This is a genomic window from Streptomyces sp. NPDC028722, from assembly GCF_040637655.1.
In the GTDB taxonomy this organism is placed as follows: domain Bacteria; phylum Actinomycetota; class Actinomycetes; order Streptomycetales; family Streptomycetaceae; genus Streptomyces.
The window spans coordinates 55,163-111,423 of the sequence record NZ_JBEZWU010000007.1 but is presented as its reverse complement, the minus strand read 5'-3'; the positions used below and the strand labels follow the sequence as shown (position 1 = coordinate 111,423).

Annotated in this window: 53 protein-coding genes and 1 pseudogene (2 of these 54 running past the window's edge); 35 read left to right on the top strand and 19 right to left on the bottom strand. The window is 72.9% G+C overall.

What is annotated here, in order from left to right:
* From AB0F03_RS13805 to AB0F03_RS13795, 3 genes are all read left to right on the top strand, one after another.
* Positions 1–522, top strand: the 3' portion of a protein-coding gene (locus AB0F03_RS13805; protein ID WP_361990301.1) for an acyl-CoA dehydrogenase family protein. 636 nt of this gene lie to the left of the window's left edge; only the last 522 of its 1,158 coding nucleotides appear in the window; its start codon lies off the left edge, out of view; the stop codon is at positions 520–522.
* Positions 523–558: 36 nt separating this feature from the next.
* Positions 559–1,443, top strand: a complete 885-nt coding sequence (locus tag AB0F03_RS13800) for an acyl-CoA thioesterase II (RefSeq protein WP_356816554.1) — start codon at positions 559–561, stop codon at positions 1,441–1,443.
* A gap of 464 nt (positions 1,444–1,907) precedes the next feature.
* Positions 1,908–2,345, top strand: coding sequence for a hypothetical protein (locus AB0F03_RS13795; protein WP_361990298.1), 438 nt, complete (start codon positions 1,908–1,910; stop codon positions 2,343–2,345).
* Positions 2,346–2,427: 82 nt separating this feature from the next.
* On the opposite strand, the gene AB0F03_RS13790 is transcribed toward AB0F03_RS13795, so the two are convergent.
* Both AB0F03_RS13790 and AB0F03_RS13785 read right to left on the bottom strand, forming a co-directional pair.
* Complete coding sequence (locus AB0F03_RS13790; RefSeq protein ID WP_361990295.1) at positions 2,428–3,219, bottom strand: phosphatase; 792 nt, start codon at positions 3,217–3,219, stop codon at positions 2,428–2,430.
* 79 nt (positions 3,220–3,298) lie between these two features.
* On the bottom strand, positions 3,299–4,843 hold the full coding sequence (locus AB0F03_RS13785; RefSeq protein WP_361990292.1) for a PucR family transcriptional regulator ligand-binding domain-containing protein: 1,545 nt from the start codon (positions 4,841–4,843) through the stop codon (positions 3,299–3,301).
* Positions 4,844–5,019: 176 nt separating this feature from the next.
* Between AB0F03_RS13785 and AB0F03_RS13780 the strand changes: the two genes are divergently transcribed.
* From AB0F03_RS13780 to AB0F03_RS13755, 6 genes and pseudogenes are all read left to right on the top strand, one after another.
* On the top strand, positions 5,020–6,480 hold the full coding sequence (locus AB0F03_RS13780) for a sodium:solute symporter (protein WP_361990289.1): 1,461 nt from the start codon (positions 5,020–5,022) through the stop codon (positions 6,478–6,480).
* 56 nt (positions 6,481–6,536) lie between these two features.
* Positions 6,537–7,517 (top strand): agmatinase, encoded by a 981-nt coding sequence (speB, locus tag AB0F03_RS13775; protein ID WP_361990286.1) that lies wholly within the window; start codon positions 6,537–6,539, stop codon positions 7,515–7,517.
* Entirely contained in the window at positions 7,514–9,199 is a 1,686-nt protein-coding gene (locus tag AB0F03_RS13770) for a thiamine pyrophosphate-binding protein (protein ID WP_361990283.1), read from the top strand. Before speB ends, AB0F03_RS13770 begins: the two co-directional genes overlap by 4 nt.
* Before the next feature lie 228 nt (positions 9,200–9,427).
* Positions 9,428–10,047, top strand: a pseudogene (locus AB0F03_RS13765) (UTRA domain-containing protein); the annotation flags it as partial.
* Positions 10,048–10,066: 19 nt separating this feature from the next.
* Positions 10,067–10,336 (top strand): hypothetical protein, encoded by a 270-nt coding sequence (locus tag AB0F03_RS13760; RefSeq protein ID WP_361990280.1) that lies wholly within the window; start codon positions 10,067–10,069, stop codon positions 10,334–10,336.
* A gap of 193 nt (positions 10,337–10,529) precedes the next feature.
* Positions 10,530–11,453 (top strand): serine hydrolase, encoded by a 924-nt coding sequence (locus tag AB0F03_RS13755; RefSeq protein WP_361990277.1) that lies wholly within the window; start codon positions 10,530–10,532, stop codon positions 11,451–11,453.
* 87 nt (positions 11,454–11,540) lie between these two features.
* On the opposite strand, the gene AB0F03_RS13750 is transcribed toward AB0F03_RS13755, so the two are convergent.
* Together AB0F03_RS13750 and AB0F03_RS13745 are read right to left on the bottom strand one after the other, a co-directional pair.
* The gene (locus AB0F03_RS13750; protein ID WP_361990274.1) at positions 11,541–12,491 is read right to left on the bottom strand and encodes an SDR family NAD(P)-dependent oxidoreductase; all 951 of its coding nucleotides are present in this window, start codon (positions 12,489–12,491) and stop codon (positions 11,541–11,543) included.
* 265 nt (positions 12,492–12,756) lie between these two features.
* Positions 12,757–13,137: a hypothetical protein gene (locus tag AB0F03_RS13745; protein ID WP_361990271.1), complete on the bottom strand. Its 381-nt coding sequence runs from the start codon at positions 13,135–13,137 to the stop codon at positions 12,757–12,759.
* 343 nt (positions 13,138–13,480) lie between these two features.
* On the opposite strand from AB0F03_RS13745, the gene AB0F03_RS13740 reads away from it, so the two are divergent.
* Positions 13,481–14,401, top strand: a complete 921-nt coding sequence (locus AB0F03_RS13740) for a serine hydrolase (RefSeq protein WP_361990268.1) — start codon at positions 13,481–13,483, stop codon at positions 14,399–14,401.
* Between the two features lie 64 nt (positions 14,402–14,465).
* Here AB0F03_RS13740 and AB0F03_RS13735 read toward each other — a convergent pair whose 3' ends face one another.
* Positions 14,466–15,479 (bottom strand): helix-turn-helix transcriptional regulator, encoded by a 1,014-nt coding sequence (locus tag AB0F03_RS13735; protein ID WP_361990265.1) that lies wholly within the window; start codon positions 15,477–15,479, stop codon positions 14,466–14,468.
* Between the two features lie 141 nt (positions 15,480–15,620).
* On the opposite strand from AB0F03_RS13735, the gene AB0F03_RS13730 reads away from it, so the two are divergent.
* The 17 genes from AB0F03_RS13730 to AB0F03_RS13650 all read left to right on the top strand — a co-directional run bounded on the left by AB0F03_RS13730 (position 15,621) and on the right by AB0F03_RS13650 (position 35,092).
* Complete coding sequence (locus AB0F03_RS13730) at positions 15,621–15,773, top strand: hypothetical protein (RefSeq protein ID WP_361990263.1); 153 nt, start codon at positions 15,621–15,623, stop codon at positions 15,771–15,773.
* Between the two features lie 166 nt (positions 15,774–15,939).
* Positions 15,940–16,128 (top strand): lysine biosynthesis protein LysW, encoded by a 189-nt coding sequence (locus AB0F03_RS13725; RefSeq protein WP_361990260.1) that lies wholly within the window; start codon positions 15,940–15,942, stop codon positions 16,126–16,128.
* Positions 16,125–16,994 carry a RimK family alpha-L-glutamate ligase gene (locus AB0F03_RS13720; protein ID WP_361990257.1) on the top strand — a complete coding sequence of 290 codons (870 nt, stop codon included), beginning with the start codon at positions 16,125–16,127 and terminating at the stop codon, positions 16,992–16,994. Before AB0F03_RS13725 ends, AB0F03_RS13720 begins: the two co-directional genes overlap by 4 nt.
* A 41-nt stretch (positions 16,995–17,035) precedes the next feature.
* Positions 17,036–17,668 (top strand): degT/DnrJ/EryC1/StrS aminotransferase, encoded by a 633-nt coding sequence (locus tag AB0F03_RS13715; protein ID WP_361990255.1) that lies wholly within the window; start codon positions 17,036–17,038, stop codon positions 17,666–17,668.
* A complete protein-coding gene (locus AB0F03_RS13710) occupies positions 17,665–18,984 on the top strand; it encodes a DegT/DnrJ/EryC1/StrS family aminotransferase (protein WP_361990252.1) in 1,320 nt (439 codons plus the stop codon). Before AB0F03_RS13715 ends, AB0F03_RS13710 begins: the two co-directional genes overlap by 4 nt.
* Positions 18,977–20,047, top strand: coding sequence for an N-acetyl-gamma-glutamyl-phosphate reductase (gene argC / locus AB0F03_RS13705; protein ID WP_361990250.1), 1,071 nt, complete (start codon positions 18,977–18,979; stop codon positions 20,045–20,047). Before AB0F03_RS13710 ends, argC begins: the two co-directional genes overlap by 8 nt.
* Positions 20,044–21,900: a M20/M25/M40 family metallo-hydrolase gene (locus AB0F03_RS13700; RefSeq protein WP_361990247.1), complete on the top strand. Its 1,857-nt coding sequence runs from the start codon at positions 20,044–20,046 to the stop codon at positions 21,898–21,900. Before argC ends, AB0F03_RS13700 begins: the two co-directional genes overlap by 4 nt.
* Complete coding sequence (locus AB0F03_RS13695; RefSeq protein WP_361990244.1) at positions 21,897–22,715, top strand: thiamine pyrophosphate-dependent enzyme; 819 nt, start codon at positions 21,897–21,899, stop codon at positions 22,713–22,715. The genes AB0F03_RS13700 and AB0F03_RS13695 overlap by 4 nt, the downstream gene beginning before the upstream one ends.
* A complete protein-coding gene (locus tag AB0F03_RS13690; RefSeq protein ID WP_361990242.1) occupies positions 22,712–24,220 on the top strand; it encodes a hypothetical protein in 1,509 nt (502 codons plus the stop codon). The genes AB0F03_RS13695 and AB0F03_RS13690 overlap by 4 nt, the downstream gene beginning before the upstream one ends.
* On the top strand, positions 24,208–25,470 hold the full coding sequence (locus tag AB0F03_RS13685; protein ID WP_361990239.1) for an ATP-grasp domain-containing protein: 1,263 nt from the start codon (positions 24,208–24,210) through the stop codon (positions 25,468–25,470). The genes AB0F03_RS13690 and AB0F03_RS13685 overlap by 13 nt, the downstream gene beginning before the upstream one ends.
* Complete coding sequence (locus tag AB0F03_RS13680) at positions 25,467–26,768, top strand: hydrolase (RefSeq protein WP_361990236.1); 1,302 nt, start codon at positions 25,467–25,469, stop codon at positions 26,766–26,768. The genes AB0F03_RS13685 and AB0F03_RS13680 overlap by 4 nt, the downstream gene beginning before the upstream one ends.
* A complete protein-coding gene (locus tag AB0F03_RS13675; protein ID WP_361990233.1) occupies positions 26,765–28,021 on the top strand; it encodes an MFS transporter in 1,257 nt (418 codons plus the stop codon). The genes AB0F03_RS13680 and AB0F03_RS13675 overlap by 4 nt, the downstream gene beginning before the upstream one ends.
* Positions 28,014–28,973 (top strand): NAD-dependent epimerase/dehydratase family protein, encoded by a 960-nt coding sequence (locus AB0F03_RS13670; RefSeq protein ID WP_361990231.1) that lies wholly within the window; start codon positions 28,014–28,016, stop codon positions 28,971–28,973. Before AB0F03_RS13675 ends, AB0F03_RS13670 begins: the two co-directional genes overlap by 8 nt.
* Positions 28,973–29,278 (top strand): antibiotic biosynthesis monooxygenase, encoded by a 306-nt coding sequence (locus AB0F03_RS13665; protein ID WP_361990228.1) that lies wholly within the window; start codon positions 28,973–28,975, stop codon positions 29,276–29,278. Before AB0F03_RS13670 ends, AB0F03_RS13665 begins: the two co-directional genes overlap by 1 nt.
* 60 nt (positions 29,279–29,338) lie before the next feature.
* Positions 29,339–33,055 (top strand): ABC transporter ATP-binding protein, encoded by a 3,717-nt coding sequence (locus AB0F03_RS13660; RefSeq protein WP_361990226.1) that lies wholly within the window; start codon positions 29,339–29,341, stop codon positions 33,053–33,055.
* A 124-nt stretch (positions 33,056–33,179) separates the two neighbouring features.
* A complete protein-coding gene (locus AB0F03_RS13655; protein WP_361990223.1) occupies positions 33,180–33,572 on the top strand; it encodes a hypothetical protein in 393 nt (130 codons plus the stop codon).
* 104 nt (positions 33,573–33,676) lie between these two features.
* Entirely contained in the window at positions 33,677–35,092 is a 1,416-nt protein-coding gene (locus AB0F03_RS13650) for a S28 family serine protease (RefSeq protein ID WP_361990220.1), read from the top strand.
* A gap of 20 nt (positions 35,093–35,112) precedes the next feature.
* Here the strand turns inward: AB0F03_RS13650 and AB0F03_RS13645 are convergent, their stop codons facing one another.
* Entirely contained in the window at positions 35,113–36,993 is a 1,881-nt protein-coding gene (locus AB0F03_RS13645) for a glycoside hydrolase family 3 protein (RefSeq protein WP_361990217.1), read from the bottom strand.
* 187 nt (positions 36,994–37,180) lie between these two features.
* Here AB0F03_RS13645 and aroA point away from each other — a divergent pair, with 187 nt between their 5' ends.
* Positions 37,181–38,416, top strand: coding sequence for a 3-phosphoshikimate 1-carboxyvinyltransferase (gene aroA, locus AB0F03_RS13640; protein ID WP_361990215.1), 1,236 nt, complete (start codon positions 37,181–37,183; stop codon positions 38,414–38,416).
* Between the two features lie 49 nt (positions 38,417–38,465).
* Here the strand turns inward: aroA and AB0F03_RS13635 are convergent, their stop codons facing one another.
* The 3 genes from AB0F03_RS13635 to AB0F03_RS13625 all read right to left on the bottom strand — a co-directional run bounded on the left by AB0F03_RS13635 (position 38,466) and on the right by AB0F03_RS13625 (position 41,109).
* Positions 38,466–39,266 (bottom strand): sugar phosphate isomerase/epimerase family protein, encoded by an 801-nt coding sequence (locus AB0F03_RS13635; protein WP_361990833.1) that lies wholly within the window; start codon positions 39,264–39,266, stop codon positions 38,466–38,468.
* Between the two features lie 76 nt (positions 39,267–39,342).
* Positions 39,343–39,945 carry a dihydrofolate reductase family protein gene (locus tag AB0F03_RS13630; protein ID WP_361990212.1) on the bottom strand — a complete coding sequence of 201 codons (603 nt, stop codon included), beginning with the start codon at positions 39,943–39,945 and terminating at the stop codon, positions 39,343–39,345.
* 114 nt (positions 39,946–40,059) lie between these two features.
* The gene (locus tag AB0F03_RS13625; RefSeq protein WP_361990830.1) at positions 40,060–41,109 is read right to left on the bottom strand and encodes a LacI family DNA-binding transcriptional regulator; all 1,050 of its coding nucleotides are present in this window, start codon (positions 41,107–41,109) and stop codon (positions 40,060–40,062) included.
* A 248-nt stretch (positions 41,110–41,357) separates the two neighbouring features.
* On the opposite strand from AB0F03_RS13625, the gene AB0F03_RS13620 reads away from it, so the two are divergent.
* From AB0F03_RS13620 to AB0F03_RS13610, 3 genes are read left to right on the top strand one after another with little or no spacing between them, the layout of a single operon-like run.
* Positions 41,358–42,509 carry a Gfo/Idh/MocA family oxidoreductase gene (locus AB0F03_RS13620; RefSeq protein WP_361990210.1) on the top strand — a complete coding sequence of 384 codons (1,152 nt, stop codon included), beginning with the start codon at positions 41,358–41,360 and terminating at the stop codon, positions 42,507–42,509.
* Positions 42,506–43,657: a dihydrodipicolinate synthase family protein gene (locus AB0F03_RS13615; RefSeq protein WP_361990207.1), complete on the top strand. Its 1,152-nt coding sequence runs from the start codon at positions 42,506–42,508 to the stop codon at positions 43,655–43,657. The genes AB0F03_RS13620 and AB0F03_RS13615 overlap by 4 nt, the downstream gene beginning before the upstream one ends.
* A gap of 38 nt (positions 43,658–43,695) precedes the next feature.
* Positions 43,696–44,493, top strand: coding sequence for a sugar phosphate isomerase/epimerase family protein (locus AB0F03_RS13610; RefSeq protein ID WP_361990827.1), 798 nt, complete (start codon positions 43,696–43,698; stop codon positions 44,491–44,493).
* Between the two features lie 178 nt (positions 44,494–44,671).
* On the opposite strand, the gene AB0F03_RS13605 is transcribed toward AB0F03_RS13610, so the two are convergent.
* Positions 44,672–44,782: a DUF397 domain-containing protein gene (locus AB0F03_RS13605; protein WP_361990205.1), complete on the bottom strand. Its 111-nt coding sequence runs from the start codon at positions 44,780–44,782 to the stop codon at positions 44,672–44,674.
* A gap of 47 nt (positions 44,783–44,829) precedes the next feature.
* Between AB0F03_RS13605 and AB0F03_RS13600 the strand changes: the two genes are divergently transcribed.
* The gene (locus AB0F03_RS13600) at positions 44,830–44,991 is read left to right on the top strand and encodes a hypothetical protein (RefSeq protein WP_361990202.1); all 162 of its coding nucleotides are present in this window, start codon (positions 44,830–44,832) and stop codon (positions 44,989–44,991) included.
* A gap of 24 nt (positions 44,992–45,015) precedes the next feature.
* On the opposite strand, the gene rbsD is transcribed toward AB0F03_RS13600, so the two are convergent.
* From rbsD to AB0F03_RS13575, 5 genes are all read right to left on the bottom strand, one after another.
* A complete protein-coding gene (gene rbsD, locus AB0F03_RS13595) occupies positions 45,016–45,405 on the bottom strand; it encodes a D-ribose pyranase (RefSeq protein WP_361990200.1) in 390 nt (129 codons plus the stop codon).
* Positions 45,402–46,304, bottom strand: coding sequence for a ribokinase (locus AB0F03_RS13590; protein WP_361990198.1), 903 nt, complete (start codon positions 46,302–46,304; stop codon positions 45,402–45,404). Before AB0F03_RS13590 ends, rbsD begins: the two co-directional genes overlap by 4 nt.
* An 84-nt stretch (positions 46,305–46,388) precedes the next feature.
* On the bottom strand, positions 46,389–48,338 hold the full coding sequence (locus tag AB0F03_RS13585) for a substrate-binding domain-containing protein (protein ID WP_361990195.1): 1,950 nt from the start codon (positions 48,336–48,338) through the stop codon (positions 46,389–46,391).
* Positions 48,328–49,866 carry a sugar ABC transporter ATP-binding protein gene (locus AB0F03_RS13580; RefSeq protein ID WP_361990192.1) on the bottom strand — a complete coding sequence of 513 codons (1,539 nt, stop codon included), beginning with the start codon at positions 49,864–49,866 and terminating at the stop codon, positions 48,328–48,330. Before AB0F03_RS13580 ends, AB0F03_RS13585 begins: the two co-directional genes overlap by 11 nt.
* Positions 49,863–50,918 carry a LacI family DNA-binding transcriptional regulator gene (locus AB0F03_RS13575; protein ID WP_361990189.1) on the bottom strand — a complete coding sequence of 352 codons (1,056 nt, stop codon included), beginning with the start codon at positions 50,916–50,918 and terminating at the stop codon, positions 49,863–49,865. The genes AB0F03_RS13580 and AB0F03_RS13575 overlap by 4 nt, the downstream gene beginning before the upstream one ends.
* A gap of 234 nt (positions 50,919–51,152) precedes the next feature.
* Here AB0F03_RS13575 and AB0F03_RS13570 point away from each other — a divergent pair, with 234 nt between their 5' ends.
* The gene (locus AB0F03_RS13570; RefSeq protein WP_361990186.1) at positions 51,153–52,700 is read left to right on the top strand and encodes a protein kinase; all 1,548 of its coding nucleotides are present in this window, start codon (positions 51,153–51,155) and stop codon (positions 52,698–52,700) included.
* 107 nt (positions 52,701–52,807) lie between these two features.
* Here the strand turns inward: AB0F03_RS13570 and AB0F03_RS13565 are convergent, their stop codons facing one another.
* The 3 genes from AB0F03_RS13565 to AB0F03_RS13555 form a co-directional block, all read right to left on the bottom strand.
* The gene (locus AB0F03_RS13565; protein ID WP_361990183.1) at positions 52,808–53,101 is read right to left on the bottom strand and encodes a hypothetical protein; all 294 of its coding nucleotides are present in this window, start codon (positions 53,099–53,101) and stop codon (positions 52,808–52,810) included.
* Positions 53,102–53,165: 64 nt separating this feature from the next.
* Positions 53,166–54,074 carry a hypothetical protein gene (locus AB0F03_RS13560; RefSeq protein WP_361990180.1) on the bottom strand — a complete coding sequence of 303 codons (909 nt, stop codon included), beginning with the start codon at positions 54,072–54,074 and terminating at the stop codon, positions 53,166–53,168.
* 33 nt (positions 54,075–54,107) lie between these two features.
* Positions 54,108–54,518, bottom strand: a complete 411-nt coding sequence (locus AB0F03_RS13555) for an ATP-binding protein (protein ID WP_361990177.1) — start codon at positions 54,516–54,518, stop codon at positions 54,108–54,110.
* Positions 54,519–54,719: 201 nt separating this feature from the next.
* On the opposite strand from AB0F03_RS13555, the gene AB0F03_RS13550 reads away from it, so the two are divergent.
* Both AB0F03_RS13550 and AB0F03_RS13545 read left to right on the top strand, forming a co-directional pair.
* Positions 54,720–55,556: a helix-turn-helix transcriptional regulator gene (locus tag AB0F03_RS13550; RefSeq protein WP_361990824.1), complete on the top strand. Its 837-nt coding sequence runs from the start codon at positions 54,720–54,722 to the stop codon at positions 55,554–55,556.
* An 8-nt stretch (positions 55,557–55,564) separates the two neighbouring features.
* Positions 55,565–55,771, top strand: a complete 207-nt coding sequence (locus AB0F03_RS13545) for a DUF397 domain-containing protein (RefSeq protein WP_361990175.1) — start codon at positions 55,565–55,567, stop codon at positions 55,769–55,771.
* A 4-nt stretch (positions 55,772–55,775) separates the two neighbouring features.
* Here the strand turns inward: AB0F03_RS13545 and AB0F03_RS13540 are convergent, their stop codons facing one another.
* On the bottom strand, positions 55,776–56,261 hold the 3' portion of the coding sequence (locus AB0F03_RS13540; protein WP_361990172.1) for a hypothetical protein. It continues 18 nt past the right edge of the window; 486 of the gene's 504 nt are visible here — the last part of the coding sequence; its start codon lies off the right edge, out of view; it ends in the stop codon at positions 55,776–55,778.

The following is a 56,261-nucleotide window of genomic DNA, read 5'->3' as shown; positions in this document are numbered from 1 at the left end:
TCCGACACGGCCGAGCTGGCCTTCGTCGACGTCAAGGTGCCGGTCGAGGACCTCCTCGGCGAGGAGAACAAGGGCTTCTCCTACCTCGGCCACAACCTGGCCTCCGAGCGCTGGGGCATCGCCTTCGGCGCCTACGCGCAGGCCAAGGCCGCCGTCCGGTTCGCCAAGCAGTACGTGCAGGACCGCACCGTCTTCGGCAAGCCGGTCGCCCACTTCCAGAACACCAAGTTCGAGCTGGCCGCCTGCCAGGCCGAGGTGGACGCCGCCGAGGCCGTCGCCGACCGCGCCACGGAGGCCCTGGACGCCGGTGAGCTGACCCCCGCCGAGGCCGCCTCCGCCAAGCTGTTCTGCACCGAGGTCGCCCACCGCGTGATCGACCGCTGCCTCCAGCTGCACGGCGGCTACGGCTACATGAACGAGTACCCGATCGCCCGCCTGTACGCGGACAACCGGGTCAACCGCATCTACGGCGGCACCAGCGAGATCATGAAGACGATCATCGCCAAGGACATGGGTCTGTAAGGTCCGGGCAACCGCCGGCCGGTACAACCGACACCCATGAGCCAGGCACTCCAGGATCTCCTCGATCTGCTCGACCTCGAACAGATCGAGGAGAACATCTTCCGCGGCCGGTCCCGCTCCGCCGTCGTCCCCCGGGTCTTCGGCGGGCAGGTCGCGGCCCAGGCGCTGGTCGCCGCGGGGCGCACGGTCCCCGCCGACCGTCCCGCCCACTCCCTGCACGCCTACTTCCTGCGCCCCGGCGACCCCGGCGCGCCGATCGTCTACACCGTGGACCGCATCCGCGACGGCCGGTCCTTCACCACCCGCCGGGTGGTCGCCGTCCAGCATGGCAAGCCGATCTTCCACCTCTCGGCGTCCTTCCAGGCGGACGAGGAGGGCCTGGAGCACCAGGCCGTCATGCCGCCCGCGCCCGACCCGGCGACCCTGCCCACCTCCCAGGAGCGGCTGCGCGGCTACGGCCACCTCGCGCCCGAGGTGGTGGAGCGCTTCCTGGAGGCCCGCGAGGCGATCGACCTCAGATACGTGGACGAGCCACCGTACGGAAGGTTCGGCGAGCCGCGCGACCCGCACTCCCAGGTGTGGTTCCGCACCAACGGCAAGCTCGGCGGCGCCGTCAGCGCGCTCGACGAGCCCCTGCTGCACGTCGTCCTCGCCACCTACGTCTCCGACATGACCCTGCTCGACTCCGTGCTGCTCGCGCACGGCCGCGGCGGCTGGGCCGTCGGTGACGTCGTCGGGGCCTCCCTGGACCACGCGATGTGGTTCCACCGGCCCTTCCGCGCCGACGAGTGGCTGCTGTACGACCAGGAGTCGCCCTCCGCCCACGGCGGCCGCGGCCTCGGCCAGGCCCGTATCTACACCCAGGACGGGCGGCTCGCCGTCACCGTCATCCAGGAGGGCGTCGTCCGCGTCCCGCGCTGAGCCGCCCCCTTGCCGGCCGCACACGGCGAGGCGGGCGGGAACCCCGGCCGGGGGACCCGCCCGTCTCGCCGTGCCCACGCCGTGCCGTCGGGGGGACTTGCCCCGACCCTCCGGCAGGACCCTCCGGCAGGGCCCGCGGTCCGCACGCCAGGTGGCGCGACATCCGTTGCCCAAGGTGACGTACGACGTATGTGGGATTAGGCTCTTATAGTGAAGCCGCAGCGAACGGCATGCTCGGCCGGCGAGGCACGGTTGCGTTCCGTGCCTCAGCCGCAGCACCCGAAGGCGCCATGACGTACGGGTGGGCTGCAGGCGCCGGCGAAGCGTCGTGCCGGTCATGACGCAGCGGTGACATCCGAAGACCGCGCCGCCACTTCCCCTTCGTCATGACGGCGCCGGCCATCCACCTCGTGACGTTCCCCGCGGGGAGCCGCGAGAGACGATGGGAACGGAAGGTATCTCCTATGCGATCACTACGCACGAGGCGTCTCGTCGCGACGTCAGCGGCCGGGCTGCTGCTGGCCGGCGGAGCCGCAATCGCCGGGGCGGGCACCGCGTCGGCGTCATCGGACCACCACGACAGTGGCAGTAGTTACAGCCGTCACTCCGACGACCACAACAGGGACCACAACAACTGGTGGAACAACGACGACGACCACGGCGGCCGGCGTCACAACAACGATGACAACGACAACGGCTACGGCTACGGCCACGGTGACCACGACAACGGCTATGGCCACGGTGACCACGACAACGGCTATGGCCGCGGTGACCACGGCAACGGCGGCCATGACAACGGCTACGGCGGTGACCACGGCAACGGCGGTCACGGCAACGGCTACGGCGGCGGTGACCACGGCAACGGCGGCCACGGCAACGGCGGTCACGGCAACCGGGGCTGACTGCCCCCGTTCCTACCAGCGCGGCGTGCGGCTCCGGTTCCCGGCCGGACCGCACGCCGCGGCACGCCGGCACGTGAGCACCTCAGGCCTGAAGTCCCGCCTGAGCCAGCAGATAAGCCGTCATCGGGTCGTAGTGACGGGGACTGACCACGTGGTCGTCCATCGGTACGGCGACCTGGAGCGTCCCCTCGGACTCGGCGAGGAACAGCGCCGGGTCGTTGCAGTCGGCGTACCCGACCGAGTCCACGCCGTGCTGTCCCGCGTACCCCGCCCAGCCGTGGTCGGCGACCACCAGATCCGGCAGCGGGCGCCCCTCGCGCTCGAGCCCCGTGAGAACGGCCCGCATCGGCTCACCCGAGTGCGTGTGCCACAGCGTCGCCCCGTGCTCCAGCACGGCCACGTCCGCGAACTGCATGACGTACCCCTCGTCCGTCCGCAGCCCGTCCGGGATGACGACGATCTCGCAGCCGGCGGCGCGCAGCGCGGCGGCCGTGGCCCGGTGCACGTCCAGCAGGCCGCCCGGGTGCCCGGTCGCGAACAGCACCCGCTGGCGCCCCTCGGCCGCCTTGCGCAGCCGCGCCGCCATGCGCTCCAGTGCGTCCACGGTCAGTTCGGGGTCGATGGTGTCCTGCCCGTACCGGTACTCGGGATCGTCGTTGACACCCACCCGCTCCGCCATCACCGCGAGCACGTCCTGCTCGTCCGTCCAGCGGTCGCCCAGCTCCAGGCCGAACCAGAAGGTGCGGACCCCGTTGGCGAGCTGACGGTAGTGGGAGAGGTTGTTCTCGCGGGGCGTGGCGACGTCCCCCGCGATACGGGTCCTCACCAGGTGGTCGACGAGCTGGGCGCGGCTGGGTGTCCCGGGTATCGGCATGGCTCCCATTGTGAGGCAGCGCCCCGCGCGCGTCCTCGGCATATCGCCCGCTGGGACGGGCGTCACCCGGCCCCGTCCGTCACTCCTGCCGCAGCGCGAACCACAGCTCCATACGCACGTCCGGGTCGTCCAGGTCGGCCGGCAGCAGGGCCGCGCAGCGGGCGATCCGCTGCCGCACGGTGTTGCGGTGCACGCCCAGCGCCACCGCCGTACGGTCCCAACTCCCGTGCAGCGACAGCCAGGTGCGCAGGGTCTCGGCGAGCGCCGGCTGCCCGGCGAGCGGTGCGAGCAGCGTCCGGGCGTGCGCCCGCGCCGCCGCCCGCGGCACCAGGTCCGCCAGGGCCGGCCGGGCGCCGTGCCGGACCAGGCGGACGCGGGTGGCGCGGGCCCGGGCCAGGGCCCGGGCCGCCTGCGTGTCGGCGGCCGGCCAGTCGCGCGGCGCCACGGCGGCACTGACCCCGAGCGTCCAGCCGGGCTGCGGCTCCGGTTCCCGCCCGGCCGGCACCAGCACCCGTACGGCGTCCCGGCCCACGTCGACCAGCGGCGATCCCAGGGCGGCGCCGAGGGCGGAGGCGGACACGGCGTCGTGCGGGCCGCCCCGGTCGGGGCCGCCCCGGTCCGGCCGCGCGTGCACGACGAGCCACTCACCGGCGCCCAGCAGCGGCGCCACCTCCTCGGGCGGGGCGCCCAGCAGCAGCCGTACCAGCGCGGAGGACCGGGCGGTGCCGGTGCCGCTGCGGTGCTCACCGGTCAGCAGGGACAGCAGGACGGCGGACACGGAGGCGATGGTGTGGTCACCGGGCTCCCGGCTGGGCGTGGCCACACCGAGCACGAAGCCCTCGCCGGCGCCGAGGGCGTAGACGGCGAGGTGGGTGGAGCCGAGGGTGTCGGTGGCGGAGGCGGGCAGGGGCCCGGGTCCGCCACCCGGCGTGCCGCCCGCCGTGTGGTCCGCCGGCGGTCTGACCACGCCGGTCAGCTTCGCCAGTGCCTCCCGCACGCCCTGCGCCGGCTCCCGGCCCGCCGATGCGATCGCGGTGCCGTCGGGGCCGTGCAGGACCGCGTGCCCGCCCAGCCGCTGGGCCAGCCGGCGCAGGACCGACGGCACCGGGTCCGGGCGGGAGGCCGCGGCGGCGAGGCTCTGCTGGGCCTCCGTGACGCGGCGCAGCTCGGCCAGCCGGGCCTGCGCCATCAGCTGCCACACCGCGCGGGCCACACCGGAGAAGGTGGTCTGCGGCGGGACCTCCAGCAGCGGCAGGCCGTGGTGGTCGCAGGCGGTGGCCAGGGCGGGGGGCACCGTGTCGTGCACCGGTGCCAGGCCGAAGCCGAGGGCCGCGCCGCCCGCGGCCACGATCCGGGAGACGTAGTCGTCGAAGTACGTCCCCGCTTCCGCCGCCCGGGGGATGTGCACCCCGGCCGTCAGCAGCAGCTCGCCGCCCAGCAGGTACGGGTACGGGTCGGCCATCTCGGAGGTGTGCGCCCAGTGGACGACGGCGTCCGGGTCCGAGGGGCCCGCGATCTGCCGCAGCCCGAGGTCCTCCCGGGCCAGCAGGGCCGCGAGCGGCACGGGCGGGGTCGGGGGTACCGCTGGGCTGATCGTCTCCGGCATGGTGTGCGTTTCCTCCATCCCGCCCCGCTCCACTGGATGAAACGTACTCTTCGCAGTCGCTTTCCGGCCACCTAGTGTCGTCAGGGAACGGCAGCCGCGGGTACGGGCGGATGTCCCCGCGATCCGCTGCCGTCGCACCCCACCCCCACGCCCCCGCACGACACGCCACCGAAGTCAGCGAAGGAGCACCGCCCATGGCCGTCGACTACACAGTGATCGTCGTCTATCTCGCCGGCATGCTGGGCATGGGCTGGTGGGGCATGCGCCGGGCCAGGTCCAAGAGCGACTTCCTGGTGGCCGGCCGCCGCCTCGGACCCGCGATGTACTCCGGCACCATGGCGGCGATCGTCCTCGGCGGCGCCTCCACCATCGGCGGCGTGGGCCTCGGCTACCGGTACGGCCTGTCCGGCGCCTGGATGGTCTTCACCATCGGCCTCGGCCTGCTCGCCCTGTCGGTCTTCTTCTCCGCCCGCATCGCCCGCCTGAAGGTCTACACGGTCTCCGAGATGCTCGACCTGCGCTACGGCGGCCGGGCGGGAGTCATCTCCGGCGTGGTGATGTGGGCGTACACCCTCATGCTGGCGGTGACGTCCACCATCGCCTACGCCACGATCTTCGACGTCCTGTTCGACATGAACCGCACGGTCGCGATCGTCCTCGGCGGCTCGATCGTCGTCGCCTACTCCACCCTCGGCGGCATGTGGTCCATCACGCTCACGGACATGGTCCAGTTCGTCGTCAAGACCGTCGGCGTGCTGCTCCTGCTGCTGCCGATCGCCGTCGTCCGGGCGGGCGGCTTCGCCGAGATGAAGGCCCGGCTGCCCGCCTCGTACTTCGACCCGCTGGGCATCGGCGGCGAGACGATCTTCACCTACGTCCTGATCTACACGTTCGGCATGCTGATCGGGCAGGACATCTGGCAGCGCGTGTTCACCGCCCGCAGCGACAGGACCGCCAGGTGGGGCGGCACGGTGGCCGGAACCTACTGTCTGGCCTACGCCCTCGCCGGCGCGGTGATCGGCACGGCCGCCAAGGTCCTCTACCCCGACCTGGGCAACCCCGACGACGCCTTCGCCACCATCGTCAAGGACCAACTCCCCGTCGGCGTGCGCGGACTGGTGCTGGCCGCCGCCCTCGCCGCCGTGATGTCGACGTCCTCCGGCGCCCTGATCGCCTGCGCCACGGTCGCCAACAACGACATCTGGTCCCGGCTCCGCGGTGCCGTACGACGGGACGGTGACGGCCACGACGAGGTCGCGGGCAACCGGGCCTTCATCCTCGTCATGGGCGTGGCCGTGATCGGCACCGCGATCGCCCTGAACAACGTGGTCGAGGCCCTCACCGTGGCCTACAACCTCCTCGTCGGCGGCCTGCTCGTCCCCATCCTCGGCGGCCTGCTGTGGAAGCGGGGCACGGCCCGGGGCGCGCTGGCCTCGGTCGCCGTCGGCGGCCTGGCCGTCATCGGGCTGATGGCCGGCTACGGCATCCTCGCCGACGAGCCCGTCTACTACGGCCTGCCGGCCTCCCTCGTGGCCTACGTCGCCGTCTCCCTGGCGACGCGGCCCACCGACGAGGCGGTCCTCGCCGCCTGGCGCGAACGCCTCGCCGGACGGTCCCCCGAACTCGTGTCCGAACCGGCCCCGGCTCCCCAGTAGAGTCGTAGGGAAAGCAGTACATGCGCGACGAAGCGCAGGAAAGAAGGCATTCGACCATGAGCAGCAACGAGACGCCCCGCGGCCCCGTGGACTCCTCCCGCATCCCGCGGTACGCCGGCCCCGCGACCTTCGCCCGGCTGCCCCGCCTCGACGAGGTCGGCACCGCCGATGTCGCCGTCGTGGGCGTGCCGTTCGACTCCGGCGTCTCGTACCGGCCGGGCGCCCGCTTCGGCGGCAACGCCATCCGCGAGGCGTCCCGGCTGCTGCGCCCGTACAACCCGGCGCAGGACGCGTCCCCGTTCGCCCTCGCCCAGGTCGCGGACGGCGGCGACATCGCCGTGAACCCGTTCAACATCAACGAGGCCGTGGAGACCGTCGAGGCCGCCGCGGACGAGCTGCTCGGCACCGGCGCCCGCCTGATGACCCTCGGCGGCGACCACACCATCGCCCTGCCGCTGCTGCGCTCGGTCGCGAAGAAGCACGGCCCGGTCGCCCTGCTCCACTTCGACGCCCACCTCGACACGTGGGACACCTACTTCGGCGCCGAGTACACCCACGGCACCCCGTTCCGCCGCGCCGTCGAGGAGGGCATCCTCGACACCGAGGCCCTCTCCCACGTCGGCACCCGCGGCCCGCTGTACGGCAAGCAGGACCTCACCGACGACGAGAAGATGGGCTTCGGCATCGTCACCTCCGCCGACATCTACCGCCGCGGCGCCGACGAGGTCGCCGACCAGCTGCGCCAGCGCATCGGCGACCGCCCGCTGTACATCTCCATCGACATCGACTGCCTCGACCCGGCCCACGCGCCCGGCACCGGCACCCCGGAGGCGGGCGGCATGACCTCCCGCGAACTCCTGGAGATCCTGCGCGGCCTGGCCTCCTGCAACCTGGTCTCGGCGGACGTCGTCGAGGTCGCGCCGGCGTACGACCACGCCGAGATCACCTCGGTCGCCGCCTCCCACACGGCGTACGAACTCACCACCATCATGAGCCGCCAGATCGCGGCGGCCCGGAAGGACGCGGAAGCGAAGTGACGCACGACCACGACCTGGTGCTCCGCCCGACGGCCGCGCAGACGGAGGCCGCGCTGAACCCGCCCGCCGGCCGCAACGGCGGAGACCTGGTCGTGGAGACCCTGGCCGGGCTCGGCGCCACCACGGTCTTCGGCCTGCCCGGCCAGCACGCCCTCGGCATGTTCGACGCGCTGCGCCGCTCCACCCTCCACTACGTCGGCCTGCGGGTGGAGAACAACGCGGGCTTCGCGGCGGACGCCTACGGCAGGATCACCGGCGAGGCGGCCCCGCTGCTGCTGTCGACGGGCCCGGGCGCCCTGACCTCGCTCGCCGCCCTCCAGGAGGCCGCCGCCGCCTCCGCCCCCGTCCTGGCGATCAGCAGCCAGATCCCGACGGCGGGCCTGGGCGGCGGCCGGCACGGCTACCTCCACGAACTCCCCGACCAGGCGGCCTCGTTCCGAGGGGTCGTCAAGTCGGTCCACACCGTGCGCACCCAGTCCCAGATCCCCTCCGCCGTCGCGGCGGCCTGGAAGTCCGCGCTCACGGTCCCGCACGGACCGGTGTGGGTGGAGATCCCCCAGGACGTGCTCCTCGCGGAGACGGCCCTGCCCGTGGTGACGGCGATCGACGCGACCCCCGACGACCTCGTCCCGCGCCCCGAACTGACGGCGGTGGCCGCGGACCTGCTGTCGAACGCGGCCCGGCCGGTGATCATCGCGGGCGGCGGAGTCGTACGGTCGGACGCGTCGGGCAAGCTGCTCCAGCTGGCCGAGAAGCTGGACGCGCCCGTCGTGACGACGTTCGGCGGCAAGGGCGCCTTCCCCTGGGAGCATCCGCTGTCCCTGCGGTCCTGGCTGGAGGACCGGCACACCACGGACTTCCTGGAGGACGCGGACGTCCTGCTCGTGGTCGGCTCCGGCCTCGGTGAACTCTCCTCGAACTACCACACGTTCAAGCCTCGCGGCCGGGTCGTCCAGATCGAGGCGGACGCCGGCAAACTGGAGTCCAACCACCCGGCCCTGGGCATCCACGCCGACGCCCGCCTGGCCCTCCAGGCCCTGCTGGAGACGGTGCGGGAGCGGACGGACGCATCGGCGCCGGACCGCGTACGGGACCTCCTGGCGAGGGTCGCGGACCGCATCGCGTCCCAGGAACTCACCCTGGAACAGGACGTGCTGGCCGCCGTCCGCGCCGCCCTGCCCGCCGGTTCCCCGTCCTTCTGGGACATGACCATCCTCGCCTACTGGGCCTGGTCCGCCTTCGACGCCCAGGGCCCCAACACCATGCACTCGGCCCAGGGTGCCGGCGGCCTCGGCTACGGCTTCCCGGCGGCACTCGGCGCGGCGACGGCCGACCCGACCCGCCCGGTACTGGCGGTGTCCGGCGACGGCGGCGCCCTGTACTCCCTCGCGGAACTGGCCACGGCCCGCCAGTACGACCTCCCGGTCACCTGGCTGATCGTCGACGACGGCGGCTACGGCATCCTGCGCGAATACATGACGGACACCTTCGGCCGGGCGACGGCGACAGAACTGACCCGCCCGGACTACGTGGCCCTCGCCGAGTCCTTCGGCGTCCCGGGCGTCCGTACGACCCCCGAGACCCTACGAGCCGACCTGACCGAGGCCCTCGCCTCCCCGGGCCCGTCGGTGGTCGTACTCCCGGCGGTACTGAGGATGTTCGCCCCGACGCACCTGGGCTGACCGACGTCGGGCAGCAGCAGCTCGGCCCGCACCGCCTTGCCGATGCCGCGCCGACGCGGGCAACAGCCCAGCATGCGGCCAGGGCGCGGATGACGGTGAGGCCACGGCCTCGCTCGTCGTCGTCCGCCGCCGTTCCCGGCACCGGCCGGGCGCAGTCGGCATCGGCCACCTCCACGCGGAGCCGGCCGCGGTACCGGGCGACAAGCACGCTGATCCGGCCGAGCACGGGTCGCCCGGATGACGGCACGGCAGGCAGGGGTGCTCAAGGCGGAGGGCGTCGCCGAAGCGCGCAAGGCGGCCGGGGTGTTCGTCCGGGAGTTCAGGCCCGTCCGGCGCTGGGGATCGAGCGGCTCGCACGCCGGCGGTGAGACGAGGGGCGGTCCGTCTGGTCGGCGGACATCGGGGACCGGGAGCTGGTGGTCGACTCGGTCGAGGTGACGGAGGAGCCGGCACCGGCCGCCGTGGCGGCCGTCCTGGGGCTCGGCGAGGACGAGCCGGCCTGCGTGCGTCGGCGCCGCTTCGTGCTCGACGGCAAGCCGGTGGTCCTGTCGACGTCTACCTCCCGGCGGTCCTCGGTCGCCGGCACGCCGATCACCCAGCCGGAGACCGGACCCGGAGGCACGTACGCCAGGCTCGCCGAACTGGGGCACGGGCCCGTCCGCTTCCGGGAGGAGATCCGGTCCCGGATGCCCGGGCGGGACGAGGCCGAGCGGTTGGCGCTCACCGTCGGAGTGCCCGTCGTGCTGATCGCGCGTACCGCCTTCGACGCCGAGGGGCTGGTCGTCGAGGTCAACGAGATGGTGCTCGACTCGTCGGCCTACGTGCTGGAGCACGACTCCGAGGCGTGAGGCGGTAGTTGGGGTGATCATGCTCCGGGGGCCTGACCGGGCCCCGTGTGATCGGCTTGCCGAGGACCTCGTCAGGAAGCGGGAGCGGCGGAGCCGCGCCGACGCCGGGCACCTGCGGATCCACGCCCGGGAGCCGACGACGGAGCGCGCCAAGGGATATCAGGGGCGCTGGCGCGCGGTGTGGTCCGTCGAGGTCGCCGACCCGAGGTGCCGGCCCGACGGGGACGGGGACGGCTGCGACCCCTACGTCACGGCGGTGGACGCCGCCACCCGGGCGGTCGTCGACTGACGGGTGACCCCGTAACCGGTGGGAGCCGGGTGAGGGATCGCGGCCCGGGCAAGGAGCCCGCGCCTTCTCGAACGCACGCCCCGCGAACACACGTACAACCCCCCGCCGTTCTGGCGAGTCTTCCCCGACAGCGCACGGGTGCGCTCAAAGGCGTTCAGGGGGACGCCCGTTCGACGTTCAAGGGGAACTTTCCATGACTTTCCGGATATCCGGCCGGGCCAGAGTGCTCGCGGCCGCCGTCGGTGCCGCGCTGCTCGTACCGGCCGTCGTCGCCGCCACCCCGGCCGCCGCCACGACGCCCACCGTCAGTTGTACGTCCGCCAAGGCGGGCCTCGCCGACAAGCTGAAGAAGGACATCACGGCCGCCCTGGCGAACCGCAAGGGCACCGTCGCCGTCGGCCTGTACGACCGCGGCACCAAGACGACCTGCACGCTGCGCGCCACCACCGCGTACGACTCGGCCAGCAGCGTCAAGGTCACCGTGCTCGCCACGCTGCTGTGGGACGCCAAGAAGCACAACCGGTACCTGACGGCCACCGAGCAGTCGCTCGCCAAGGCCATGATCACGCAGTCGGACAACACCGCGACCAGCAAGCTCTGGAAGCAGCTCGGCGTGACGAAGATCAAGGGTCTCCTGACCGCCGCCGGGATGGCGAAGACCGTGCCGGGCGCGAACGGCTACTGGGGTCTGACCCAGGAGAACGTCACCGACGAGCAGAAGCTGCTCAAGCTGGTCACCGCGAAGAACAGCGTGCTGAGCGACAACTCCCGCGCCTACGTCCTGAAGCTGATGGGCCAGGTCGTCTCCTCGCAGCGCTGGGGCACCCCGGCCGGTGCGCCGTCGTCCGTCGCCGTGCACGTCAAGAACGGCTGGCTCCAGCGCTCCACGCACGGCTGGCGCGTGCACAGCCTGGGCACGTTCAACGGTGCCGGCCACGACTACATGGTCACCGTGCTGACGCAGGACAACAGCACCATGGACTACGGCGTCACCACCATCCAGAACGTCGCCAGGGCCATCCACAAGGACCTGGTGCCGACCACCTCCGGCGTCACCCGCTACACCCCGACCACGCAGCCGCGCGAGGCGTTCGTCGCCGTACCGCCGCAGGCCTGAGCAGCCGGGGCCTCGCGACCCACCGTCGTGAGGCCCTCCCGTCAGCAGCCGAGCACGCGGTCGGCCGCCCTGGGCACGGCTTTGCGCCTACCGGAAGCCGAGGTGCGGATCGGTGCCGGCCAGTTCACCGCTGGCGGCCCACAGGCGAGCGGCGACGGCCCGGTCGGCCATATGGGAGGGGACGGCCTCACGCCGGGGTGTGCCACGCAGGCCGAAGACCCTCGGCCCCCACAGCTGGCCTCCCCGCACCGCCGGATCGAGGACGGCACGCACCACGGGCCATGCTCCGGCGTCCTTGCCCTGCACCAGGAGCCCGGCGGGCAACGCGCGCAACCGCTCGCCGGGGGACGTCACGCGTACCGGCGGACGGGACGGGGTGAGGGAGTCCAGTGCGCCGCCGGGGTGGGCCACCACACTGAGCACCGTGCTGCCGCGGGCACGCAGGCGGCGATCGAGTTCGAAGCCGAAGCACATCTGCGCCAGCTTCGACCGGCCGTAGGTGCGCTTGGGCCGGTAGTCCCGGACCGACTCCAGATCCTCCAGGGCCAGTCGCTCGGAGCGCGCCGCGAAGCTTCCCACTGTCACGATGCGGCCTGCCGGTGCCGCGGACAGCAGGGGGGCCAGCCACTGGGTGAGAGCGAAGTGGCCGAGGTGGTTGGTGCCGAACATCAGCTCGTGGCCGTCCTCGGTCTCCCTGCGCGGCGGGTCGTCGAGCGCGACCCCCGCGTTGTGGACCACCGCGTCGAGACGATCGAGGTCCAGCCTGTCCACGGCGGTCCTCAGGGACGACAGGTCGGCGAGGTCCAGCCGCATGTGCCGTACGTGCGCGCCGGAGACGCGTGAGCGGATCGAGGCCATGGCGGCGTCCGCCTTCGCGGCGTCCCGGCTGCCGAGTACGACGACGGCGCCCGTGGCGGCGAGCTGCTCGGCGACGAAGTAGCCGATTCCGGCGTTGCCCCCGGTGACCAGGAAGACCCTGCCCTCGGCGGAGGGCAGCCGGTGGACGTGCCACGGTCGGCTCGGGGATGCGGAAGACACGAGGACAGGCTTCTTGCGATCGGGGCGGCGTGCTCATGGGGAGCACCGACCCGCCCAAGGTCGCAACGTCCACCGACATACCGCCGACAGACCACGGTGACCGCCGACAGGTTTCCGACACCCCTGCGGAGAACCGCGGTGACCGACATGGCCGCTACGCCGCGCCCGGCACGGAACCGGGCGCGAACGCGGCGCGGCCCGGCGGAGGGCTCAGTGGTCGAGTCGGGCGTCCGGGGCACCCCGGCCGATCACCACCAGGCGATCCCTAGTCGGCCGGTACCGTCAGCGCGACCGTGTCGCCGCTCGTCACGGCGAAGGTGCCGGACTTGCCGGCGATGACCGTGTCGCTGTGGACGGCCGTGCCCGCCGAGGTCCTCTCCGTCAGGGTGAGGGTCCGGTTCGTGAGATTCGTGACCGCGAACTGGGTGGCCCCGGCCTGGACGCCGTCACCCTGCTCGGCGATGCCGGGTAGGAACACGAAGGTCTGCACGGTCACCAGGTTGCCCGAGCTGCCCTTCTGCACGATCAGCACATCCCCGGTGGCCGCTGCCGCCGGGCTCTCCGAAGCCGCGACGGCGCCGAGCCCCGCCAGCAGCGCGAGGACGGCTCCGACCGCGGCGCGGCGTCTGCCGGTTGTGGTCCTCATCGTCTTCCCCTCCCTGTTCGTGCCCCGTCCCAGGAGGGGGCGGCGGCCGTGGCGCTGAGCCTCGCGGGGCGGGCGGGGGTCGCGAAAGAGGTGCGGCGGGGCGCACGAATGCACACGGGTGGCGCCGCTCGGCCGGAACAGACCACCGACGTAAGGGTGTCGCCGTCGCCCGGCCCTCTTTGGCGGTCCTCTGCCCCGTGGTCGTCTCCCTGATCCGCCGAACTCCCGTGCCTGCGAACATGCGTACAGCCGTCGTCCGTCCCGGCGTCGCGGCAGGCGGTGCCGGGACACGGCCGACGGTGACCGCAGGACGCCCGAACGACGTTCCAGGGGGACGCTCTTCATGACCCACCGGATATCCGGCCGAGCCGGGGCACTCACGACCGCTCTCGGCGCCGCACTGCTCGTCTGCGCCACCGCCCTTCCGGCCGCGGCGGCGCCCACGGGCACCGTCACCTGCACGTCCGCCAAGGCGGGTCTGGCAGACAAGCTGAAGAAGGACATCACGGCCGCCCTCGCGAACCGCGAGGGCACCGTCGCCGTCGGCCTGTACGACCGCGGCACCAGGACGACGTGCACGCTGAACGCCACCACCGCCTTCGACTCGGCCAGCACCGTCAAGGTCACCGTGCTCGCCACGCTGCTGTGGGACGCCAGGAAGCACAACCGGTACCTGACCGACACCGAGACGGACCTCGCCACGGCCATGATCACCCAGTCGGACAACGACGCGACCAGCACACTGTGGAAGCAGCTCGGTGCCGCGAAGGTCCAGGGTTTCCTGACCGCCGCCGGGATGACCAGGACCGTGCCGGGCGCGGACGGTTACTGGGGTCTGACCCAGGAGGACGTCACCGACGAGCAGAAGCTGCTCCAGCTGATCACCGCCAGGAACAGCGTGCTGAGCGACAACTCCCGGGCGTACATTTTGAAGTTGATGGGGCAGGTGGTCGCGGACCAGCGCTGGGGCACTCCGGCCGGTGCGCCGTCCTCGGTCTCCGTGCACGTCAAGAACGGCTGGCTCCAGCGCTCCACGCACGGCTGGCGCGTGCACAGCCTGGGCACCTTCAACGGTGCCGGCCACGACTACATGGTCACCGTGCTGACGCAGGACGACAGCACCATGGACTACGGCGTCGCCACCATCCAGAGCGTCGCCACGGCGATCCACAAGGACCTCGTGCCGGTCACCGTCGGCGTCACCCGCTACACCCCGACCACGCAGCCGCGCGAGGCGTTCGTCGCCGTACCGCCGCGGAGCTGATCCGGGGCCGCGGCCTCACGGGGCGGTCTCCCGCCGGACACGGTGACCTGACCGCCGCCCGGGGTCAGGTGTGGTCCTGCCCGTCGCACGCGCCGGGTTCCGGCTCGTCCAGGAGGCCGCTCTGGGCGGTCAGATAGGCGAGCTGGGCCCGGCTCTTGCTGCCGAGCAGGTCCGAGACCTTCTTCAGGTGGGTGGCCACGCTGCGGGTGCTCATGCCGAGCCGGCCGGCGATGGCGGCGTCCGTGTACCCGTCGACCATGAGGCGCAGCACCCGCAGCCGGGTCTCGTCGGTGAGCAGCCGGGGACGCTGCTGGTCCTGTTCGTAGACGATCGGGTCGCCCCGCTCCCAGGCGTGCTCGAAGACCGAGACGAGGAAGTGCACCACGCCGGGATCGGTGACCCGCAGGGCGTGGTCGCGGTGCTCCTTCTCCTTGTCGGGGATGAACGCCACCGAGCGGTCGTAGATGAGTAAACGGTCGAACACCTCGTCCACGGTGCGTACCTGGACGCCGACCGCGGTGACGGCCTTGATGTAGTCGAGCGTCGGGCCGTGGGCCCGCACCGTGTGCTGGTAGAGGCGGCGCTGGAGCACGCCCCTGCGCTGGGCCTCCAGGGCGAGCGGCAGGGATCTGACGAGCATGTGTTCGGGTCTGCCGCCGCCGGGATGCGCGGTCAGCACCTCGCGTGCGGCGGACCGGGCCGCCTCGTCCACCGCGGCGGTGATCAGCGATGCCCCGGTGAGCCGCTGCACCACGTCGGCGTCCTTCTGGCGCAGATCCCGGTAGACGCCCTCCACCTGTGACATCGTCGTGCGGACGGCGGTCAGGGCCTGCTGCTTCTCCAGGATCCCCTGTTCCAGGGGGCCGGTCAGGGCGGCCGTGGCCACCTCGGGCGGGACGGGTACCAGTGTCCGCGGATCGCCCACCGCGGGCGTCAGCAGGCCGAGCGCGAGCAGACAGTCCGGGACGCGCTCCCGTCCGGCTCCTCCGGACCTGACGGCGCTCCGGTAGAACTCCGCGCCTTCGCGGCAGAGTTCTGTTTGGCCGTCACCCTCACCTATGTCCGTTTTGCTGCACACGACTCCCCCTTCGCACTTCTGCAATGCAAGATCATGAGGCCTGGAATCGCTTCCGGCAACTTCCCCGGCGGGGCATTCTTTCCGTGCAGGGGCGGCGATCACATGAATGGCTGCCCGCACGTATCCAGGGGGGACTGGAAAATGAAGCGCTCTCAGGTGGTCCGCAGATTCACAGGCGCCGTCGCGGTGTTCACCGCGGCCCTCGCATTCTCCGCCGGCCTTCTCGGTGCCGGCCGCGACGCCGGGACGGCCACCAGCATGGTCGCGCACATGAGCGACGACAGCTGGGGATGAGCAGCGACCTTTCGGCGTGACGCTCCGTCATGACCGAGCAGGAGCAGACCGTTTGACGGCGGCGCCGGCCGGGGGGCCGGCCGGCGCCGCCGTCCGGTCGTAAGAATTCCGTGTGAGAACCGCCGTATGGCCATGTTCGCATGCCGAAATTGTGAGGAGACAACGAATGAGCCTTGCTGTAATGGCCCCGAAGTGCCTCGTCTGCGATACCGAATTCCAGGTGCAGGAGGACTGGGAGAAGGGTGAGATCACCGAGTGTGCCGCCTGCGGGCAGGAACACGAGGTGGTCGAGAAGTCCGACTCCGTGGTGCGCCTCGACCTCGCTCCCGAGGTGGAAGAGGACTGGGGCGAGTGACGGACGCCGACCAGGTCCTGCTCTCGGTCACGATGCTGCGCCCCGAGGAGAAACTCCTCCTCGGGGCGCTGCGCGCCCAGGGTCTCGCGGCCCGGCCGCTGCTCCTGGAGGACCTCTCCGCGGTCGTGGCCGGAGAGACCGGCCCGGCCTCCCTCGCCCTGATCAGGAACCTGTCCCACCGCGAGGCGATCAGCGTCTCCCGCCGGCTGGAACACGCCGGCGTCACCACGCTGAACCGGGCCGCGGCCATCGAGACCTGCAACGACAAGGGCCTCCAGGCCCTGCTCTTCGCCCGGTACGGCATCCCGCACCCCGCCACCCGGCACGCCTTCAGTTACGACCAGGTCCGCACGCGCGTCGCGGAGCTGGGCCTGCCCGCCGTCGTCAAACCGGTCAGCGGGTCGTGGGGACGCGGGGTGACCAAGATGGCGAACGCCGAGTGCGTGGAGGCGTGGGCCGGCGGCCGTGAGTCCGCGGACGCCACGGGCAAGCTGTTCCCCGTCGTCGTGCAGGAGTACGTCGACAAGCCGGGCCACGACCTGCGGGTGGTGGTCGTCGGGCGCAGCCCCGTGGTCGCGATCCAGCGTGTCTCGGACGACTGGCGCACCAACACCCACCTGGGCGCCGAGGTCCGGCGCATCGAGGTCACCCCCGAGATCGAGAAGCTCTGCGGGCAGGTCGTCGACGTCCTCGGCCCCGGCTTCTACGGCGTGGACCTGGTCGAGGACCGGACCACCGGGGACCTGCTCGTGCTCGAAGTCAACGCCAATCCCGAGTTCGCCCGCTCCTCCGCCCAGCACGGTGTGGACGTCGCGGGCCTGCTCGCCGCGTACGTCGTGGAGCAGCTCGCCGCCGCGGCCGTATGACCCGGATGGGCCCGCACAAGACCGGAGAAGAACCGACACCCATGGAACTGTTCGACACCGCCACGGTGCTCACCCGCGTCCTCACCTCGGGCGTGGTGATGAGCATCGAGAAGAGCGACCGGGAACTGCCCGGTCTGGAACGGCTGCTGACCAAGCAGACCGGGCGCGCCAGGGCCGTCCTCCTCAACAGCCGCACCGGCGCCCTGCACGCCGCCCTGGCCGGTCAGGGCATCGGGCACGGCGGCACCGCCGTCGTCGACGACATCGACGACGCCGGCCGGGCGTTCCTGGGCTGGCTCGGCGTCACCGTCACGGCCGACGGGGGCCCGGTGACGTACGACCACGTGGCCCTCGGCCCGGAGAACGCCGGCCGCCTGCCCGAGCTGGCCGCCCGCGCCACCGCGCCCGCGCTGGTGGTGGACCTCACCGGGCTCGGCTTCGGGCCGGCCGCCGCCGTACTGACCGACGACGAGCTGATCTGGGCCCGCGCGGAACGGCTGAAGATCTTCGGCGCCCACGACCTGCGGACCATGTGGACGCAGGAGGAGGCCGACCTCTCCCTGGTGCCCGGCGTCCAGTTCAACTACCGGCTCAGCCCGCTCGTGGCCGCCTGCGCGCGGATGGCCCTGACCCAGGCGGCCCGCCCCGCCGCCCCCTCCGGAGCCCGCTCATGATCACCGACTTTCCCGCGGCTCCGCTGCCGCTTCCCGACGCCGCCGCCGTCGAGGAGGAACTCGCCGCCCTCGGCGGGGGCGAGATGATCCCCAAGGCGCTGCGCCGCACGATCTTCCCGGTCATCACCAAGGAAGACGTCTTCCACCTGATGCTCGCCCAGCGGCAGGCACCGGAGAAGGTCGTCGCCGACTTCGCCGACGCCTACCGGGCCTACGTCGGCGCCGCCCACGCCCTGCCCACCGCCAGCGGCACCTCCAGCCTGCACATGGCCCTGGTCGGCGCGGGCGTCCGGCCCGGCGACGAGGTGATCGTCCCGGCGTTCACCTTCATCGCCACCGCCCAGGCCGTCGTCGCCGCCCACGCCGTCCCGGTGTTCGTCGACATCGACCCGGTCACCTACTGCATGGACCCGGCGGCGGCCGCCGCCGCGATCACCGACCGCACCCGCGCCCTGATGCCGGTGCACGTCCACGGTCTGCCCGCCGACGTGCCCGCCCTGCGCGCCCTCGCGGACCGCCACGGCATCGCCCTGGTGGAGGACGCCTCGCACGCCCACTCCGCGAAGATCGGCGAGCGGGTCGCCGGCTCCCTCGGCGACGCGGCCGGGCAGAGCCTGATGGCCGACAAGAACTTCCCGCTCGGCGGCGAGGGCGGCATCGCCTTCTTCGCCACCGGCCAGGCGTACGAGCGCGCCACCGCCTACCTGGAGCGGCACGGCATCGACTACGGCATGTCCTGGGTCGCCGCCGCCTTCGGCAGCAGCCAGCTGAGGCGCCTGCCGTACTACGACCGGATCCGCGCCCGCAACGCCGCCCTGCTCGGCGAAGCCCTGGACGGCACCGGCCTGTTCGCGCCGCCGCACGTACCCGACGGCCACGTCCACGCCTACAACATGTACCGGATCACCCTGCGCCCCGAGGCCGTCGGACTGGACGACCTGCCGGTGTTCGCGGTGAAGGAGGCGGCGCACGAACTGCTCGTCGCCGAGGGCGTGCCGGCCCGCGAGTGGCAGAACACGCCCATCCCGTGCCACCTGCCCTTCCGGCACCGGGACGGCTTCGGGGGCGGCTATCCGTTCACGCTGAACCCGGCCGCCGTACGCGACCACCGCCCGCAGGACTTCCCCGTCACGCTGGGCATGCTCGACTCCACCCTGGTGCTCTGCCGCGAGCTGCGCTCCCCGGTCGAGTACGAGCGCATCCTGCGCTACGCCGACGCCTTCCGGAAGGTCGCCCGCCGGCCCGACGCGATCCGCAAGCTCGTCGAGACGCGCGAGTACCGGCGCCCGTACGAGAAGGCGGCCCGCCTTGGCTGACACGCCCGCGCACGAGAGGATCCGCGTCGCCGTCATCGGCGCCAGCGGCTACACCGGCGGCGAGGTGATCCGCCTGCTGCTCGAACACCCCCACGTCGAGCTGGCGTTCCTGTCCGCGGAGCGCGCCGCGGGCGCCGCCGTCGGCAGCGTCCACCCCTGGCTGCGCAACCACCCGCGGACGGCCGGCCTCACCTTCCGCCCGCTCGCCGAGCTGGCGGACACCGAGCCGGTCGACATCGCCTTCGGCTGCCTGCCGACCGGCACCCTGCCCGAGCGGCTGCCGCTGATCGCCCAGCACGCGAAACGGGTGCTGAACCTCGGCGGCGACTTCCGGCTGCGGGACACCGGCGACATCCGCCGGCACTACCCGGACACCGCCGCCCACCCGCCGCAGGAGGACTTCGCCTACTACGTCCCCGAGCTGAGCCCCGCCGTCCCCGGCGGCCGCTTCGTCAACCTGCCCGGATGCATGGCCGTCACCACCATCTACGCCCTCTACCCGCTGTTCGCCCAGGGCGAGCCGCTGGTCACCGACCGGATCGTCGTCGACGCCAAGACCGGCTCCACCGGCGGCGGACGCGGCAGCGGCGAACCGCCGGCCGAACGCACCGGCAACTTCCGCGTGCACAAGCTGCACGGCCACCGGCACGCCCCGGAGATCCGGCAGGCCCTCGCCGACTTCACGGGCACCGAGGTCGACCTCCGCTTCTCCACGCACAGCCTCGACGTGGCCCGCGGCATCATGGTCACCGCCTACAGCGAACTGCGCGACGGGGTCACGGCACTGGACGTCAAGCGCGCCTACGCCAAGGCGTACGTGGGCCGGCCGTTCGTACGGGTGCGCCCCGCGCCCAAGGCACCGCAGGATTTCCCGATGCTCAAGGCCGTCGTCGGCTCCAATGTCGCCGAGGTCGCCCTCTCCGTCCGGGACGGTCAGTGCGTCACCGTCGCCGCCCTCGACAACCTGATCAAGGGCGCCGCCGGGCAGGCCGTGCAGGCCATGAACCTGATCTCCGGCTTCCCCGAGGCGGCCGGACTGCCCACCACGGCGGTGTCGCCATGACCCGTCCCCTGTACGTCGTCAAGGCGGGCAGCGCCACCCTCGACCACGGCACCGTGCTCAAGGAGATCGCGGACCTGGTGGCCCGCGGCGCCCGGGTGCTGCTGATCGCCGGCGGCGCCACCGGCATCGAACGCCACTACACCGCGATCGGCCGTCCGATACCCCGGCTCCGGCTCGCGAACGGCGACGAGGTGCGCTACTGCCCGCCCGAGGAGATGGCCCACCTGGTCGACGCCTACGAGCGCGTCACCCTGCCCGCGGTCGAACAGGGCCTGCGGGACCTCGGGCTGGACGCCTTCACGGCCGTCGCCGCCCGCGGCCGGCTGGTCACCGGCCGGGCCAACCGCCCGCTGAAGGCCCTGTCCGCCGAGGGCCGGCCCGTCGTCGTCCGCGACCACCGCGCGGGCCTGCCCACCGAGGCCGACACCGCACGGCTGACGGCCCTGCTGGAGGCCTACGACGTCGTCTGCCTGTCCCCGCCGGTCGCCGACGCGGCGGGCGGCGCCCCGCTGAACGTCGACGCCGACGTGCTGGCCGCGGTCCTCGCCCTCACCCTGGACGCCGACCACCTGCGCCTGGTCACCGGCACCGCCGGACTGCTCACCGACCCGGCCGACCCGGCCTCGACGCTGACCGACGCCTACCCCGGCGACGCCGCGCGCTACGCCGGGGGCAGGATGCGGCAGAAGGTCCGGGCCGCCGAGATCGCCCTGGAGGGCGGCAGCGCGGACGTCGCCATCACCGGCCCCCACACCATGGGCGACCTCGCGGGCTGGACCCGCTTCTGGCGCACCCGGCAGCCCACCGCCGACCTCACCCTGCTCACCCGGGTGGTCGGCGTCCCGTCCGTCTCGGGCGACGAGGCCGAACTCGCCGCCTACCTGGCCGAATGGTGCCGGGAACGCGGCATGGAGGCCCACGTCGACGCGGTCGGCAACCTGGTCGCCGCCCGGGGCCGCGGCTCCCGCCGGCTGCTGCTCCTCGGCCACCTCGACACGGTCCCGCACCGGTGGCCCGCCGCCTGGCGCGGGGAGGAGCTGTGGGGGCGGGGCAGCGTCGACGCCAAGGCCAGCCTCGCCGCGTTCCTGGAGGTCCTCGCGCACGCCGACATCCCCGAGGACGGCCGGCTCGTCGTGGTCGGCGCGGTCGAGGAGGAGATCTCCTCCTCCAAGGGCGCCTTCCACGCCCGCGACCACTACCCGGCGGACGCGGTCGTCATCGGCGAACCCAGCGGCGCGCACAAGCTGACCCTCGGCTACTTCGGGCTGTTCAAGCTGAGGGTGACGGCCGCCGTGACCACCGGTCACTCGGCCGGCCTGGACGCGGTGTCCGCGCCGGACCGCCTCATCGCCGCGCTCGCCGACATCCGGGCCGGCGTCCTGGCCGCCGCGCCGGACGCGCTCAGCGCCGTCATCGAGTTCGGCAGCGAGAGCGGACGGCAGCACAGCCGGGGCACCGGCATCCTCAACTTCCGCGTACCGCCGGGGGCCGACCTGGACGCGCTGCGCGCAGCCGCGCTGGCCCACACCGGCGACGGCGTCACCGTCGAGGTGCTGCGTGCCACCCCCGGCTACGCCGGCGGCCGCTCCGGACCGCTGGTGAAGGTCTTCACCCGGGCCTTCGCCGACGCCGGGATCCGTCCCCGGTTCGTGGTGAAGAAGGGCACCTCCGACATGAACACCCTGGCCACGACCTGGCACGACGTGCCGATGGTGGCGTACGGCCCGGGCGACTCCGCCCTCGACCACACCGACGAGGAGCGCATCGGCGCCATGGAGTACCGCACCGCCCGCTCGCTGCTCGCCGACGCGGTCAACCGGTGGTTCTCGCTGCCCGAGGGGAGCCGTCGATGACCGCCCTGACCGAGCGGCCCGTCACCTCCCGGGCCGCTCTCGCCACCCTCGCCGAACGGGCCGTGGCGGCCCGCCGGCTCGTCGTCGACATGGCGGCGAGCCCGCGCGGCTGCCACCTCGGCGGCAGCCTGTCCGTGCTGGACATCCTCCTCGCGGCCCTGGACCGGGCCGCCGCCGGCGACGGCACGGAGGTCGTGCTCAGCAAGGGCCACGCCGCCGCCGGACTGTACGCGGCGCTGCACGTCAGCGGGGTCCTGCCGGACGACCCGGCCCCGCGTTACGGCCTGGCGGGCGAGCCGTACACCGGGCACCCCGGACCCGGGGTGCCGGGCGTCCGGTTCCCGACCGGCAGCCTCGGCCACGGCGTTCCCTACGCCGCGGGCTGGGCGCTGGCCCGGCGGATCGGCGGGCAGGGCGGACTCGGCATCGCCGTGGCGGGCGACGGCGAGTTGCAGGAGGGCCTGGTCTGGGAGACCTGCCAGGTCGCCGCCGCCCAGCAGCTGGGCAATCTCGTCCTCGTCGTGGACGTCAACGGCGGGCAGAACGACGGGCTCGTGGCGGACATCTCGCCGCTGCCCCGGCTCGCCGAGCGGTTCGCCGCCTTCGGGTTCGACGTGGTGGAGGTGGACGGGCACGACCTCGCGGCGCTGACGGAGGTGTTCGCCGACGACCGCCGGGCCGAGCGCCGGCCGCTGGCCGTCCTCGCCAGGACCGTCAAGGGCAAGGGCGTACCGGCCGTGGAGGGCCGGGCGGGCTCCCACTACGTGACCATCGACGCCGCCCGCGCCACCAAGTGGAAGCGAGCCATCCGATGACCACCACCCCGAGCCACCCGACGACCACGACGTCCGACACCTCTGCCGCGCCGGACCGTCCGGCAACCCCGGCGCCCGGCGCGCCCGCCACCCCGAGCCGCGCGACGACCACGGGGACCGGCGTCCCTGCCGCGCCGGGCCGTCCGGCGACCACCGGGTCCGGCACGCCTGCCGCGCCGGGCCGTCCGGCGACCACGGTCTTCGGCGCGTCCGCCACCCCGGGCCGCGCGGCGGCTACGGGGATCGGCGTCCCTGCCGTGCCGGGCCGTCCGGCGACCACCGGGTCCGGCACGCCTGCCGCGCCGGGCGCGGCGGCCACGGGGTCCGGCGTTCCCGCCGTGCCGGGCCGTCCGGCGGCCACCGGGTCCGGCACGCCTGCCGCGCCGGGCGCGGCGGCTACGGGGTCCGGCGCCCCCGCCGCGCCGGGCGCGGCGGCCACGGGGTCCGGCGCCCCCGCCACCCCGGGCCGCGCGACGGCCACCGGGTCCGGCGCCTCCGCCACCCCCAGCCGTCCGACGGCCACCGCGTCCGCTGCCCCCGTCGCCCCCGCCCCGCTCTCCGGGCGGGACGCCTACCGGGACGAGTTGACTCTGCTCGCCGTGCGGGATCCCTCGATCCTCTGTCTGGAGGCGGATCTGGGCGGCAAGGGGCATCCCTTCCAGGCGGCCCACCCGGGCCGCTTCTTCAACCTCGGTATCGCCGAGGGCGCCATGGTCGACATGGCGGCGGGCCTCGCCGCGGGCGGCTACCGGCCGTTCGTCAGCACCTTCGCGCCGTTCGCCGCGCTGCGCGCCGCCGAGAGCCTGAAGCTGACCCTCGGCTACCTGAACGCCGGGGTCACCGTGGTGGCGCCGTACGCCGGTGTGTCCGGCGCCTGGTTCGGCACCACCCACCACTGCCTGGAAGACCTCGCGATCCTGCGCAGCATCCCCGGCGTCACCATCGCCGCGCCCTACGGCGAGGCCGAGATGCGCGCGGTGATCCGCGCCGCGGCCCGCTCCGGGCGCCCGCACTACATCCGCACCGGACGCAACGCCCGCTACGCCTCCCTCGACCTGCCGGCCGGCGACGAACTGCCTTCGGTCGTCTGGGAGTTCCAGGCCGACCCCGACGCCGTCTGCCTGGTGTCGGTCGGCGAGGAGGGCACCCGCCTGGCCGTCGAGGCCAGGACCCGGACGCCGGGCACCGCGCACGCGCACCTGGTCTACGCCGACCACGAGCACCTCACCCGGTCCGCGGCCGAACTGGCGCGCCGGCACAGCCGGTTCGTCGTCGTCGAGGAGCACCGCGGCCAGGGCGGTGTCGCCGAGGCACTGGCCCTGCTGCTGCCCCGCTGCGAGGTCACCTCCGTCGCCGCGGACCGCCGCTGGCCGTCGCACGGCGGCGACCACGCGGAGGTCATGGCCGCGCTCGGCCTCGACCTGGACGCCGTCCTGCGCGCCCTGACCCGGGCCGGCACTCCCCACCCCACCAGCCACTCAAGGAGCCTGGCATGCACATCCTGATGATCGAATGCAACCCCAACGGCATCGCCGGCATCGCCAACGCCCTGGAGCTGGGCCACGACGTCACCCTCGTCTCGGTCGACCCCGGCTTCTACCTCGGCGCCTCCCCGCTGGCCGAGGCCGCCTACGCGCACCCCAACTGCCACGTGGTCAAGAGTGAGAAGGCGTTCTCCATCGAGGAGCTGACGGCACTGGCGCGCCGGCTGCACGAGGAGAACCCGGTCCACGGGGTGACCACCTACAGCGAGTACCACACCGTCCACACCGCGGCCGTCGCCGAGGCGCTCGGCCTGCCCGGCATGAGCGTCGACGGCGCCCGCAACGCCCGCCACAAGCACCTCACGCGCCTCACCCTGGACGGCACCGGCATCCGCCAGCCGCGCTTCGCGCACGTCGCCGACGCCGACGACCCGGCAGCCGTCGAGGCCGCCGTCCGCGAGATCGGCTTCCCCTGCGTGGTCAAGCCCTCCGACGGCACGGCCAGCCTGCACGTGCTGCACCTGAAGGACGAGGACGACCTGCGCGGCTACCTCGCCGAACTGGCGGACGTCGCCGACTACGGGCGCGGCGTGACCCGCATCCCGGACGTGCTCATCGAGGAGTTCGTCACCGGCGAGCTGATCTCGGTGGAGTCCTGTGTGCTGGGCGGCGGCGAGGTGGTCAACCTCGGCCTGACCGACCGGCCGCTCAGCGGCTTCCCGCACTTCATCGAGATGGGCGCCACGTACTTCACGGGACACCCGCTCCAGGACGAGCTGTTCGCCATGACCACCCGCGTCCTGGACGGACTCGGCGTGGACTTCGGCTTCATCCACACCGAGTACCTGCTCGGCCCGGACGGCCCGGTGCTGTGCGAGGTCAACGGCCGTCTCATCGGCGGGATCGTGCCGACCCTGATGCAGCTCAGCTCGGGTGTCGACCCGTACCTGGAGGTCATCCGGCAGGCCCTGGGCGAGCGCCCCGAGCTGCCCTTCCCCGGTGGGACGACGGCCGGCGGCCACTGGTTCGGCGCCCCCGTCGCCGGCACGGTCGAGCGCATCGGTTTCGACGCGCTGACCGCTCTGCCCGGCTACCACGACGCCCTCGCCTACAAGAAACCCGGCACCGCGGTCACCCGGCTGTCCCGCTCCAACTTCGACTGGATCGGGCACGTCATCTTCACCGGCGCCGACCGCACCGAAGTCAACAAGCGGTGCGAGGAGGCGCTGGACCTGATCGACCTCGGGATGCGGGTCGAGGTGGCCCGGTGAGCCGACAGGTGCTCTCCGGCGTCGCCGTCCCCGGCCTCGACGCGAGCACCGTCTTCGACGTCACGGTCGAGGACGGCGTCTTCGCCCGCGTCGAGGCCACCGGGCCCCGCCGCGGCGGGGAGCGGGAGCTGTGGCCCGGCTACACCGAGACCCACGCCCATGTCTCACTGCCCGCCAACTGGGACGACACGGCCGACGACCCGCGGATCATCGCGTTGCAGTACCTCTACCACGGGGTGACCCACGTGGTGGACATGTTCGGGTTCCCGCTGGTCGCCGACGCCTGGCGGGAGGGCGCCGCCGCCTCGCCGTGGCCGTACCCGGAGATCGTCCACTGCGGGTACGCGGTCACGGCCCTGACCGACGCCGCCGGACGCACCGGACACGGCGTCGAGTTCCCGGCGCCGGTGTACATGATCGGCGTGGAGGCCGACCTCGACCAGGCGCTGCGGGCCAACGCCGCGCGCGGCGGCACCTTCCTGAAGGTGATGTTCACCGACGGCACCGAACAGCCGGGCAGCCCGGTGAAGTTCTCCCGGCTGTCCGAGGAGGTCCTGCGGTTCACCGCGCGCACGGCGGCCGAGCGCGGCATCCCCGCGGTCATCGACTGCAACACCCTCCAGGAGACCCGCTGGGCCTACGCGTGCGGCTTCCGGCTCTTCGCGCACACCGTGCGCGACCGCACCCTCGACGCGGCCGGCCGCGCGGAGTTCGCGGGCGCCCGGTTCGTCTCCACGCTGGCCGGTCTGCGCCCGATGGTCATGACGGGTGAGGAGTTCCTCGCCGAGTACGGCCGGGAGAGCTTCGCGCTCACGCAGGACCCGGCCAACCTGGACTTCGTCCGGGGCATCGAGAAGCCGTACGGCATCGGGTTCGGCTGCCAGGAGACCCGTACCGCCGCCCTGGCCGACATGCGCCGCAACGCGCTCGCCGCCCTGGCCGACGACAGCCTGCTGGTGGGCACCGACTCCGGCAACACCGGCGCCTACCACGGCTATTCGTTCCTCAGCGAACTCGGCCTGCTGCGCGGCGACGACCCCACGCTCGACCACGCCCTGCGCCACCGGGCCACCTTCGGCGGCCGCCGCTACTTCGACGAGCTGCGCGGTACGGCCTCCCCGGCCGGCCCGCTCAGCACCGGCGCGAGCGCCACGTACAACCTGCACGCCCCCGGCGCGCCCCTGACCGCGCTGCCGCTGGCCACCGTCGTGCGCGGTGTGCCCGTCGACCGTCCCGCCCTCGCGCGCGCCATCGCGGGCCTGCGCGCCACCGCACCGAACGGAAAGGCCACGCCGTGACCACTGAACGCAGGCGGGCGTTGCTCGGCATCAACGCCGGCATCTTCCTCGCCCACATCGGCAACTACATCTGGTTCCCCCTCTTCCTCGCCTCGCTCGGCGGCACCGACAGCGGCTTCTGGGCCGGCGTGGTGATGTGCATGACGTACGTGGGACGCCTTCTCGCCACCTTCTTCTACGAGGGTGTCGCCGCCCGTATCGGCATCCGGGGCGCGGTGTTCGCCGGCACCGCCCTGGAGGCGACGGCCCTGTTCCTCATGGGCTTCGGCAGCGGCGTGGTCACCTACAGCGTGCTCGCCCTGTTCATCGGCTTCGGTTCCGGAACCGCCTTCCCCGGCCTGAAGAACGTCCTCGTGTCCTACCCGGACGACGAGCGGCCCAAGGCGCTGTCGACGTTCCAGATGGCGGCGCAGGTCGGCCTGCTCGGCGGCGCGCTGCTGGGCGGTGCGCTGGCCGGGGTGAACCTGCGGGTCCTGTTCTCCGTGGTGTTCGCGATCTTCATCGGCTTCTGCCTCGCCTCCTCGGCGTTCATCCCGCGTGACGGCTTCCGCCCCAAGGACGCCACTGCGACGGCCACCACCGCGACGGCCGCGGCCGGGCGCCCCCCGCTGTTCAGCACGGCGGTGTTCAAGGGGATCGAGGTGCGCGGCGCCACCCGCTACTTCCTGCTGTCGGCCGTGTTCTGGTTCCTGTCGATCGGCTTCATCGTCGGCATCCCGCTGCACATGGAGACCTATGTGCACGGCTGGGCGCCCTCCGCGCCCTTCTGGGTCACCGGCCTGACCGTCCTCGTGCTCCAGTACCCGCTGTTCAAGACCCTCATCAAGCGGCTGAACCCCGGCACGGTCATGGCGATCGGCCTGATCGGCATGACCCTGGCGTTCCTGGCCTTCGGTGCGGGGCGCAGCGCCGGCTGGGTGTTCGCCGGCTGCCTGACCGTCGTCCTCGGTGACATCCTCTTCGTGCCGTCGTTCGACATGTGGGTCGCCCACAAGGTCCCCGAGGACCGGCTCGCCAAGGCCATGGGCGCCATGCACTTCTTCCGCAGCGCCGGGAACATGGCCGGTTCGCTGCTCGCCGGCATCCTCTTCGACCTGTCCCGCTCGCTCGGCGTGCCGGGCGCGAACTGGTACGTCGCCGCCGCGGTGGCGGCCGGCTGCGCGCTGGTGTGCCTGGCCGACCGGGAGCCCGCCGGCGCCGAGGACGCCCCCGCCGCGCCGGACCCGCAGGAGAAGGTGACGGCGGATGCCTGACGTCTGCGTCATCGGCGGCACCCGGTTCGTGGGCAAGCTGCTGGTGCGGCGGCTGCTGGCCGACGGCCACCGGGTCACGGTGGTCAACCGCGGCCGTACCCCGGACGCCTTCGGGGACGCGGTGCGGCGGCTGCGCGCCGATGTGCACAGCCCCGGCGAGCTGACCGCCGCGGTCGCGGGGGAGCGGTTCGACGCCGTCGTGCACCAGGTGTGCTACACGCCCGTGGCCGCCGCCGAGACCTGCACGGCCTTCGCCGACCGCGCCGGGAAGATCGTCCTGACCAGCAGCATGGAGGTGTACAACGCGGACACCTTCCGCTGGCGGCCCCCCGCCCCGCCGATGAGCGCCTTCGCCCGCGAGGACGAGCTGGACGCGGCGGACTACCCCTGCGACACCGCGCTGCCCTGGGCGGATCCCGCCTACCTGGACGCCAACTACGGCGAGGGCAAGCGGCAGGCCGAGGCCGTGCTGGTGAACCGGGCGCGCGTACCGGTGGTGCTGGCCCGGGTGGCGCACGTACTGGCCGCGGAGGACGACTTCACCGGGCGTTTCCGGTTCCACGTGGACCGGATCCGGGCCGGGCGGCCCGTGGTCGCCCACGCCCGCCCCGGCCGTACCTCCCTGGCGCTCGCCGGTGACGTCGCGGGCTTCCTCGCCTCCGCGGCCCTCTCCGGCGTCACCGGAGCGGTCAACGTCGCCTCGCCCGACCCCGTCGGCGTCCATGACGTGTGCCGCGCGGTGGAGGCGGTCACCGGGCGTACGGCCCGGGTGGTGGAGAAGACGGACGCGGCCGGCGACCCGGACCTGTCCCCGTTCTCCTGCCCGGCCGACTTCGGCATGGCGACCGGCCGCGCGACGGCGCTGGGCCACCGGTTCGCGCCGGCCGCCGAGTGGCTGCCCGAGCTGGCCCGGACCGTGGCGGAGCGCTCCGGCGCCCTCGGGGGGCGCTGATGTTCGACCTGGTGGTGATCATGCGGGTGCGTGCGGCCGGCGACATCGCGGCGGTCGCCGGCGCGCTGGCCCGGATGCGCCCGCTGTGCCTGGCCGAGGACGGCTGCGTCGCCTGGGAGGCGTACTCCTCGGAGGCGGATCCGGCGCGCTTCGTCCTGGTCGAGCGGTGGGCCGACCGCGCGCACTGGGAGGCGCACGGCTCCGGCGCGGCCATCCGGGACATCTACGTCCCGGAGCTGCTGCCGCGCGTCGAGCGCGAGGTGCACCCCTGCCGGCCCGTGCCCCCGATTGTTGCGGAGGGATGAAATCCGCATCCGGCGGCGTTGCAGCCTTGCGGTAGATCAGCTCTGACGGAAGGCACCGGTGTGGCACCGCGACGGGGATGGGCACGAAGGCTGGCGGGCTATGCCTGGCGGTATCCGAAGGATGTCGTCCTGGCCCTCGGCTCCTCCCTCGCAGGCATGGCCGTCATGGCCCTCGTCCCGCTGGTCACCAAGGTGATCATCGACGACGTGATCGGCGCCCACACCCGCGCCATGGCTCCCTGGGCCGGCGCCCTGGTCGGCGCGGCCCTGCTGGTGTACGGCCTCACCTACGTCCGTCGTTTCTACGGCGGCCGGCTCGCCCTGGACGTCCAGCACGACCTGCGCACCGAGATGTACGCCACGATCACCCGGCTGGACGGCCGCCGCCAGGACGAGCTGTCCACCGGGCAGGTCGTCGGCCGGGCCACCAGCGACCTCCAGCTGATCCAGGGCCTGCTCTTCATGCTCCCGATGACCATCGGGAACGTCCTGCTCTTCCTGCTGTCGCTGGTGATCATGGCGTGGCTGTCGCTGCCGCTGACCCTGGTCGCGCTGGCCGTCGCCCCGGCCCTCGCCTGGATCGCCCGGCGCAGCCGCAGCAGGCTGCACCCCGCCACCTGGTACGCCCAGGCCCAGGCCGCCGCCGTCGCGGGTGTCGTCGACGGCTCGGTGAGCGGCGTACGCGTCGTGAAGGGCTTCGGGCAGGAGGAGCAGGAGACCGGCAAGCTGCGCGAGGTCGGCCGCCGGCTCTTCGCCGGACGGCTGCGCACCATCCGTCTGAACAGCAGGTACACCCCCGCGCTCCAGGCGGTCCCGGCGCTCGGCCAGGTCGCCATGCTGGCCCTCGGCGGCTGGCTCGCCGTACGCGGTCACATCACGCTCGGCACGTTCGTCGCCTTCTCCACCTACCTCGCGCAGCTCGTCGGCCCGGTCCGCATGCTCGCGATGGTCCTCACCGTCGGCCAGCAGGCCCGCGCCGGCACCGAACGCGTCCTGGAGCTGATCGACACCGAGCCCGGTCTGAAGGACGGCACCAGGGCCCTCCCCGCCGACGCGCCCGCGGCCGTCGAGTTCGACGACGTGTCCTTCGCGTACGGCGGCACGCCCGTCCTCCAGGGGCTCAGCTTCGAGATACGCCCCGGCGAGACCCTCGCCGTCGTCGGCTCCTCCGGCTCCGGCAAGTCCACCCTCTCCCTGCTCCTGCCGCGGTTCTACGACGTCACCCACGGCGCCGTCCTGATCGGCGGCCACGACGTGCGCGAGCTGACCCTGGAGTCGCTGCGGGCCGCGATCGGACTGGTCCCGGAGGACTCGTTCCTTTTCTCCGACACCGTCCGGAACAACATCGCCTACGGCCGCCCGGACGCCACCGCCGAGGAGATCGAGGCCGCCGCCCGTGCCGCCCAGGCGGACGGTTTCATCGCCGAGCTGCCCGACGGCTACGACACCACGGTCGGCGAGCACGGCCTCACCCTCTCCGGCGGCCAGCGCCAGCGCGTCGCGCTCGCCCGCGCCCTGCTCACCGACCCCCGCCTGCTCGTCCTCGACGACGCCACCTCCGCCGTCGACGCCCGCGTGGAGCACGAGATCCACCAGGCGCTCAAGCAGGTGATGCAGGGCCGTACGACCCTGCTCATCGCCCACCGCCGCTCCACCCTCAACCTCGCCGACCGCATCGCCGTCCTCGACGGCGGCCGGCTCGCCGACCTCGGCACCCACGAGGAACTCCAGCAGCGTTCGGCGCTTTACCGCCGCCTGCTCACCGACCCCGACGAGCTGGGCCGGGTCTCCCCGGGCCACGCCGTGCCCGCCGGACCGCACGAGGACACCTCCGTCCGCGACGAACTGGACGCCGAGTTCGACGCCGAGCGGGGCGTGACCCCCCGGCTGTGGACCGGCGACCGCGAACCCCGCGACCAGGCCCTGTCCGGCACCCCGGCCACCCCCGAACTCCTCGCCCAGGTCGAGGCGCTGCCCCCGGCCACCGACGTCCCGGACATCGACGAGGGCCGCGCGGTCCTGCCCGAGGACTCCTACGGACTGCGCCGTCTGCTGCGCGGCTTCCGGCTGCCCCTGCTGGTCAGCCTGCTGCTGGTCGCCGTGGACGCGGGCGCGGGCCTGCTGCTGCCGGTGCTGATCCGGCACGGCATCGACTCCGGCGTGACCAAGGCGGCGCTCGGCGCGGTCTGGTCGGCGGCCCTGCTCGGCCTGCTGACCGTCGTCGTGCAGTGGGCCGCGCAGACCGGCGAGATCCGGATGACCGGCCGCACCGGCGAACGCGTGCTGTACACCCTGCGCCTGAAGATCTTCGCGCAGCTCCAGCGGCTCGGCCTCGACTACTACGAGCGCGAGCTGACCGGCCGGATCATGACCCGGATGACGACCGACGTCGACGCCCTGTCCACGTTCCTCCAGACAGGCCTGGTGACGGCGTTCGTCTCGGTCGTCACCTTCTTCGGCATCATGGTCGCCCTGCTGGTCCTCGACGTACGGCTCGCCCTCGTCGTCTTCGCGACCCTGCCCCCGCTGGTCGTGGCCACCTTCTTCTTCCGCCGGGCCAGTGTGAAGGCGTACGAACTCGCCCGCGAGCGCGTCTCGTCGGTCAACGCCGACCTCCAGGAGACCGTGGCCGGGCTGCGGATCGTGCAGGCGTTCGGCCGGGAGCGGGACAGCGGCCGGCGGTTCGCCGAGCGCAGTGACGCCTACCGGCGCGCCCGCGTCCGCGGCCAGCGGCTGATCTCCGTCTACTTCCCGTTCGTGCAGTTGCTGTCCTCGGTCGCCGCGGCGGCCGTGCTGATCGCGGGTGCCGGCCGGATCGAGGCGGCCACGCTCACCACCGGCGCCCTGGTCGCCTACCTGCTCTACATCGACCTGTTCTTCACGCCCGTCCAGCAGCTGTCCCAGGTCTTCGACGGCTACCAGCAGGCCACGGTCTCGCTGGGCCGCATCCAGGAACTGCTGCGCGAGCCGACGTCCACCGAGTCCGCCGGCGAGCCCCTGGAGGTGCTGTCGCTGCGCGGTGACATCGCCTTCGAGGACGTCCACTTCGCGTACGGCGACGAGGAGGAGGCCCTGTCCGGCATCGACCTGCGGATCCCGGCCGGGCAGACGGTCGCGTTCGTCGGCGAGACCGGCGCCGGCAAGTCGACGGTGGTGAAGCTGGTCGCGCGGTTCTACGACCCCACCGCCGGCCGGGTCACGGCCGACGGCACGGATCTGCGCGCCCTGGACCTCACCTCCTACCGGCACCGGCTCGGCGTCGTCCCGCAGGAGGCCTACCTCTTCCCGGGCACCGTCCGCGACGCCATCGCCTACGGCCGGCCGGGCGCCACCGACGCCGAGGTGGAGGCCGCGGCCCGCGCGGTCGGCGCCCACGAGATGATCGCCACCCTTCAGGGCGGCTATCTGCACGAGGTCGCCGAGCGCGGCCGCAACCTCTCGGCGGGCCAGCGCCAGCTGATCGCCCTGGCCCGCGCCGAACTGGTCGACCCGGACGTCCTGCTCCTGGACGAGGCCACGGCCGCCCTCGACCTGGCCACCGAGGCGCAGGTCAACCAGGCCACCGACCGCCTCGCGGGCCGCCGTACCACCCTGGTCGTCGCCCACCGCCTGACCACCGCGGCCCGCGCCGACCGGGTGGTGGTGATGGACCGCGGCCGGGTCGCCGAGGACGGCACCCACGAGGAGCTGCTGGCCCGCGGCGGCCGGTACGCCGAACTGTGGCGGACCTTCGTCGGCCGGTCCGAACCGGAGGAGCCGGTCGGCGTGTCCCGCTAGGCCGGGTCCGGCCCCCCCGGCCACGCGTGTCGCTGACGGTCGTGCAACCATCCGGCACACGTGTGCGTCCGTACATCAGTACGGGCACAGAGGAGTGTGGACCGCGGTACGGGGAGGACGACGAGTGGACAGTGGTGCGATACGCCGGCGACTGGCGTTCGGCGCGGCCGTGCTGGCCGTGTCCGGGGCGCTCACCCTCTCGGTGACGGGGACGGCGCAGGCCGCCCCGGCCGGCGGCTGCGCCGGGCACGAGGTGCGGACCCTGCCGTTCAGAACCGGCGTCACCCACGTGTACAGGCACGACGGCTACGTCTGCGCCGTCACCGTCGCCCGGCACTCCGGCGCCGCCCAGACGATGTCGGTCAGCGTGCAGGCCCGCGGCAACCGGCCGGTCGTCGACCGGGGCCGCTACCGGCACCACGCCGGCCCGGTGACCGTGCACACCGGCCACCGCTGCGTCTGGATCAAGGGCACGGTGGACCGGTACACGATCAGCTCCGGCTGGATCCTGTGCTGAACGCCTGAGCGGGACCACTCGGATGTACGTGCAATTCCCCCTGGTGTGACGGCGGTTGCTGGGATAGCTTCCGGCGCACATCTGTCTCACAGGGGAGAGTGCGCATGCGCAAGGCGCTCAGATGGCTGCTGGCGCTCACGGTGCTCCTGGGCACACTGAGCACGGCGGCCGGGGCGGCCACCGCCGCCGAGCCCGAGCCCACCGACATCAAGGACCGGCTGCTGTCGATACCCGGCATGAGCCTGGTCCAGGAGAAGCCGTACCCCGGCTACCGGTACTTCGTCCTGAACTACACCCAGCCGGTCGACCACCGCCACCCCGGCCGGGGCACCTTCCAGCAGCGGATCACCGTGCTGCACAAGGACACCAGCCGCCCCACGGTCTTCTACACCAGCGGCTACAACGTCTCCACGACCCCCTCGCGCCGCGAGCCCACCCAGATCGTGGACGGCAACCAGGTCTCCCTGGAGTACCGCTTCTTCACCCCGTCCCGCCCCGAGCCGGCCGACTGGTCCACGCTCGACATCTGGCAGGCGGCGAGCGACCAGCACCGCGTCTACCAGGCCCTCAAAACGGTCTACCCCGCCAACTGGCTGGCCACGGGCGGCTCCAAGGGCGGCATGACGGCCACCTACTACGAGCGGTTCTACCCGCGCGACATGGACGGCGTGGTGGCCTACGTCGCCCCGAACGACGTCGTCGACGACGAGGACTCGGCGTACGACCGCTTCTTCACGCAGGTCGGCACCAAGGAGTGCCGGGACCGGCTGAACGCCGTCCAGCGGGAGGCGCTGGTGCGCCGCGAGCCGCTGGAGGAGCGGTACGCCCGGTACGCCGCCGACAACGGCTACACCTTCGACACCATCGGCAGCCTGGACCGGGCGTACGAGGCCGTCGTCCTGGACTACGTGTGGGGCTTCTGGCAGTACAGCCTGCTCAAGGACTGCGACACCGTCCCGGCGGACGCGGCCACCGCGAGCGACGACGCGATCTGGGACTCGGTCGACACCATCTCCGGTTTCTCCGCCTACACCGACCAGGGCCTTGAGACGTACACGCCGTACTACTACCAGGCGGGCACCCAGCTGGGCGCGCCGACCATCCACTTCCCGTACCTCGGCAAGCACCTGGTCCGCTACGGCTACCAGCCGCCGCGCAACCTCGTGCCGCGTTCCATCCCGATGCGTTTCCGGCCGCGGGCCATGCGGGACGTGGACACCTGGGTGCGGCACCACGCCACGCACATGCTCTTCGTCTACGGCCAGAACGACCCCTGGGGGGCGGAGCGCTTCCGGCTCGGCGCGGGCGCCCGTGACGCGTACGTCTTCACGGCGCCCGGCCTGAACCACGGCGCGAACGTGGCGGGCCTGGTCGCGGACCAGAAGAGCCTCGCCACCGCCCGCGTCCTGGACTGGGCGGGCCTCCCGCCGGCCACCGTGGCCCGGGCGAAGCCGCTCGCCCGGTACGACGCCCGGCTGGACGCCCGGGACACGGAGCGGGAGCCCGCGCTGCGTCCCTGAACGGTCCGGCGGCCCGGCCGCTAGTACGTCAGCCCGTGTCCGATCGGGTACAGCACCCGGGCCGGGTCGTCCGCCCGCTGCACCGGTACCGGCAGCTTCCCGCGCGGTGCCACCCGGCCGGCGATCACCCGTGCGGCGGCGCGCAGTTCGACGTCCGTCCAGCAGTACGTGGCCAGGCAGGCCCGGGCGGAAGGGAACTGCGCGACGTCGTAGGGGTTGCGGACCGCCACCACGGCCACCGGCTTCCCGGTCTCCAGCAGGCGGTCCACCAGGGTCCGCTGGGCGCTGGACGCCGTCACGTTGTAGGTGCACACGACCACCGCGTCCGCGTCCCGCGCGGCCGTGACCGCCCCGGTGACGGTCGCCGCGGAGGGTGCGGTGCCGGTGGACAGGGCCGTGGCGGTGAAGCCCAGCCCGGTGAGGGCGGCGGCCAGGACGCCGGTGGGCGGGCCGGTGGTACCGGACGGCGAGGCCGGGTCGGCGCCGACCACCAGGACCCGGTGTTCGCGGCGCGGGTCGAACGGCAGGGTGCCGCCCTCGTTGACCAGCAGCGTGGTGGTGCGCTCGGCGATGCGGTCGGCGGCGGCCAGGTGCGCCCGCGTGCCCACCGTGCGGCCGACGGCCGCCGGATCGGCGTAGGGGTCCTCGAAGAGGCCGAGCCGGGCCTTCAGCCGCAGGATGCGCAGGATCGATTCGTCCAGGCGGGCCTCGGTCAGCTCGCCCCCGCGCACGGCGGTCAGCACCGCGTGCCAGGCCACGTCCAGCGACGGCGGGTTGAGCAGCTGGTCGACGCCGGCCTTGAGCGCGAGCACCGGCACCCGGTCGTCGCCGTACTTGGTGCGCACCCCCTCCATCCCCAGCGAGTCGGTGATCACCACTCCGTCGTAGCCGAGTTCGCCGCGCAGGATGCCGGTGACGATCGGACGGGACAGGGTCGCCGGGTCGCCGGAGTCGTCCAGGGCCGGGAACTGGATGTGCGCGGTCATGACCGAGCCGATGCCCGCCCGGATCGCGGCCCGGAACGGCACCGCGTCCAGCCGCTCCCACAGCTCCCGGCTGTGCGTGATGACCGGGAAGCCGTAGTGGCTGTCGACGGCGGTGTCCCCGTGGCCCGGGAAGTGCTTGGCGGTCGCCGCGACCCCGGCCGCCTGATAGCCCCTCACCTCGGCGGCGACCAGCCCGGCCACCGCCTCCGGGTCGGCGCCGAAGGAGCGGACGCCGATGACCGGGTTGGCCGGGTTGACGTTCACGTCGGCGTCGGGGGAGTAGTCCTGGTTGACGCCCATCGCGCGCAGCTCGGCACCGGAGATCCGGCCGAGGGTGCGGGCGTCGGCGCGGGAGCCGCCCGCACCGACCGCCATCGCGCCCGGGAACAGGGTGGCCGGCCTGCCGATCCGGCAGACGGCGCCGTGCTCCTGGTCGGTGGCGATGAGCGCCGGCAGTCCGCGCGGCTGCTCCAGGCAGGCCCGCTGGATGCCGTCGGACAGGTCCGCGATCTGCCGCGGGTCGCGCGTGTTGTGGGCCCAGGTGAAGTAGATGATGCCGCCGACCCGGTACCTGCCGATCAGCTCGGCGGCGGTACGGACGCCGATCTCCTGGAGGTTGGCGTCGACGTCGGCCTTGTCGGGGGCGGTGGCGGAGTGGCCGTAGACCCGCATGACGAACAGCTGGCCGACCTTCTCCTCCAGCGTCATCCGGGAGATCAGGGCCCGCAGCCGGCGGTCGTGGACGGCGGAGCGGCCGGCGGCCCGGGCGGTCGCCGGGACGGTGAGGCCGGCGGTGAGGCCGGCGGTGAGGCCGGCGGTGGCGGCGAGGAGGGCGCGCCTGGACGGCCGTGCGGCGCTTCCCGTGTGTCCCGTGTGTCCCGTGTGTCCCGTGCTTCCCGTGCTGGTGTCGTGCACGTGCGCTCCTTCCGGAGGAGAACCGCTGAAGGAAACTTCCGAGGAGTCACCAATATCCGGGAAGTTTCTTTCCGTCAAGGGACTGCACAGTAACCACCGGAGGGCCGCCGCCGACGCATTCCGGCGGGCGCGTCCAGCTCCTGGACATCACATGACCGGATGCCGGGCGAGCCGTCATCATGCGGCCATGCCCGCAGTCGACATCCCCGGTTCCAAGTCCATCACCGCCCGCGCGCTCTTCCTCGCCGCGGCCGCCGACGGCGTCAGCACCCTGGTCCGGCCGCTGCGCTCCGACGACACCGAGGGCTTCTCCGAAGGCCTGACCCGGCTCGGCTACCGGGTCGGACGCACCCCCGACACCTGGCAGATCGACGGCCGTCCGCAGGGGCCGGCGCGCGCCGAGGCCGACGTCTTCTGCCGCGACGGCGCCACCACCGCCCGCTTCCTGCCCACCCTGGCCGCCGCCGGACACGGCACCTACCGCTTCGACGCCTCCCCGCAGATGCGCCGCCGCCCCCTGGGCCCGCTCACCCGCGCCCTGCGCGACCTCGGCGTCGACCTGCGGCACGAGGAGGCGGAGGGCCACCACCCGCTCACCGTGCACGCGGCCGGCGTAGAGGGCGGCGAGGTTCTGCTGGACGCCGGCCAGTCCTCCCAGTACCTCACCGCGCTCCTCCTGCTCGGCCCGCTGACCCGCACCGGCCTGCGCATCCGGGTGACCGACCTGGTGTCGGCGCCGTACGTGGAGATCACCCTGGCGATGATGCGGGCGTTCGGCGCCGACGTCGTCCGGGACGGCACGGTGTACGACGTCGCGCCCGGCGGCTACCGGGCCACCACCTACGCCATCGAACCCGACGCCTCCACCGCGAGCTACTTCTTCGCCGCGGCGGCCGTCACTCCGGGCCGCGAGATCACCGTGCCCGGCCTCGGCACCGACGCCCTCCAGGGTGACCTGCGCTTCGTGGAGGTGCTGCGGCGGATGGGCGCGGACGTGACGGTCGCGAAGGACCGCACGACCGTACGCGGCACGGGCGAGCTGCGCGGGCTCACCGTGAACATGCGGGACATCTCCGACACCATGCCGACGCTGGCCGCGATCGCCCCGTTCGCCTCCGGACCGGTCCGCATCGAGGACGTCGCCAACACCCGGGTGAAGGAGTGCGACCGCCTGGAGGCCTGCGCGGACAATCTGCGGCGGCTCGGCGTCGATGTGGCGACCGGCCCCGACAGCATCGAGATCCGGCCCGGCACGCCCGCGTCCGGCGTCGAGATCAAGTCCTTCGGCGACCACCGCATCGTCATGTCGTTCGCCGTCACCGCCCTGCGCACCCCCGGCCTGACGTACGACGACCCCGGCTGCGTCCGCAAGACGTTCCCCGGTTTCCACGACGCGTTCGCGACGCTGCCCGCCGCCGGCTGACGCCCCGGAACCGCCCCCGGAACGCCCCGGCCCGCGCCCGGGGCGTGCTCTACGCCGCCTCGCCCAGCAGCCGCGCCAGGTGGTCGCGGCCCGCGTCCAGCAGTCCGGCCAACGGGGCGGCGTCCTCGTACCAGCGCTTCTCGTACTCCCAGCACAGCCAGCCGTCCCAGCCCTGCCGGGTCAGGACGTCGACGCACTCGGTGAGCGGCAGCACGCCCGCGCCGAGCGGCAGCGGGGTGGTGTCCTCGGCCGAGACGATGTCCTTCACCTGCACGTACCCCAGGTGCGGGGCGAGGGCCGCGTACGTCTCGGCGGGCTGTTCACCGCCCAGCCAGGTGTGCATCACGTCCCACACCGCGCCCACCTGCCGGTGGCCGACCGGGCCGATGATCCGGATCGCGTCGGCGCCGGTGGGGTGCGAGTCGTGGGTCTCCAGCAGGATGCGGACGCCGAGCGCGGCGGCATCCTCCGCGGCGGTGCCGAGCCGCCGGGCGGCGATCGCGTCGGACTCCTCGGTGGGCCGCTCCGGGTCGGCGCCGGGCAGGACGCGGACGTAGGGCGCGCCGAGGTCATGGGCCAGCCGGAGCAGTCCGCGGATCTCCTCCAGTACGGGCGCGTCGTCGCCGGGGGCCGCCACCCGGGCGTACCCGGCGATCCCCAGCACCTCGATCCCGGCGCCCCGGAACTGCGCCGCGATCTCGGAGCGGCCGGCCGGGGGGAGGCCCGGATGCACCGGCTCCTCGGGGTGGGCGCGCAGTTCGACCCCGTGATAGCCGTGGGCGCTCGCGAGCGCCAGGACCTCCGGGACGGGCATACCGGGGACACCGAGAGTGGAGAACGCCAGCTTCATGGTCACGGAACGTACCCCCCAGTCGCCGGGCTCATGCCCCGCACGAGCACGGCAACGCCGGAACCGCCCGGACCGTTCAGCCCCGCGGCCCCCGCACCGGCCGGAACACGTTGATCTGGGCGCCGGTCTTCGCGGTGACCGACGACACCAGCTCCCAGGTCCGCAGCGCCCCGTCCGCCGGGAAGACCGTCTTGCCGCCGCCGAGCATCACGGGCATCACCACGAGCTGCAACTCGTCCACCAGGTCCGCGGCGATCAGCGCCCGCACCAGCGTCGGGCTGCCCATCATCGCCACGTCCCCGCCGTCGGCGGCCCGCAGTTCCCGCACCTGGTCCAGTGCCCGCGCACCCGGCACGCGCACCGTGTTGTCCCAGGTCAGGTCCGCGTCCCCGAGAGTGTCCGACACGACGTACTTGCGCAGGGAGTTAAGCCGGTCGGCGAAGGGGTCCCCGGCCCGCTCCGGCCAGGCGGCGGCCATCGTCAGGTAGGTCCGCCGCCCGTACAGCAGCGCCTCGGCCTTCTCCAGGCCCGCGGCGAAGGTCCCGCCGAGGACCTCCGGGTCGAAGAACGGGTGCGACCAGCCGCCGTGCGCGAACCCTCCGTCGGTGTCCTCCTGGGGCCCGCCGGGGGCCTGCACGACTCCGTCGAGGCTGATGAACTCGGTGACGACGACACGCATGGGGTGCTCCCGTTCCTGTTTTCCGGTCCGTACATCAGTGCAGACCGATGGATTCCGCAAAACTCATCGCCGGACGGCCGGTCACCGCGCCGCGGGCCGAGAGGCCCACCGCGCTCACGACGTGCGCGGCACCCCCGTGGACCCCCGCACCATCAACTCGCCCCGTACGGAGGCGATCCCGCCGGGCGGTGGTTCCTCGCGGCCCATCGCGATGCGGCCCGCCCGGGCCCCCGCCTCCGCCAGCGGCAGCCGGACCGTGGTCAGTGAGGGCAGCGTGTCGACGCTGAACGGCAGGTCGTCGAAGCCGGCGACCGAGACGTCCCCGGGGATGCGCAGACCGGAGTCGCGCAGGGCGGCGCAGGCGCCGAGGGCGACGGAGTCGTTCGCGGCCACGACGGCCGTCAGGGAGGGGTCGCGGCGCAGCAGCTCCAGCGTGGCCTCGTACCCGGACCGGCGGTCGTAGCGGCCGTACACCGTCCGGCGCGGGTCGTCCTCGACGCCGGCCGCCGTCAGGGCCGCGCGGTGGCCCTCCAGGCGGTGCCGGGTGGTGGTGCGCTCCTGGGGGCCGGCGATGTAGCCGAGCCGGCGATGGCCGAGGCCGACGAGGTGGTCGGTCAGCGCGCGGGCGCCGCCCCGGTTGTCGAAGGTGAGCGCGATGGCGTTGGCGTCGGCCGCGGGCGGGCGCCCGCACAGCACGACCCGGGTACCGGCGTCCGTCAGCTTCCGCAGTTTCGCCGCGACCGCCGCCGCGTGCGGCGCCTTCTCCACGGCTCCGCCGGTCAGTACGACGGCCGCGGCCCGCTGCCGCTGGAGCAGGGTCAGGTAGGTCAGTTCGCGTTCCGGGGAGCCGCCCGTGTTGCAGACGACCGCGAGCCGTTCGCCGCCGGCCCGCCCGCCGGGCCCGCCGATCTCGGCCTGGATCGCGCCGGCCATGATCCCGAAGAAGGGGTCGGCGATGTCGTTGACGAGGATGCCGACCAGGTCGGAGGTGGCCGCGGCGAGCGCGCTGGCGGGCCCGTTGAGGACGTAGTCCAGCTCGTCCACGGCCCGCAGCACCCGTTCGCGCGTGGAGGCGGCCACCGGGTAGTTGCCGTTGAGCACGCGCGACACCGTCGCTGGGGAGACCTGGGCGCGGGCTGCCACGTCCGCCAGGGTCACCGTCATCGTCGTCCTCCGGTCGCGCATGTCGTCGTACGCCCTCGTAGACATCCAGGCGGATGTCCTGGTTCCGAGCAGACCCTAAGGCCAAGGGCCCCGATTGTTCGCCCCCTCGAACGACTCGAAGCGGACACGGTCTTGTACGGACCACGTCCAGGGACTAGCTTCTCTGTATAGAAAGCGCTTGCTGCACGGGTAGGGGCACGTGCTTGCCGGACTGATCGGGGCGCGCGGCGCCCACGGAGGGGACTGACGTGACACGCAAGACGGTGCGTATCGCCATGAACGGCGTGACCGGGCGCATGGGCTACCGCCAGCACCTCGTCCGGTCGATCCTCGCCCTGCGCGAACAGGGCGGCCTCGACCTCGGCGACGGCACCGTGCTCTGGCCCGAGCCGATCCTGCTCGGCCGCCGCGAGCACGCCCTGAGGGAGATCGCCGGCCGGCACGGCCTCACCGAGGTCGCCACCGACCTCGGCGCCGTCCTCGCCGACCCGTCCGTCGACATCTACTTCGACTCCCAGGTCACCTCCGCCCGCGAGGAAGCCCTCGGGAAGGCGATCGCCGCCGGCAAACACGTGTACACCGAGAAGCCGACCGCCACCGGCCTGGACGGCGCCCTCGCACTCGCCCGTCTCGCCCACGCCCGGGGCGTCCGGCACGGCGTCGTCCAGGACAAGCTCTTCCTGCCGGGCCTGCGGAAACTGAAGCGGCTCGTCGACGGCGGCTTCTTCGGCCGCGTCCTCTCCGTCCGAGGCGAGTTCGGCTACTGGGTCTTCGAGGGCGACTGGCAGCCGGCCCAGCGCCCCTCCTGGAACTACCGGGCCGAGGACGGCGGCGGCATCGTCGTCGACATGTTCCCGCACTGGGAGTACGTCCTGCACGAGCTGTTCGGCCGGGTGAGGTCCGTCCAGGCCCTGGCCACCACCCACATCCCGCAGCGCTGGGACGAACAGGGCAAGCCGTACGACGCGACCGCCGACGACGCCGCCTACGGCGTCTTCGAACTGGAGGGAGGAGCCGTCGCCCAGATCAACTCCTCCTGGGCGGTGCGCGTCCACCGCGACGAACTGGTCGAGTTCCAGGTCGACGGCACCGAGGGCTCGGCCGTGGCCGGCCTGCGCACCTGCCGCGCGCAGCACCGCAGCGCCACCCCCAAGCCCGTCTGGAACCCCGACATCCCCGCCACCGAGGTCTTCCGCGACCAGTGGCAGGAGGTCCCCGACAACACCGGGTTCGACAACGGCTTCAAGGCCCAGTGGGAGCTGTTCCTCAAGCACGTCTACGCCGACGCCCCCTACCGCTGGGACCTCCTGGCCGGCGCCCGCGGCGTCCAGCTCGCCGAACTGGGCCTGAAGTCGTCCGCCGAGGGCCGCCGCATCGAGGTGCCGGAGGTCTCCCTGTGACCGTCCGGCTCCCCGGCGCCGGGGGACGGCTGCGGACGTACGAGCCGCGCACCGAACCCCTGGACGTCACCCCCGGCGCCCCCTTCACCTCCCGTACGGTCTTCTCCGCGGCCCACGTCGTCGCCGACCCGTACGCCGACGTCTCGCCCGACGCGCCCGCCGCCGTCGACTGGGACGCCACCCTCGCCTTCCGCCGCCACCTGTGGTCCCACGGCCTCGGTGTCGCCGAGGCCATGGACACCGCCCAGCGCGGCATGGGCCTGGACTGGGCGGGCGCCGCCGAGCTGATCCGCCGGTCGGCGGCGGAGGCGAAGGCGGTCGGCGGCCGCATCGCCTGCGGAGCCGGCACCGACCAGATCACCGGCGGCTCCCTCGCCGGCATCCGCGCGGCCTACGAGGAACAGCTCGCCGTGGTCGAGGACGCGGGCGCCCAGGTCATCCTCATGGCGTCCAGGGCGCTGGCCGCGACCGCCACCGGCCCCGAGGACTACCTGGAGGTCTACGGCCACCTCCTGCGCCAGTGTGCCGAGCCGGTCGTCCTGCACTGGCTGGGCCCGATGTTCGACCCGGCGCTGGAGGGCTACTGGGGCGCGGCGGACCTCGACGCGGCCACCGACATCTTCCTGGCGGTGATCGCGGCCCACCCCGACAAGGTCGACGGCGTCAAGGTCTCCCTGCTCGACGCGCGACGCGAGACGGACCTGCGGCGCAGGCTGCCGCACGGGGTGCGCTGCTACACCGGCGACGACTTCCACTACCCCGAGCTGATCGCGGGCGACGGCCAGGGCTTCAGCCACGCCCTGCTGGGCGTCTTCGACCCGCTGGGCCCGCTGGCCGCGCGGGCCGTACGGGTACTGGACACGGGGGACGCGACCGGCTTCCGCGCGCTCCTCGACCCCACGGTCGAGCTGTCCCGGCACCTCTTCCAGCCCCCCACCCGCTACTACAAGACGGGCGTCGTCCTCCTCGCCTGGCTCGCGGGCCACCAGTCCCACTTCACGATGGTCGGCGGCCTCCAGTCGGCCCGCTCCCTCCCGCACCTCGCCCGCGCCTACGAACTCGCCGACGGACTCGGCCTGTTCCCCGACCCGGGGCTCGCCGAGGAGCGCATGAAGACCCTCCTCTCCCTGTACGGGGTGAACCAGTGAGCACGACGAACGGCCTGGACCGCTTCTCGATCAACCAGATGACCGTGAAGCAGCTGTCTCTGCCCGAACTGGCCGCCGCCTGCGCCGAGTCGGGCATCACCCAGGTGGGCCTGTGGCGCGAACCCGTCCAGGCGTACGGCGTCGAGGCGACGGCCGGGCTGGTGCGCGACACGGGTCTGACGGTGACGACCCTGTGCCGGGGCGGCTTCCTCACCGCGACCGATCCGGCGGCCCGCGCGGCGGCCCTGGCCGACAACCGCAGGGCGGTCGAGGAGGCCGCCACCCTCGGCACCCGCACGCTCGTGCTGGTCTGCGGCGGCCTCCCGGCCGCCTCCAGGGACCTGCACGGCGCCCGGGAGCGGATCGCCGACGCCCTGGCCGAACTCGGCCCCTACGCCGAGGACCACGGCGTACGCCTCGCGATCGAGCCCCTGCACCCCATGTACGCCGCCGACCGCTGCGTCGTCTCCACCCTCGCCCAGGCCCTCGACCTCGCCGAACGCTTCCCCGCCCACCAGGTCGGCGTGACCGTGGACACGTACCACGTCTGGTGGGACGACCGGGCCCCCGCGCAGATCGCCCGCGCGGGCGCGGCGGGCCGCCTCCACGCCTTCCAGCTCGCCGACTGGACCACCCCCCTGCCCGAAGGCGTCCTCAACGGCCGCGGCCAGCTCGGCGACGGCGCGATCGACCTGCGCGAGTGGCTGGGCCACGTGGAGGCCGCCGGCTACACCGGTCCGATCGAGGTCGAACTCTTCAACGACGGCCTGTGGGCCCGGGACGGCCGGGAGGTGCTGGCCGAGACGGCGGCCCGGTTCGTCACCCACGTCGGCTGAGGCCCGCCGGGACGCGCGGGATTTTCCTCGGACACCGTGCAACCCTCTCGCCCCGGAGCGTGTCGTACATGGCATCAGCACTCCCGACGGGGGACCCGGGGGGGCAGGGAGTGCTGATGGGGGAGGGGAGAGCCGAGGGGCTTGCCGGGTCCACGGACCGGGCAAGCCCCTCGAGACGTCAGACCTGGAACCGCCCCCGCTTCACGGCGGTCACGAAGCACGCCCGGCCGTCCGAGGAGAAGAGCACCGCCGGACCGGCGGGCCCCGCCTTGCTGTCGCGGACGGGCACGGCGGCGTGACCACGGGCGACTTGGAGGCACTCTCCTTGCCTTCGACGTGGGCCACCGGCGCCGAGTCCTTCACGCGGCCGAACTCCTCACCGGCCACCGGCTGACCGGTGAGGAGCTGGACCAGCTGGCCCGGCGGCTCAGCGAGTCCCTGCGCGACGTCAAGCGGGTCGCGGAGAGCAGGGGCGCCCGCCTGGGCCGGACGGACTGAGCGGCGGGGTGCGGAGGGAACCCCTCAGAAGAACACCCCGCAGCGCAGCAGCACGTTGGCGTACGGCCGGGCCTCGCCGGTGCGGACCACGAGGCGGGCCCCCGCCGACAGCTCCTTCAGCCGCTCGTGCGGGACCAGGGCCAGGCCGGGGAGGCGGGACTCCAGCAGTGCCGTCGCCGCCGGGTTGGCCGCCCGTACCTCCGCCGCCGCCGTCGCGCCCTCCACCACCAGCTCGGCCAGCAGGCCGTCCAGCACCTCCGCGAACGACGGCACTCCGGCGCGGAAGGCGAGGTCCACCACCCGGGGTCCGGGCGGGATGGGCATGCCCGCGTCGCAGACCAGCACCCCGTCCCCGTGCCCCAGCTCGGCGAGGGCGCCGGACAGCTGCCGGTTGAGGATCCCGGCCTTCTTCACAGCGCCTCGGCCTCCGCCGCCGTGGGGTACGACTGCTGCGCGCCCCGCCGTGTCACGGCCGCCGCGCCGACCCGGGCCGCGTAGGCCGCGGCCTCGGCCAGTGCGGCACCCGTGCCGAGCTTCCAGGCCAGGGCCGCGGTGAAGGCGTCACCCGCGCCGGTCGTGTCCACCGCCGCCACCCGCACCGACGGCACCCGCGTCACCCCGGAGCGGTCGCACACCAGCGCCCCGGCCGCGCCCAGCGTCACCACCACCGAGCGCGGGCCCTTGGCCAGCAGCAGCCGGGCCCAGTCCGCGGGGTCCTCGCTCACACAGGCGTCGCCGAGGACCACCCGCGCCTCGTGCTCGTTGACGATCAGCGGATCGCAGGCCGTCAGCACCTCCGCGGGCAGCTCACGCGGGGGAGAGGGGTTCAGCACGAAGCGGCTGCCCGGCGCCAGGGCGCGGACCACCTCCACGACCGTCTCCAGCGGGATCTCCAGCTGCGCCGACACCACCCGGGACGCGTGGAAGAGACTCGTGGCCGCCCGAATGTCGCCGGGTGTGAGCCGGGAGTTGGCGCCCGGCGACACCACGATGCTGTTGTCCCCGGAGGGGTCCACGGTGATGAGCGCGACGCCCGTCGGGGCACCGCCCACCAGGACACCCACCGTGTCGACCCCGGCCGTGAGCAGGGAGTCGAGCAGCAGCCGGCCGTGCCCGTCGTCACCGACCCGCGCCAGCAGGGCGGTGGCGGCGCCGAGCCGGGCGGCGGCGACCGCCTGGTTGGCGCCCTTGCCGCCCGGGTGGACGGCGAGGTCGCCGCCGAGCACCGTCTCGCCGGCGGCCGGCCGCCGCTCGACACCGATCACCAGGTCGGCGTTGGCCGATCCCACGACCAGGAGGTCGTAGTCGTACATCTGTTGACTCCCCTGTGAATGGCTGTAGGACGGACGGCCGCGCGGGCTCCTCGCCCGGCACGGCCGTCCGCCCCCGCGTCCGTGTCAGCCGCCGAAGCCGGCCACGTTGTCCTTCGTGACCACCTTCACCGGCACCTTCACCATCGGTTCCACCTTCTTGCCCCGGACCGCCTTCAGCGCGTTGTCCACGGCGGTCCGCCCCAACTGGGCCGGCTGCTGCGCGACCGACGCGTACAGCGTGCCGTCCTTGACCGCGGTCAGCCCGTCCGGGGTGCCGTCGAAGCCGACGACCTGCACGGACCGGCCCGCCCTGGAGCCGAGTGCCTTGATCGCGCCGAGGGCCATCTCGTCGTTCGCGGCGACGACGCCCTGCACGTCGGGGTGGGCCTGGAGCAGGTTCGACATCACGTCCAGGCCCTTGGTGCGGTCGAAGTCGGCGGGCTGCTGGGCCAGTACCTTGATGCCGGGGTAGGCCTTGAGGCCGTTGGCGAAGCCCTGCGCGCGCTCCCGGGCCGCGGAGGTGCCCGCCTGGCCCTGGAGGATCACGATCCGGCCCCTGCCGCCGAGCTTCCCGGCGATCGTCTTGGCGGCCAGCTCACCGCCGGCGACGTTGTCGGAGGCCACCAGGGCGTCGACGGACGCCTTGTTGACGCCCCGGTCGACGGCGATCACCGGGATCCCGGCCCGGTCGGCGGCCTTGACCGAGTTGCCGGCCGCGTCCGAGTCCACCGGGTTGACGATGACCGCCCCCAGCCGCGAACTGGTGAAGTTCTGCACCTGGTTGGCCTGCTGGGAGGCGTCGTTCTGGGCGTCGGTGACGGTGAGGTCGACGCCCAGCTTCTTCGCCTCGGCCTGGGCGCCCGCCCGGATCTGCACGAAGAAGGGGTTGTTGAGCGTCGACAGGGACAGGCCCATCCTCGGCGCCGTCGAGGACGAGGAGCCGCCGTGCAGGAAGGAGGTCGCGCCGACCACCGCCACCGTCACCACGGCCGCGAGCCCGTACGTCGCCGCCTGCCTGCCCTTCGGCCCGCCCGTGCCGGCCGCCACCGGGGTCGCCCCCGCCTTGCGGCGCAGGGTGTCCAGCAGCACCGCCAGCGCGATCACGACACCGATCACGACCTGCTGCCAGAACGCCGACACCGACAGCAGGTTCAGGCCGTTGCGCAGCACCGCGAGGATCAGCGCGCCGATCAGCGTGCCGGACGCCTTGCCGGTGCCGCCCGCCAGGGAGGCGCCGCCGATGACGACGGCCGCGATGGCGTCCAGCTCGTAGCCGTCGGCGGCCTGCGGCTGCGCCGAGGACAGCCGGGAGGCCAGCACGACACCGGCGACCGCGGCGAACACCCCGGACAGGGCGTAGATCGCGAGCTTCTGCCGCCGCACCCGCAGCCCCGACAGCCGCGCGGCCTCCTCGTTGCCGCCGATCGCGTACATCGACCGGCCGATGTACGTCCGCCCGAGGACCAGCGCGGCGATCAGCCCCATTACCACCATGACCAGTACCGGCACCGGCAGCCAGCCGCCGAGGGTGTCACCGAGGTGGGACACCGAGCCGGGGAAGGTGATGGGGGAGCCCTGCGAGATCACCAGGGCGAGACCGCGGCCCACCGACAGCATGGCCAGCGTCGCGATGAACGGCGGCAGCTTGCCGTAGGCGATGAGGAAACCGTTCACCAGCCCGGCGGCGACGCCGGTGGCGACGGCGAGGACGACCGCGAGGACCACCGGCACGCCGTGCTGCGTCGCGCTCCAGGCCAGCACGGTCGCCGACAGCGCGGCCACCGAGCCGACGGAGAGGTCGATGCCCGCCGAGACGATCACGAAGGTCACACCGAAGGCGAGGATCGCCGTCACGGCCGCCTGGACACCGATATTCAGCAGGTTGTCCGTCGTCAGGAAGTCGCCGGACAGCGCCGACAGGGCGACGACGAGGACGATCAGCGCGGTGAGCGCGCCGTTGTCGAGGAGCAGCCGGCGCAGGCCGCCCGGGGCGCTGCTCGCGCCCGTCGTGCTTCTGAGCGTGTCAGTGGCCACGGGGGGCCTCCTTCTCGGTCTCGGGGGTGGGGGTGGGAGTGGGGGTGGAGACGGCGAGCGCCATGACGGCGTCCTGGGTGGCCTCGCCGGCCGCGAGTTCACCGGCGATCCGGCCCTGGGCCATGACCAGCACCCGGTCGCTCATCCCGAGCACCTCCGGCAGATCACTGGAGATCATCAGGACGGCGGCCCCGGCGGCCGTCAGTTCGTTGATCAGCTGGTAGATCTCGACCTTCGCGCCGACGTCGATACCGCGCGTCGGCTCGTCGAGGATCAGCACCCGGGTGTCGGCCAGCAGCCACTTGCCGATGACGACCTTCTGCTGGTTGCCGCCGGACAGGGTCCGCACCTGCTGCCCGAGCCCGGCCATCCGCACGCCCAGTTGCCCGGCGATCCGCCCGGCCGCCGCGTGCTGCGCCTTGCGGTCCACCAGTCCGGCGCGCGTCGCGGAGCGCAGCGTCACCAGCCCGAGGTTCTCCTCGACGGAGGCGTCCAGCACCAGCCCCTGGCCCTTGCGGTCCTCCGGCACGAGCCCGATCCCGGCCGCCATCGCCGCGTTCACGTCGTGCCGCCTGAGCGGCCCGCCCGACACGCGCACCACGCCGCGGTCGTACGGGTCGGCGCCGAACACGGCGCGCACGACCTCCGTCCGCCCGGCGCCCACGAGCCCCGCGACCCCGACGACCTCGCCGGCGTGCACCTCGAAGCTCACGTCGTGGAAGACCCCGTCCCGGGTGAGCCCCTCCACGGACAGCAACGGGGCGCCCCGCTCCGGCCGTTCCCGCGGATACTGCTGCTCGATGGACCGCCCCACCATCAGCCGGACGAGTTCGTCCTCGGCCGTGGAGGCGGGCACCTGCCCGACGCTCCTGCCGTCCCGGATGACGGTGACCCGGTCCCCCAGGGCGGCGATCTCCTCCAGGTGGTGGGTGATGAACACGACGCCGACGCCGTCCGCGCGCAGCGAGCGCACGATGGCGAACAGCTTCTCCACCTCCTCGGAGGTGAGCACGGCGGTCGGCTCGTCCATGATGAGCACGCGCGCGTCGACGCTGAGCGCCTTGGCGATCTCGACCATCTGGAGCCGCGCGATACCGAGGTCCCGCACCCGCGCGCGGGGCGAGACGTCGACGCCCACCCGCTCCAGCAGCTCGCCGGCCCGGGCCTCCATCCGCTTGCGGTCGATCATCCCGAAGCGGCGCGGCTGCCGTCCCAGGAAGATGTTCTCGGCCACGGTCAGGTCCGGGACCAGGTTGAACTCCTGGTAGATGGTGGCGATCCCGAGCTTCTCGGCGTCCTGGGCGCCCTGGATGCGCACCTGACGGCCGCCGACGTGGATGCGGCCCGCGTCGGGCGTGTAGGCACCGGAGAGCATCTTGATGAGAGTGCTCTTGCCTGCGCCGTTCTCACCGAGCAGCACATGGACCTCACCCCGGCGCAGATCGAAGTCGACGCCGTCGAGCGCGACCACGCCGGGGAAGGTCTTGCGTATGCCCTCGATGCGCAGCAACTCGTCCGGGTCGCTCACGACGTGCTCCTCTGCACTGACGTGCTCCTTCGCACTGGGGAGGGGGACTGTGGGGGCCGGGCCGGCGCACCGCACGAGCGGCGCACGACGAGCCGGGCGGGCAGGGTGACGGACCGCGGGGCGCGCCCCTCGATCCGGTCGGCCAGCGCGCGTACGGCGGCACGCCCCAGCTCGCCGGTCGGCTGGGCGATCGCGGTCACCGGCGGATCGGTGTGCACGAACCACGGGATGTCGTCGAACGCGGCCAGCGCGATGTCGTCCGGTACGCGCAGCCCACGCGCGCGTACGGCGTCCAGCGCGCCGAGCGCCATCAGGTTGTCGGCCGCGAAGACGACCTCGGGCGGCTGCGGGAGATCCAGGAACCGGTCGGTCACCCGCCGCCCGCTCTCCGCCTGGAAGTCGCCCTGGCCTATGTAGGCGTCCGGGAGCGGAACCCCGTACTCGGCGAGGGCGGCCCGGAAGGCCTCGACCCGCTCGCTGCCGGTGGTGGTGGCCGCCGGCCCCGCGATGATCGCGAGCCGGCGGTGCCCGAGCCCGTACAGATGCGCCACGAGATCCCGTACGGCCGCCCGCCCGTCGGCCCGTACGACGGGTACGTCCACGCCCGGGATCCACCGGTCGACGAACACCATCGGGGTCCCCGCGCGGACGGCGTCCAGCATCAGCGGCGACCCCCCGTCGGTCGGCGACACGAGCAGCCCGTCGATGCGCCGGTCCAGCAGGTTGCGCACGTGGTGGTCCTGCAACTCGGGCCGCTCGTCGGCGTTGCCGATGATCACGCTGTAGCCGAGCGCGCGGGCCTCCTCCTCGACGGAGCGGGCCAGCTCGGTGAAGTAGGGGTTCAGCACGTCGCTGATCACCAGCCCGAGGGTGTGGGTCTGGTCGGTGCGCAACGACCGGGCGACCGCGTTGGGCCGGTACCCGAGGGCGTCGACGGCGGCCAGCACCCGCGTCCGCGCGTCCGCACTGACCGACGGGTGCGCGTTCAGCACCCGCGACACCGTGGCCACGGACACCCCGGCCGCGGCGGCGACGTCCTTGATGCTCGCCATGAGCCGCCTCCACCTCCTTGTGGAATCGTTTACACGACTGTGTGAGAAGCATTGGAATCGATTACACGGGCAGGAGGCAAGAGGGGTGGGGATGGCCGAAACCCAATCGTGACGAGACCGGCCGAAAGTGCGGGAGGATCGTCACATGGGTACACCGGCCCGCCCTGGGTACGCGTGCTCGGCGCCCTCCCGGTGAGGACGCCCGCCCCAGCACGCGACACAGAGGGAGACGACATGAGGCTCAGCCGGCCGGCCCTGGCGCTGTCCCGGTGCGCCACGGAGGTGCTGGGCGGCCGGTACCGTCTGGATGCGGTCATCGGTTCGGGTGGCGCGGGCGACGTCCACCGGGGCTACGACCTGCGGCTGAAGCGGCCGGTGGCGGTCAAGGTCTTCCGTACCGACGCCGACATCGACATGGAGGACCGCCTCGACAACGAGGCGGTGATCCTGGCCCGGCTGCACCATCCCGGGCTGGTCACCGTCTACGACGCCGGACGGCACAACGGCCGCGCCTACCTGGTCATGCAGCTGGTCGAAGGTCCCACCCTGAAGAAGCGCATCGCCGCGGGCCCCCTGGCCCCCGCCGAGACCGCCGCGCTCGGTGCCGACCTCGCCCTGGCCCTGTCCCACGCCCACGAGGCAGGGGTCGTCCACCGCGACGTGAAGCCCTCGAACATCCTCCTGGACGCGTCCGGTCAGCCCCACCTGACCGATTTCGGCATCTCCCGGCTGCTCGACTCCACCACCCGCACCGCCACCGGCACCCTCATAGGCACCGCCGCCTACCTGTCCCCCGAGCAGGTGCTCGGCCGCCCCGTCGGCCCGCCCGCCGACGTCTACGCCCTCGGGCTGGTCCTCCTCGAATGCCTCACCGGCCGACTCGAGTACGACGGTGGCCCCCTGGAGGCCGCGATCGCGCGACTCCACCGCGCGCCCGAGCTGCCCGGCTTCCTGCCGGCCGAACTGGCCGCCCTGCTGCGGGACATGACCGCGCTCGAGGAGGGGACGCGGCCGTCGGCACGCGACTGCGCCGGGCCACTGACCGCCCTCGCCGGCACCGCCGACTCGCGGTCCGTCACGGTCCCGGCCGACGTCACGAGCATGGTGCCCAGTGAGGCACCGGCGAGGGCCGACGTCACACACCCGCATCCGCCGCCGCACGCCGAGGACACGTCCGGCCGGAAGGGCGCCGCGCCCGCACGGGGGCGGAGGGCGGTGACCGGCGCAGTGGCCGCGCTCGCCGCTGTCACGGCCGCCGCGTTCACCGTCTCCGACGGTTTCTCACATCAGGGAAGCGGTGCCGGAACGACCCGGGCCGCCGGTACCCCTTCCGCGCGGGCCGAGCACCCGGACGCGTCCCCCGCCGGGAGCGAGCCGGGGCCCACGGCTCCGCCGTCCCCCACCCGGGACACCTCCGCCGTACGGCTCCGCGACGCCGCGCTCGAACGGAGCGCGGCCCCTGCCGCCGTCACCCCGAGCCGGAAGCCGAACACCGGCACGACCGCACCCGGCACGCCGGCCCCGCCCGCGCACTCCCCGGCCGGTGCCCCACGGGACAGCCGGTTCACGGGGACGTCCGCCAGGACGACGTGGGCGGGGGCCGGGGCGAAGCCCGTGAACGGGCACTCCGGCAAGGCCGGGAAGTCCGGGAAAGCCGGGAAGTCCGGGAAAGCCGGCAAGTCTGGAAAAGCAGGCAAGCCAGGCGAAGCCGAGAAGGCACAGGAGAAGGCCGAGCAGAAGGCCCAGAAGGAAGCTGAGAAGAAGCTCCGGAAGAAGAAGTGAGGATGGACACCCCCTACTGGCTAGGAGTCCACCGCGGGCGTTCAGCGCCCCGTGCGCTTTCCCCGGCGTGATCACGGACCCACTGCCGTAGTCACCCGGAACCCTCGTCACTCTCCGGCGAACAGCTCGGCCGCGTCGGTGGCTCGTACGGCGCGCTGGGCCCAGATCCGGAGCTGGTCGAGGTCCGTGCAGGAGTTCACCCGCTCGCGGACGGGGTCGGGTACCGGGATGTCGCGCCATTCCAGGGCGTCGAGGACCGCCTGCCGACGTTCCGTGAGGCGCCCAAGTTCCCGGCCCAGCTCCAGTCCCTCTTCCCGGCCCTGTTCCAACCCTTGTTCTCGTCCTTCCTCGCGCACCTGTTCGGCCAGTGGGTGTCGCCAGAAGTACTGGATTGCCGTCATCAGGTCCCTCCGCATCCGCGTGTCAAGGGGGCCGTGGCCGGACGAGGCCACGGCCCGACGGTTCTCACGCTCCGGCGAACAGCTCCGCCGCGTCGGTGACTCGTACGGCGCGCTGGGCCCAGATCCGGAGCTGGTCGAGGTCCGTGCAGGAGTTCACCCGCTCGCGGACGGGGTCGGGTACCGGGATGTCGCGCCATTCCAGGGCGTCGAGGACCGCCTGCCGACGTTCCGTGAGGCGCCCCAGCTCCAGTCCCTGTTCCAACCCTTGTTCTCGCCCTTCCTCGCGCACCTGTTCGGCCAGTGGGTGTCGCCAGAAGTACTGGATTGCCGTCATCAGGTCCCTCCACATCTGCTTCGCCTGGGGGTCGGCCAGGCAGGAGTCGACGAACTGCACGAAGACCGCGGCACTGTCGGGGTCGATGGTCCGCAGGGCGGATGCCAGTGATTCCAGTATGGCGGGCGCCTGGGGGCCACGCCCGTGTGTCATCGCCGAGAGCACCGCAAGGGGTACGTCCCGTTCGGCCTGCCGCTCGTCGGCGATCACCGGCACGTTGTCCGGGCCGAGGACCAGTGGACGTACCGTCAGCGAGTGCCAGCCGGGGAAGCCCAGCCGGATGGGCTGGGACGCCCACCGCGCGGTGTTGCTGTTCTGGGTGATGACGATGAGCACGGGCTCGCAGCGGTACTTCTCGTACAGGTACGACAAGTAGTACGGCCAGCTGCCCCGCTTGCGGTCGTCCACCTTCCCCTGGGACTCGACCACGAGGAGGTAGGTCCCCTCGTCGGTCTCCGCCCGGAGCAACGTGTCCACCCGGCGCTCGACCGGTTCGACCTCGGTGAGGTCCACGTTCAGCGCGGCGATCTCCCTGGGCTCGGGGAACGGCACGTGCAGTACCCGTTGTAACGCTCGCGTCAGCAGCGTCGGATCCTTCTGGAAGATCCGGTGCAGCGCCTCGTGCGACGAGCCGACCATCAGCTCTCCTTTCCGTACGACGTGATCAACGAGCTAGGCGGCCACAAGTTCGCACCACACGTACTTCCCCCGGCCCCCGAACCGGGCCGAGGGCTGCCACCCCCAGTACTGCGCGCAGGCCATCACCAGCCCCAGCCCCCGTCCCTCCTCGAGATCCACGGCCCGCTCCAGTGGTTGGGGTGGCGGAGGCGGCGCGGGGTCCGTGTCCCATGCCCCGATCCACACCAGGCCCTGCGCCGACCGGCGGACCCGCAGCGCGGCCGGTCCTTCGGTGTGTCGTACGGCGTTCGACACCAGCTCCGCCGCGAGCAGTTCGGCGGTGTCCACCAGGCCGATCAACCCGTGCATCGTCAGGATCAGGCGCAGGGTGCGACGGCAGACGGTGACGGCTCTGAGGTCGTTGGGGATGTAGAGGGTGTAATCCCAGGACTCGTTCTCGGGCATGCGTCATCAACTCCGTGGGTTCGAGGGGGTTGCGCGTTGCGGTGGCATGCCGCGGCCGCCGTGGCAGGGCGGGGCGGTGCGCTTCCGCTGTGTGTGCGCTGCATCACCGACGGTAGGGCTAATTGTTTAAACGCCGCAAGCCGATCCCGTAATGTGACGCCGAACGAGTCGCGTGTGTGGGTGCGTTGGGAGGCGTCGGCAATGGCGTTGAGGAGTGAGCCGACCGCCCGTCAGCTGCGGCTGGCGGTCGAGCTGCGCAGGCTTCGCGAGGCGGCAGGTCTGACGGCCCGGGAGGCGGCCAGGCTGCTCGGGGTGACCGCCCCGGTCATCAGCCAGATCGAGTCCGGCATCGCCGGCGTCAGCGAGCAGCGGCTGCGCCGTCTCGCATCCCACTACGACTGCACGGACCCGGAGTTCATCGACTTCCTGGCCGCCATGGCCACCGAACGCACGCGCGGCTGGTGGGAGGAGTACCGGGGCCTGCTGCCCACAGCGTTTCTGGATCTGGCCGAGCTGGAGCACCACGCCGGGTTCCTCAGGGAAGTCGCGCTGCTCTTCGTGCCGGGCCTGTTGCAGACCGAGGAGTACGCGCGCGCCGTCTTCTCCGCCCGTGTGCCGGAACTGACCCCCGAGGAGCTGGAGTTAAGGATTCGGCACCGCATGAGACGCCAGCAGACCGTCTTCCCGTACGAAGCAGTGATCCATGAGGCGGCGTTACGTATCAGGGTCAGTGACCGGGCCGCCTCGAAGGCGCAACTCGCTCGTCTGCTGGAGCTTTCCGACGCGGATCACATCACCGTGCGGGTCATCCCCTTCGACCTGGACGGCTTCGCGAGGGCTTCGAGTGCCATGACCTATGCGGGCGGCCCGCTGCCCAAGCTGGACACGGTGGTGCGGGACGCACCGCACGGTTCGGTCTTCGTCGATTCGGAGGCACAGCTCACTGCCTATCGAACGCGCTTCCGTAAGGTGGAGGCCCTATCGCTGGGACCTGACCGGTCGCGCGACTTCCTGCACATGCTGGCGAAGGAGCTGTGAGGCATTCCATGACCACCCCTGTGAACTGGCGGAAGTCGTCCTACTCCGGCGAGGGCGACGGCAACGCCTGCGTCGAGATAGCGAGTTCCCCCACCCACACAGCCGTCCGCGACTCGAAGGCCCCCGCTCGGGCCACCCTCACCTTCCCCGCCTCCGCCTTCGTCACCTTCCTCGAAGGGCTGAAGGGGAACCCGGACGTCCACCCGTTCTCCTGAACCCTCAGAACAGGAAGACCACGGCGAGGGCGATCAGCGTGCCCAGGGCTGTGGCGGCGCCGACGAGGCCGGCGGCCAGGGCCGCCTTGACGCTGGTGGGGCGGATCTCCTGCCAGCCCAGGTCCCGGGCCACGCCCCGGATCAGGCGGTGGCCGGCGGCGGACGAGAAGGACTGGCGCTCGGTGCCGTCGAGGCTGCGGCTCCAGGTGGCGTACACGTTCCGGCCGGAGGACACCGTCCTGCTGGTGCCCGCTCCGCCGAGGCCCGCCTCGTACTCGACGGTGCGGACGATGTCCGTCATGGAGAAGCGCCGGTCCTCGGGGTGCAGTACGACCCGGTAGGTGTGCACCTGGCTGATCCGCCGCGCGGTCAGCGGCGACCGGGGGACGTCCACGATCAGGTCGAAGCCCGGCACGGTCCGGCGCGGCCGGTACCGCGTGTCCGCGGTGGCGGCCACGATGCGGTCGTAGAAGTCCTGGTGGGCGTCGGG

What these genes read in the sequence shown, in the direction of transcription:
- speB (WP_361990286.1), top strand. Translation starts at nt 6,537, where the DNA reads ATGAGCAGCAACGAGACGCCCCGCGGCCCCGTGGACTCCTCCCGCATC.
- AB0F03_RS13685 (WP_361990239.1), top strand. Translation starts at nt 24,208, where the DNA reads ATGCACATCCTGATGATCGAATGCAACCCCAACGGCATCGCCGGCATC.
- AB0F03_RS13575 (WP_361990189.1), bottom strand. Translation starts at nt 50,918, where the DNA reads ATGGCGAGCATCAAGGACGTCGCCGCCGCGGCCGGGGTGTCCGTGGCC.
- AB0F03_RS13635 (WP_361990833.1), bottom strand. Translation starts at nt 39,266, where the DNA reads ATGAAGCTGGCGTTCTCCACTCTCGGTGTCCCCGGTATGCCCGTCCCG.
- AB0F03_RS13670 (WP_361990231.1), top strand. Translation starts at nt 28,014, where the DNA reads ATGCCTGACGTCTGCGTCATCGGCGGCACCCGGTTCGTGGGCAAGCTG.
- AB0F03_RS13665 (WP_361990228.1), top strand. Translation starts at nt 28,973, where the DNA reads ATGTTCGACCTGGTGGTGATCATGCGGGTGCGTGCGGCCGGCGACATC.
- AB0F03_RS13740 (WP_361990268.1), top strand. Translation starts at nt 13,481, where the DNA reads ATGACCCACCGGATATCCGGCCGAGCCGGGGCACTCACGACCGCTCTC.
- aroA (WP_361990215.1), top strand. Translation starts at nt 37,181, where the DNA reads ATGCCCGCAGTCGACATCCCCGGTTCCAAGTCCATCACCGCCCGCGCG.
- AB0F03_RS13725 (WP_361990260.1), top strand. Translation starts at nt 15,940, where the DNA reads ATGAGCCTTGCTGTAATGGCCCCGAAGTGCCTCGTCTGCGATACCGAA.
- AB0F03_RS13800 (WP_356816554.1), top strand. Translation starts at nt 559, where the DNA reads ATGAGCCAGGCACTCCAGGATCTCCTCGATCTGCTCGACCTCGAACAG.
- AB0F03_RS13555 (WP_361990177.1), bottom strand. Translation starts at nt 54,518, where the DNA reads ATGCCCGAGAACGAGTCCTGGGATTACACCCTCTACATCCCCAACGAC.
- AB0F03_RS13795 (WP_361990298.1), top strand. Translation starts at nt 1,908, where the DNA reads ATGCGATCACTACGCACGAGGCGTCTCGTCGCGACGTCAGCGGCCGGG.
- AB0F03_RS13560 (WP_361990180.1), bottom strand. Translation starts at nt 54,074, where the DNA reads ATGGTCGGCTCGTCGCACGAGGCGCTGCACCGGATCTTCCAGAAGGAT.
- AB0F03_RS13715 (WP_361990255.1), top strand. Translation starts at nt 17,036, where the DNA reads ATGGAACTGTTCGACACCGCCACGGTGCTCACCCGCGTCCTCACCTCG.
- AB0F03_RS13755 (WP_361990277.1), top strand. Translation starts at nt 10,530, where the DNA reads ATGACTTTCCGGATATCCGGCCGGGCCAGAGTGCTCGCGGCCGCCGTC.
- AB0F03_RS13590 (WP_361990198.1), bottom strand. Translation starts at nt 46,304, where the DNA reads ATGTACGACTACGACCTCCTGGTCGTGGGATCGGCCAACGCCGACCTG.
- AB0F03_RS13790 (WP_361990295.1), bottom strand. Translation starts at nt 3,219, where the DNA reads ATGCCGATACCCGGGACACCCAGCCGCGCCCAGCTCGTCGACCACCTG.
- AB0F03_RS13550 (WP_361990824.1), top strand. Translation starts at nt 54,720, where the DNA reads ATGGCGTTGAGGAGTGAGCCGACCGCCCGTCAGCTGCGGCTGGCGGTC.
- AB0F03_RS13760 (WP_361990280.1), top strand. Translation starts at nt 10,067, where the DNA reads ATGCTCCGGGGGCCTGACCGGGCCCCGTGTGATCGGCTTGCCGAGGAC.
- AB0F03_RS13780 (WP_361990289.1), top strand. Translation starts at nt 5,020, where the DNA reads ATGGCCGTCGACTACACAGTGATCGTCGTCTATCTCGCCGGCATGCTG.
- AB0F03_RS13565 (WP_361990183.1), bottom strand. Translation starts at nt 53,101, where the DNA reads ATGACGGCAATCCAGTACTTCTGGCGACACCCACTGGCCGAACAGGTG.
- AB0F03_RS13625 (WP_361990830.1), bottom strand. Translation starts at nt 41,109, where the DNA reads ATGACGGTGACCCTGGCGGACGTGGCAGCCCGCGCCCAGGTCTCCCCA.
- AB0F03_RS13700 (WP_361990247.1), top strand. Translation starts at nt 20,044, where the DNA reads ATGACCCGTCCCCTGTACGTCGTCAAGGCGGGCAGCGCCACCCTCGAC.
- AB0F03_RS13570 (WP_361990186.1), top strand. Translation starts at nt 51,153, where the DNA reads ATGAGGCTCAGCCGGCCGGCCCTGGCGCTGTCCCGGTGCGCCACGGAG.
- AB0F03_RS13785 (WP_361990292.1), bottom strand. Translation starts at nt 4,843, where the DNA reads ATGGAGGAAACGCACACCATGCCGGAGACGATCAGCCCAGCGGTACCC.
- AB0F03_RS13545 (WP_361990175.1), top strand. Translation starts at nt 55,565, where the DNA reads ATGACCACCCCTGTGAACTGGCGGAAGTCGTCCTACTCCGGCGAGGGC.
- AB0F03_RS13610 (WP_361990827.1), top strand. Translation starts at nt 43,696, where the DNA reads ATGACCGTGAAGCAGCTGTCTCTGCCCGAACTGGCCGCCGCCTGCGCC.
- AB0F03_RS13690 (WP_361990242.1), top strand. Translation starts at nt 22,712, where the DNA reads ATGACCACCACCCCGAGCCACCCGACGACCACGACGTCCGACACCTCT.
- AB0F03_RS13650 (WP_361990220.1), top strand. Translation starts at nt 33,677, where the DNA reads ATGCGCAAGGCGCTCAGATGGCTGCTGGCGCTCACGGTGCTCCTGGGC.
- AB0F03_RS13745 (WP_361990271.1), bottom strand. Translation starts at nt 13,137, where the DNA reads ATGAGGACCACAACCGGCAGACGCCGCGCCGCGGTCGGAGCCGTCCTC.
- AB0F03_RS13730 (WP_361990263.1), top strand. Translation starts at nt 15,621, where the DNA reads ATGAAGCGCTCTCAGGTGGTCCGCAGATTCACAGGCGCCGTCGCGGTG.
- AB0F03_RS13630 (WP_361990212.1), bottom strand. Translation starts at nt 39,945, where the DNA reads ATGCGTGTCGTCGTCACCGAGTTCATCAGCCTCGACGGAGTCGTGCAG.
- AB0F03_RS13710 (WP_361990252.1), top strand. Translation starts at nt 17,665, where the DNA reads ATGATCACCGACTTTCCCGCGGCTCCGCTGCCGCTTCCCGACGCCGCC.
- AB0F03_RS13695 (WP_361990244.1), top strand. Translation starts at nt 21,897, where the DNA reads ATGACCGCCCTGACCGAGCGGCCCGTCACCTCCCGGGCCGCTCTCGCC.